Below are 49,251 nucleotides of genomic sequence, written 5' to 3' on the forward strand. Positions count from 1 at the left end.
AAGTGTGGTATTTGTTTGATGGAAAAATAATTTCTAATTAGCATGGGTGAAGCACTTTACTAAAATTTGTAATTTATCTTCCAGTTTTATTGGGCAACGACCTTCACCTTTTGAAGTAAGAGATGAATTGTAGTTGGCATAAACTAAAAGTTTGGTTTCAAACAGCTTGTACATATAGAAGGGGTGATAAGTGATGAGTAGTTCAAGGTTTTAAAAATTGAAGAGATAGCAGAAGTTCAAGATTGTCTTATCGTATTTGGGAGTTGGAATTCGTTAAGCATATTAAATGTATTTCGTGATTGTTTCTGGTAAATTTAAATAAACTGTACATAAGGAAGGAAACGATAGAGTGAATAGAACAATAGGTTTAAAACAATTTGAATTAACACGTGGGGCATTAGTTAAATTTATGGAGACATTGGATGATAAAACTGCCGATAAGCAGCCGGAGGGCTTCAACAATACAATTCGTTGGCATATTGGCCACGTGTTAACTGCAGCAGAGACTTTTATGTTTGGAAAAGAGTTTAAGCATTTGCCAAGTGAATATCCAGGTTTGTTTGGATATGGCACAAGACCATCTGAATGGGGAACAGAAGGACCTTCATTAGAAGTGTTAATTTCACAATTACAAGAACAAGCACAGCGTATTAATGGAATTCCAGCAGAAGCATTTGAAAAGAAGCTTTCAGAGCCATTCTTAGGATTGGAAACGGTAGGTGAGCTTTACGGTATGATGTTGTACCATGAAGCTGATCATATTGGTCAAATGAAGGCGATGAAACGTATTATAGAAGTAGAAAAGTAACGAAGAGAAAGCCTGTACAGTGTACAGGCTTTTTTAAGTAAAAGAAAAAGGTCACCTATTGCAGTAGGTGATTGAAATTTAAATGGCTTTATAAATTTTGAAATTTATATACGCTTTAATTTGATATTTGAGTTTGGTAAATAAAATAATTTTTCTATGTCTTACAATCATGTAGCGTAATCCAAAAATTGAAACCCAATAGGGTTTATTTGGTATGCAAATCTTTAAAGAACTTACACTAGATCTTTAGAAAAAGAAAAAATCTCACATGAAATTAAACTTATATAAGCTTAGCTTGATGAGCATGGGGTTGTAATAAGAGACAGTGTATATTTCCTAGTTGAATGTTTGTTTGAGTCATCGTATCAGTTCACCTCTATAAATGAATAAACGGGGAATGAATACCCCACTGATGAAAGCCACACCTTATCTCTCCGTCTCAAAAAACTCGAACCATTCTCCATCAGGACCAGAGAAGAAAATGTAACGCGTTCCATCAGGTAGTGTTTCAATTTCTTCACTTAATAAAAAAGTGACCCCTAATTTTTTCAGCCTTTCAATTTCATCTTCTAATGAATCCACTTTAAAGCAAATATGATGTACTTTTCCTTCAGCCGGAAGAGAAGGGTTATAGCCTTCAATTAATTCAAGAATTGTTTCTTGTGATTCTTCTAACTGGCATGATCAATTCCTTCTTTCCATAAAGTGAAACTTTAATCAGTGGGGGGCTTCATCCCCCACTGATTATTAGTTGAACCAATCGGGCCTTTACGGGCAGTTTATCTCCCACCTAACTTCTTTGCTTACACCGAATTTTGAGGTGGGAGTATTACTGCCCGTTAGTGCGGGATAAATTTAATATGTATCATAATATTGAAAATTAAGAAAATAAGCAAGATATAAATCTTGCTTATTTTCTCGCGTTCTATGATATAGTGAGAAAGTATGTTTGGAGAGAAGGAAGGAGATTATAATATGAACACAACTTCGCAAACTCCTTCATTAACGGAAACAATGAAAGAGTGGCATCAAGCTTTAGCATATGAAATTAAACATTGGAAAACGATAGGCGGCAGCAAATTATCTATTATAAATGGTCGTTTTTTATATACAGATTATGAGAGTACGGTTTATGTATTTCAGCTTATTTCGGAAGTGAGCTTACCAGATGGTACACCGATTCGAATTGAATTTGATGGTGAGGAAGCAACCGGAGAAGTGCTTTCTGTACATGGATTAGAAATCGAACTGAAATTAAATGATTATATACAAGGCGAAATAAGAGAAGCGATTTTATATAGTGAACCATGGCAGTTGTTAGAGCAATTACAAGAACGGTTGAAAGAAATACGAAAAGATAAGCAAAAGCGTCAGCGGGTAAAACGTCTTTTAGATGGAAAGAGTACGCCAAAGCATATTGAAAAGGTGAAAAACCCGAAGAATGAATTTGCGTATCGTTCTTTTTACAATCCGACGACATATGTTTGGGGGCCACCCGGAACGGGGAAGTCATATAATTTATCACGTATTATTTCGGCGCATTATCAAAAAGGAAAGTCAGTACTTGTACTCGCGCATAGTAATGCGGCAGTCGATGTATTAATGAGTGAAGTGACAAAGCAAATCGAAAAGAAAGAAAAGTGGACGCCAGGAGAAATCGTCCGGTATGGATTTAGTCAACATGAACATATACGGAATCACGATACGTTGCTTGCTTCTAGATTAGTGGAAACGACGAATGGATCATGGGGAGAAGAAAAGCTTTATTTAGAAGAAATGCGCCAAGATCTTCGTCAAAAAATCTTATCTTATAAGGCGACTGCTTCTGATAAGAAACGTATGCAAGAAATTGAAGGCGATCTCAGAAAGCAAAGAGCGAAGATTAAAGAAGTAGAAAGAGAATATATTGAAAATGCACAAGTAATTGGTGCAACGCTATCCAAATGCGCGATTGATTCTCTTGTTTATGAACGGACATTTGATTTAATTGTTGTGGATGAAGTAAGTATGGCATATGTGCCACAAATCGCATTAGCTGCTTCTCTTGGTAAAAGAATTGTCGTTTGTGGTGACTTTTTACAGTTGCCTCCAATTGCGATGGCAAATCATGAACTTGTTAGAAAGTGGCTTGGGGAAGATATGTTTTATCATGCGGGAATTGTGCAATCGGTAAATAGTTATGAAGCGCATCCGAACTTATTTATGCTAGAGGAACAACGACGTATGCATGCAGATATATCTAAATTTACAAACTCATTTATTTATAAAAATAGAGTGTTCGATCATCCTTCTGTTTCAGCGAGGGAAGAATTAGCGAAATTACAGCCATTTGCGAACGAAGCGCTAGCTTTGTTTGATACAAGTTTGATGGGAGCCTATTCTTTAAAAGATGCGGCTTCTGGTTCGCGTTTTAATATGATGTCTGGATTACTCGCGATGCAGATGATTTTAATTGGATTGTTAGATGGTGTTCAATCGATTGGAGTGGTAACGCCATATCGCGCGCAGTCCCGTTTCTTATCAACATGTATAAGAGAAATATTGCAAAAAACAAAGTATCGAAATGCACCTGTTCTCGCAGCGACGGTGCATAAATTTCAAGGGTCCGAACGAGATATGATGATATTTGATACAGTAGATAGTTATCCGCAAGAACGTCCCGGCGTGTTATTTTTTGATCATAAAAACCATCGTCTTGTCAACGTTGCGGTAACGAGGGCGAGAGGGAAATTTATTCAGTTATCGGATTGCCAGTACATGCGGAAAAATCTTTCGAAAAAGCAAGCGTTATCTCACTTAACTTCTCACATAGAAAGACACGGGAATGTATATGATCACAGGGCATCACGTCCGTTGTTAGAAAGAAAAATTACAAAACGTTTGCGCTGGTTTATGCAAATGAATTTGGAAGAGACGAAAGCACTATTAAAAGATATTCTATCAGCAAAACAAAAAATTATTATGTCGCTTCCAAGTACAAGACAAGTAGATAAAAGAGTATGGCAGGCATTAATGCGTACAACAGCACAGGTAACAATATATAGCGATGGACCAATTCCGCTAAAAAATGTAAGAGTACAAAGGCAAAATAAATCACTCCCATTTGTATGTATTGATGATGAAATCTTTTGGGTAGGTGCTCCGTTAACGTCGCAAATGATGTTTGAAGGAAGTCCAGAATTCCCTTATATATGTATAAGACTACAGGCGCCTGAAACGATTGGCGTTTTAAAAGGGTTTTTAGATATTCGGTAAAATCAGATCGGAATTCCTTGACATTTAGTCGGAATAAAACTAGAATGAAAATAATTTAATATAATTTTATGAAAACAAAAACGATTTTCTTATCAAGAGAGGTAGAGGGACTGGCCCTATGAAGCCTCGGCAGCGGATTCAATATGAATACTGTGCCAATTCCAGCAAGTGAAAGACTTGAAAGATAAGAAAGAAGGCATTTTTGAATCTGTATTTTTTAAAGCCTCTTTCTATCTTTTAGAGAGAGGCTTTTTTATATGTAAATTTAAAGGAGGAATAGGAAAATGACAACAAAACAAGTAACGTCACACCGAAATATCATTACTGAAAGCATAGAAACAAATAAAGAGAAGTATGTAAAAACAAGTCATGATATTCATACGAATCCTGAAATTGGTAATCAAGAATTTTTTGCATCTAGAACATTAAGTTTACTTTTAGGGAGTGCAGGATTTCAGCTTCAACACAATATAGCAGGACATGAAACAGGCTTTATCGCACGGAAAAGCTCAGGGAAACAAGGGCCTACAATTGCCTTTTTAGCGGAGTATGACGCTTTGCCTGGATTAGGTCATGCGTGTGGTCATAATTTAATTGGCACAATAAGTGTTGCGGCAGCCATTGCATTATCAGAAACAATTGAGGAAATTGGCGGCGAAATCGTTGTATTTGGAACACCAGCAGAAGAAGGTGGTCCAAATGGAAGTGCAAAAGCAAGTTATGTGAAGGCCGGTTTATTTAACAATATTGATGCAGCACTTATGATTCACCCGAGCGGAAAAACAGCAACAACAAGTCCGTCACTTGCGGTTGATCCACTTGATTTTCATTTTTATGGAAAGGCTGCACATGCGGCAGCGTCACCAGAGGAAGGAATTAATGCCTTAGATGCGATTATTCAGCTTTACAATGGGATTAATGCACTTCGCCAACAACTTCCAGCAGATGTGAAAATTCATGGTGTCATTACTGAAGGTGGAAAGGCACCGAATATTATTCCAGATTACGCAGCAGCTCGCTTTTTCATTCGCGCAGCAACACGCATTAGATGTGCTGAAGTGACAGAAAAAGTACGAAACATTGCGCAAGGTGCAGCGCTGGCTACAGGAACAACAGTAAAAATCAATCAGTTCCAAAATGAAATTGATGAATTATTAGTGACAAAAACATTTAATGAAGTGATTGCTGAGGAATTAGAAAACCTCGGTGAAGATGTAAGTCGTAAAGAAAGACTTGGAATCGGTTCAACAGATGCAGGGAATGTGAGTCAAGTCGTACCAACGATTCACCCTTATATCAAAATTGGTCCAGATGATTTAATTGCTCATACGAATGAATTTAGAGAAGCAGCTCGTTCAGAACTTGGAGACAAAGCATTAATTACATCCGCAAAAGCATTAGCATATGCAGCATACAGATTAATTACTGAAGAAGGAACGCTTGCTCAAATTAAGGAAGAATTTAAAGAGGCGCAGCGAAATCAGTGATGTAGAAATATAATTGGTTAGACCTTGGTATTGAAAAAATGATAGTGAAAGGAGCCTGCTGTTTATTTAGTAGGCTCCTTATTTTTAGTTTCACTTCATCCTCTTATTTGACAAATATAATTAGATGTCAGAGTAAAGATAATAAATTATCGCTTATAAAGAAGTTTATTAATAGAAAGAGTAGGTGCTTGGATACAGTTATAATCTGTGAAAAATAGGATGACTAAATACTAGTATTAGATTTTAAAATTTCTCAATTAAAGTATTTAAAGCTTTAGATTTTATTCTCTCATATTCCATGGCTTCGGCAAGTTCATTAGGAAGAAGAGGGGATTTTCTAACATATCTTTCACGAATTACATCGTAAAGTTCATATGGAAATAGCATATCGATAAACATGATCTTTTTTTGTTCAGCTGTTAGAGGGGAAATTGATTCGTAAGCGTTAATCATAATATTAAATTGATCCTCATTCCAAACCCCCGTTGTATCCAATAAAGGGATAATCATTTTACGCAAATCACGAATTGGAAGATCAAAAGAAACGGTATCTAAATCAATTACCCAAATTTGATTGTTTGGATCAAGGAGAGAATTTCCTGTACCGTAATCTTGATGGCACAGGTTAGGATTTGTTTGTAATTGATTTGTCCAGGCTGTATATTCAGAATCTAATAGTCGCTGAAGTGTTTGTTTTGCTTCTAGAATAAAAGGGTCAATTTCAGCTAAGTACAATTGTGAAAATGGATCATCCTTAGTACTTGCAGCTAAGTTTTTCCAAATATCCATTTGTTGATATCTCTTAATATAATGGTTTGGCCAGCGTCCAAGTTTTGTGAAAATAGGCACTCCTGGTGGCGGCTTATAACCAATAGACGCAAGATGAAAGTCAGCTAACCCCTTCATAATCATTTCAAGGTCTTCTTGCATAGTAAGTTCGAAAGGTCTTCCCTCAATCCATTCGTATCCGACAAATAAAAATGGACCATGTTTTGTGTATAACTGATTATTTTTGTTAGGAATAATACTTGGAACACGCATTCCTTTTTTTGCAAGATAATCTTGTGCATGAATAGAAAATAACGCTTTCTTTTCTGGGCGATGAATTCTTTTTAAGCACATAGGTCCATCTGGTGTATGAATTTTCCATACTAATGCAAGTTGTCCCCCCTGTATTAATTCAATGGCATTTACAGTAATATCCCAATCTTGAATCATTGTTTCAGCTAACGTTAGTAATTTGCTCTCCTCTTCAGGCGATAATATATATTCTGTTTCTTCTGTGTGTTTTTCCACATATGTCACCATCCTTTATACATTCTCTTATTACTTTATGGTACAAGACAATTGGTTGTTCTAGCCATTCGCCTTTAAGGATAAAAAGTAGAGCTTTTACCTATTTTGTGTTTGGTATTTGGAAAAGGGTGCTCGATTACTCACAACGGTAGGAGCTTTTTCGTAACATATGTTGAAGAGGGTTGTATTCTTTGTGAAATGGAGGGATTATCGTATGAAAATTGCAATCATATCTACTGAAAAACTACCTGTACCAGCAATACGAGGAGGAGCTATTCAAATTTATATGGATTCCGTTGCTTCTATTATTGCTTCAAAAGGAAAAGATGTGACAATTATTTCGATACATGATCCGGATTTGAAAGATTTTGAAAAAAGAGAAGGTGTTCGGTATATACGTTTTTCAGAAGATGAGTATGTTCCTCGTATTGTTGAACATATAAGCAAGGAAAATTATGATGTAGTTCATTTATGTAATCGTCCAAACTGGATAAAAGTTTTATACGATGCTGCACCAAAAACAAAATTTGTATTAAGTGTGCATAATGAGATGTTTGCATATGAAAAGATAAGTGATGAGGAAGGGGAGGCATGTCTTTCAGTCGTTTCAAAAATTGTAACAGTAAGTGATTATATTGGTCAGACAATTACTTCTCGTTTCCCAGCAGCGAAAAATAAGACAAAGACAGTATATTCGGGTGTAGATTTAGATCAATATACTCCTGCTTGGACAGCGAGGGGGAAAGAAGTAAGAAGAGATGTTCAAAAAGAGTTGAATTTACAGAATAAAAAAGTAGTTTTATTTGTTGGTCGATTGAGTAAAGTAAAGGGGCCTCATTTATTGCTACAAGCACTTCCCAAAATTATTGAACAGCACCCAGATATTATGATGGTTTTTATTGGGTCAAAATGGTTTGGGGATGATAACTTAAATAATTATGTGAAGCATTTGTATACATTAGGAGCGATGTATAAAGAACATGTAACTTTTATTAAATTCGTAAAGCCAAAGGATATACCGACTCTCTATGCGATGTCAGATCTTTTCGTTTGTTCTTCACAGTGGCAAGAGCCGCTAGCTAGGGTGCATTATGAAGCGATGGCTGCAGGTTTACCTATTATTACAAGTAACCGGGGTGGTAACCCAGAAGTAATCGTTGAAGGGAAAAATGGTAATATTGTGCATGACTTCGAGAATCCTGATGCATATGCTGAAAAGATTATTAATCTACTAAATAATAAAAGCAAGTGTGAACAAATGGGAAGAAATGGACGATTAACAGTTGAGAAGGATTTTAGTTGGAACCGTGTTGCTATGAATTTACTTGGAGTATATGAAGAAGTATCTAGAAAGAAGTAAGAGAGGATGAGGGGAATTGGGCGAGGAAACTAGATTAGACTACGAGCATTTAGAGAAAGTGCTTCAATTTTATCCATTTGAGCTGAATAATATTACGTTACAATCAAGCAGAAGTGGAAGAACAATTTGGGAAGTAGAAACAAATGAAGGAGTAAAAATATTAAAACAAGCACACATGAATCCAAAAAGAATGTTATTTGTTGCAGGAGCACATCTACACCTTTTAAACAATGGTTTGCCAATTACAAAGCTTCATAAGACGAAGAGAGGGGCTTTCTGTATTGGGGCTGGTGAATATTCATATGTACTATATGATAAACATCAAGGAAAGGAAATCATTTATTATAGTAAAGAACAACTAGAAAAGGTGCTTATATATGCAGGGCAATTTCAACGAGCATCTGAGGGGTATATTTCAGAACCAGAAAGCAAAATACGAAGTCGGTTAGGAAAGTGGCATAAGTTGTATAGATGGAAATTACAAGAATTAGAAGGTAATAAGAAGATTGCTCTTTCTTTTCAAAATGATCCATTTTCAGTCATGTTTTTAGAGTATGCGGATAAGATGTTAGCGCGTGGGAAGAAAGCATTACAAGAAATTGATGAGCCATACTATAGCCAATGGACAAAGGAAGTTATCGCATCAAAAGGTTTTTGTCAACAAGATTTTACTTTAGCGAGATTTACAGAAATGGAAGACACTGTTTTTATGAAGGAGTTACATTCTATTACTAATGATTTACCAGTTCGAGATTTACGTATTATTTTAAATAAAGTAATGAAAAAAATGTCAGTATGGGATACTGATTTTGCTGTTCATATGTTAAAAGCATATGATTCTGAGAATCCATTGTCGCAAGAACAATATCGCATTCTTTGGACAGAGTTATCATTCCCGCATTCATTTTGTGCGATTGCTCATAAATATTACTTGGCTCAGAAAAGATCTTGGTCTGATGAAAAATATATTTGGGCATTACAAAATATTATTGCTTTGGAGGAGTCAAAAGAGGAATTTCTACAAAATTTTTCTGATGTTTTTCATGCAATCAAAAGTGGAAACGGAGGGGAATAAAATGAACCATAAACAGGAGAAAATGGTTATCCCACTTCTGGACCTAGACAAATTTATTTTTTCTCCACCAGGTCCAATGGGATGGGCTCTTTCAGAATATGAACAAACGATGAATAAACCTCAAGATATTGTTTTAAATGAACTATCTGTAGTAGAAAATTTAGCAGCTGTTAAACAAGAAGAATTGGTTGAATTACCAACAATTAAATTTCTTGATTCAAAAGAGGAGGAATATAATCAAGAAATTGCAACAAGTGAGGAGTTGATAGAGGCGGTAAATGAAGAAGTAAATACTGAGATAAATGAAGAAGTAACGGATGAAATAATTGAATTGGAAGAGAATGAGGAGTTAGTTTCGCTTGAACAGGAAAAACCAAAACTAAAAATCAAGATTATTGCACCTGATCAACCGGTAGCTCCAAGGCTAATAGATGGTAGTAATGCCGAGGTAAATGAAAAAGTAAGTAATGAGGTAAACGGTGAAGTAACGGATGGAATAATTGAGTTGGAAGAGAAAGAAGAGTTAGTTCCGCTTGAACAGGAAAAACCGAAACTAAAAATCAAGATCATTGCGCCTGATCAACCAGTAGCTCCAAAGCTAATGGCAGGTGTTGAAATTTCCAAAAAGAAAAAGAAGTAAAGAGAAAAAGTCCGCAAGTATATCAATCTTTTTATATCTGTTTAACATACTATATTTATGAAACTATAGTGAAGGAGGTTTATCAATGTCTGAAGTGAAAAAAGCAGAAATAAAGTTGAATTTTGAAAAAGGTTTTAACTTTGATTCAGGAAATGATTTAGAGGAAGCTTTAAGAGTGATAATTGATGCAATTCAATCTGGATCACACGATGGTATAGAAGTCGAATTTCAGTATGTAGATGAGTCAGAGGTGAATTTCACTAACGAAGAAGGCGAAGAAGAAGAAGACGGAGAAGACGAAGATGAAGAAGAAGATGGCGATGAAGAAGAAGAAGATGGCGATGACGACGAAGAAGACGAAGACGAAGAAGATGAAGAATAAAATAATCCCCCCTTATTAGGGGGGATTATTTTATTGCAGATTATTTGAATGGAGTTTGAGAAGGAATAGTAGTTATTACAATTTTTCGTACATAGATTCTAGTCTATCAGCTGGGCTGGATATTGAAACTTGGATGATTTTCCTTCTAATTGCTAGAGAGGGCAGCTTTTCTGTACATAAATATGATACTTTCATAAGTTACTCTCCGTTGTAGAGCGGGTTTAAATAATGGATCTCCGTTTGTAACCCGTCAGCCAACGAAATGGAAGGGGAATATTGTAAGAGGGAAGCTGCTTTAGAAATATCCGCCCATGTGTGTTTAGGCTCTCCGGGTATTGCGTTGAGAAAATGTATTTTTGCTCTCTTACCAAGTTTTTTCTCTAGCAAGGAAATGACATCTAAAACGGATGCTCGTTCTTTTCCACCAATATTGATGATTTCACCTATTATATGATTTTGTGTTTCTAAAACAGCTATGGTACCGCGTATACAGTCATCGATATAAGTAAAATCACGTGTTTGAGTTCCGTCACCAAAAATAGTAAGAGGTTTATCTTCTAACATTTGTTTTATTAGTCTATGAAATGCCATATCAGGACGTTGGCGCGGTCCATATACTGTAAAATACCTTAGAATAACAATTGGTATATGGAAGTTTGTTTGATATATATGACATAGATGTTCTCCGCTTAACTTTGTCACACCATATGGTGATAAAGGGGTAGGAAACAAGTCTTCAGAAACTGATCCTGTTTTTTCACCATAAACAGAAGAAGTAGAGATATGAATAAATTTATTTAAATTTATATGCTTACAGGCTTCAAGTAAGCGCTGTGTAGCGAGAATGTTATTGGAAACATATGGATCGAAATCTTTCCCCCAACTTGTTCGTACACCGGGAATTGCAGCTAAATGATAGACAATATTTACATCTTGTAAAAGCTCAGATAAATCAGTAGTTAAAAGATCACTTTGTATAAATTGAAACCGTGGGTGATTTTTGAATTGTTGTATATTTTGATGCTTTGATGTAGCGGGAGTAGGACCGATGAAATGATCGATCCCAATTAAATTGTAGGATTCGTTTTTGAGTAATGCTTGACATAGATGGGAACCGATAAAACCGGCTGCGCCTGTAACAAGAATTTTCATGGACGACCAACTCCTATATATTGTAAACCATGTTTTTCTACTTCATTTTTTTCAATACAATTACGACCATCAACAATGGTACTTCCTCGCATCATTTTTTTCACTTGTTGCCAATCAAGTGTTTTAAATTCATTCCATTCTGTCGCAATGACTACACAATCAGAATTTATTATAGAAGATTCCAAGTGAGTATGCTCCGTGACATGCTTTTTTAGAGGAGAAGGAAGGTGGGCTTTTGGATCATAGGTATGAATTTCGTAACCAAGAGGAATTAATTTTTCAATCAGTGTAATAGCAAGCGAATAGCGTATATCGTCTGTAAGCGGTTTGAAGGAAATTCCTAAGACTGTAATTCGGTTTGAATTAGAGTCTTTAAATTTGTCCTTAATTTTTTCAATATAATAGTCTACTTGTGTGGAATTAATAGATTGAACAGCTTGTAAAATGAAAGGCTCGACTTGTTTGCTCTTCGCTGTATAGATTAATGAATTCAAATCTTTCGGGAAACAGGAGCCACCATATCCAATTCCAGCTTGGAGAAAATGAGGGTTAATTCGGAAATCGTACCCGATTCCTTTTGCTACTTCAGTAATATCAATTTGATATGCGTCGCAAATTCTAGCAATTTCATTGATAAAAGATATTTTTGTGGCTAAGAAAGCATTGGAAGTATATTTAATCATTTCCGCACTATTTAAAGTTGTATGAAAGAATGGAGCTTTTATATCTTTATACATTTCTTGCATAATTTTAAGCGATTTTGTATCGTCTTTTTGTGTACCTACCACTGTTCTATCTGGAAAGAGCATATCATGAACAGCGGATCCTTCTCGAAGAAATTCGGGATTAGAAACAATATTAAAAAGTGAAGCGTCTATCCCTTTTTTTATGAGCATTTCACTTATGAGTTGATTTGTACCAGGTGGAACTGTACTTTTTGTGATAATCGTTTTATATGATTTTATGTTTTGAGCTATTACATCGATAACAGAATAAATGTATTGTAAATCCGTTTTTCCATTGGGGGCGGAAGGAGTTCCAACAGCAATCATAATAACAGGTGTTTGATTAATAACTTGACCAACATCACTACAAAATTTTAAACGATTTCTATTTTTATATAGAAGCTCTTTTAAATCCGGTTCGTAAATAGGAAGGTCACCTTTTTGAAGAATATCAATTTTACTTTGGTCTTTATCAACACAAACAACATGATGTCCTAAATTTGCTAATACTGCTGCTGAGGTTAGTCCAACATAGCCAGAACCTATTATACATATGTCCATAATAAGGCACTCACCTTTCTGAAAATTTGTACCTGCTTTTATATTATATTGATGGACAAGTCTGACTTGTGCCATATCAAAAGCCCTATTCATACGATAAACGATAGGGATGGATAAGTTAAATGCCTTTTTTTGATAGATTGATGAGCGGGTAACGAATTACTGAATATACTATTGGAAATAGGATGAAGGAGCGAGGATCGTGATAAAAAAAGCAATAATTCCAGCTGCTGGTTATGGAACGCGTAGCCTACCTATTACAAAAGTAGTTCCAAAAGAGATGTTTCCGATAGGAAATAAACCTGCGATTCATTATATTGTAGAAGAAGCTGTAAATTCTGGAGTTGAACAAATATTAATTGTTCTTTCAAGAACAAAGAATTTAATAGTTGATTATTTTGATTATTCATTAGAATTGGAAGCGTTTTTAAAAAGAGAGGATAAATCACATTTATTAAATGAATTTTCTATTCCGGATATTCAAATTCATTATACGAGGCAACCGTATGCAAGGGGACTGGGTGAAGCAATAAAACTAACGGAAACATTTATAGGAAATGATCCTTTTGCTGTACTTTTACCAGATGATATCGTAATTTCGGATAAAGAACCAGCTTTAAATCAATTAATTAAGATATACCAAGAGACAAACAGTAGTGTAATAGGTATCCATACAGTACCGGACGAAGCTTTAGGAAAATATGGAATTGTAAAAGGGGATATAGTAAAAAAGGATTATATGCAAATTACAGATATTGTTGAAAAACCGAAAGTAAATCCCCCATCTAATTTTGCAGTGATTGGTCGGTATGTTTTTACACCAGATATTTTTCCGTTGTTAAAAAACATAAAGCCTGGAGTCGGAGGAGAGTATCAACTCACTGACGCGATCCATTCTTTACTTACAATGAAAAACGTGTATGGGAAAATCATTGATGGAAACAGATATGATATTGGACAAGAAGATGAATATATTCAACTTCTTAATCTTATCTATAAACAAAATAAAGGAAGTAAGAATTAAAGGGTGGCAATGTTTTCTCATGCATGTGAGTAGTCTAATAAATGTTTATTAAACTACTCACATGCATTGTTGTAGATTTTGAATCAATTACTTATGTAGATCGCATAGAAGGATTAGCGTGGCTTATAAAGTGGTATTCTCGGACGAAAGGAATATCCTCACATGAAGTTTGTCCTAAAGTTGCTCAAGCATTTTTGCAGGGATATGATGCAGGTGATTTTTTAGATTCGACTGATTACGAAAGACTGTCCTCGTTATTATGGTTGTCTGGTTGCTTGAATTGGAATTTTGTTAAGAAGACATTTGAAATTTTAGAAGGAGAAAATTGTGAAAGGTTACTTGAAGAACATCTAGAATTTTTTTAAGTTACGAGGAGAAAAATTATATTCCTTATTAAAGGTAAATTGATTATTTCTTTTTTATTGAAATAAAGAGTCGAGGTACGAAAAAGGAGGAAGAAACATTGTATCAAAATACTCTTGAAGGTTATCAAATTAGAACTGCACATGGCGAGGAAAGTATTCTCATTATCCATATGCTAAAAGAAGTTGCACAGTGGTTAAAAGAGAAAGAAATCGACCAGTGGCAGTATCTCTTAGCAGGTGGAGATGACGAAGAAATCATTCAAGCTATAAACAATAAAAACACTTACATCATTTTAAAAGAGAATGAAATAATAGGCACTTTTACACTGTCTTCCATACAAAGTGAATGGGATCGCCATATTTTTGGTGAAGATGCTCTTTCTGATTCACTATATTTACATAGACTAGCGATTATCCCTAAGTGTATGAAAAATAGAATAGGCGAAGGGGCTTTGATGTGGATTCAAGATAATATGAATACTGACAAAACGTTCTTAAAGTTAGATTGTGTTGCAAATAATACGAAACTAAACAACTTCTACAAAAATAATGGTTTTGAGCATATTGGCGTGGTAGATGGTCATAATAAGTATCGAAAAAGGATGGGAAAATAGCTCCCATCCTTTTTCGGATAGTTGGTTTACACTTACATCTTACAGTTGTTATTTAATATATACAGAAAAAAGAGGAGTACGAACTATTTATACAGAATATTTAGATAACTGGAGGTGTAGAGGAATTGGGTCAAATTGAATTAGAAAACAAAATCGTAAAAACAGGGCAGGAGAAACAAATCATTCTTCGTTTTATCCTTGCTAGTTTGATTGGTATCTTTATGTTTTTTGTTCCTGTTACAATCAATGGTACGTCATCAATCATGATTGACCACATTGTATCTTGGATTCGAGCAGTAGTTCCATCAGCTGTCCCATATTATGCTTTATTTGTCATGACAATTGGTGCAATATATCCGTTTTATACAAAGAAATGGAATGCGTCCATTGTAGATATGTGCTTTTCACTCTTAAAAGTAATTGGAGTCATATTTGGAGTATTGTACTGTTTTAAAATAGGACCAGCTTGGTTTTTTGCTCCTGATGTTGGACCGTTTCTTTATGAAAAACTAGTCGTGTCGGTAAGCTTACTTGTCCCAATTGGATCGGCATTTTTAGCATTATTAGTTGGCTATGGCCTATTAGAGTTTATCGGTACATTTTGTAGACCAATTATGAGGCCACTATGGAAAACACCGGGACGATCAGCAATTGATGCAGTTGCTTCTTTTGTTGGGAGTTATTCTTTGGCCTTGCTCATTACTAATCGTGTGTACAAAGAAGGAAAGTATACGACTAAAGAAGCAGCAATTATTGCGACAGGTTTTTCAACGGTTTCGGCAACATTTATGATCATCATTGCCAAAACATTAAACATTATGCACTTATGGAATTTATATTTTTGGACCACACTTATCGTAACATTCATTGTAACCGCTATCACTGTGAGAATCCCACCACTACGAACAAAACCAGATACATACATTACTAAAGAAGGTTTTCCAGAACCAGTCTATAAAGAGAAGAAGTTAGAACGTGCTTGGGAAGATGCATTAGAAGTATCGAAATCTGCGCCAAGTGTGATGAAAAATATTTTAATCAACCTAAAAGATGGATTCATTATGACGATGGGAATTTTGCCATCTATTATGTCAGTTGGATTAATCGGTATTTTACTAGCAAAGTATACGCCGGTATTTGATTGGATTAGTTATATTTTTTATCCATTTACATGGCTGCTGCAACTTCCAGAAGCCGAACTAGCCGCAAAAGCAGCATCAGTTGGAATTGCTGAGATGTTTTTACCATCATTACTTGTTGTGAGTGCGCCGCTTGTAACTAAGTTTGTCATTGCCGTTGTATCGGTATCATCTATTTTATTTTTTTCAGCGTCGATTCCATGTATTTTGTCTACAGATATTCCGTTAAAAGTTTCTGAACTTATTATTTTGTATGTGCAAAGAACAATTTTAACATTGGTGATTATTACGCCAATTGCATATGTGTTGCTTTAAGAGTGTAAAGGTCACTCTTATATTATTAAAGTGATTTCTTTTGGATTTCTAGTAAAAGAAATTTTGGGGTGCGAACCATTCACCATGTACAAGCTTTGGCATGTATACGGTTATTGAAATAAATAATGGGAGAGATAATATGGATTCTTTGTTGTTTGGAATGTTGGGAGGAATTATATTTAGTATCATTACGATCGGACTTCAAATTAAATTGAGATTGCAATCTATTGAAAATTTGTTAGAAAAAATTTTAGAGCACAAAAATAATAATTTGGAGAAAAGGGATTAAATATATTCTCTATATTTTACTTTGAGAGGTGAAAAAGGCTCACTTGCGTTATAAAGGGGAGTCTTTTTTTTCTGTATGATTGGATTTAAAGTGGTAGAAAATGATATTTTGAATATTTTGATATATACTGAGCGGCAAACTATAATATAGCTATATACATAGAAAAGGGGATTTTTTTATGGAAATAGTAAATGAAAGAGCAATGTTACGATTAATGGGTGCAAATGATGTAGAAAAATTGTTTTCAATTGTGGAAGGAAATAAGGAAATATGGACGTATTTAATATTTAAAATGGAAAGCTATCAAGATATGGAGCGATATGTTGAAACGGCAGTAAAACGTTATATAAGGGGAACGGATTTACCATTTGTTGTGATAGATCAAAAAACGAATGAAGTTGTAGGGAGTACACGTTTGTATAGTATTTCCAATGATAACAAAACGGTTGAACTTGGCCAAACTTGGTATCATCCGAGTGTACAACGAACAAGTATCAATACCGAATGTAAGTACATATTATTACAATATGCGTTTGAAGAATTGCAAATGCTGCGTGTGCAAATAAAGACAGATTTGCGCAATGAAAAAGCACAGCGCGCAATTGAAAGGCTTGGTGCGGTAAAAGAAGGTGTACTAAGAAATGAAAGAAAGTTGCCGAGTGGCTATGTCAGGGATGCGGTTGTATATAGCATCATTTCGAGTGAGTGGCCAGTTGTGAAAGAACAACTACTGAAAAAAATGGATTTGTATAAATAGGAGGTATACATGGTAAATATTGAAACAAAGAGACTGAAGATGATTCCCTTTACATTAGAGTTTGTTGAGGCAACGATAAAAGGAAGAGGAGAGCTGCAAGAAATCATACCATATAAAATATCTTTAGAATGGCCCATGCCTGATTATAAAGATATTTTATCGTGGATTGCGGAAGGTTTACGAAAAAATCCGGAGCAAAGTAAGTGGAGTGGCCTCATTATTCATAAGGAAGATAATGTGATTATTGGTGATATGGGTTGTAAAGGTGCACCTGATTCAATGGGTACAGTAGAGATTGGATATAGTATTGTGCCAGAATATCAAGGGAATGGCTATGCAACTGAAATGGCAAAAGCTTTCGTTGAATGGCTACAGCAGACTAATGAGGTGCAAATCATTAAAGCAGATTGTTTCAAGAGTAATATTGCCTCAAGTAAGGTTTTAGAAAAAACAGGATTCAAATGTGTACTGGAAGAACAGCATATGAAATATTGGATTATAAAATAGATAGAAAAAAGAGGTGCATTTCTATGAAAATAGAAAAATCCCTTCTTTTTTTCTTACAAAATGATTACTTCTTTTATATACTTTTGTTTCATCATTCCCTTCTGTGAAGAAATTCGTTACAATAGAGTTGCATAAGAAATTTTGTACATAAATCAAATTCATAAAATATGAACCACAAAAAATAGTAAATTAAAAATCCTCTATTTGAATGAAAACCCTTTATAGCACCAATCAATTGTTGAGAAAAGTGCCTTCTTTCAAATGAACTCAAATATAATGATTTAAAATAGATTATTTTTTAGAAGTATGGATAATGCACGGGGGCCAGTACAAATGAAACAAAATAAGAAAAGTAAAAAAAGAAGAGTCTTGCAGGTGTTCTTGCTCATGGTTAGTTCTATCATTCTATTTGTAAGTTATGCAGCTTACGATATTTGGAATTATCGCTTTAAAACGGACGAGGTAGATACAGATGCTGCTGTTGTACTAGGGGCGGCTTCTTGGAACGGAAAACCATCTCCTGTATTTCGTGAAAGAATCAATCATGCGATTTCTTTGTATAAGAATGGAAGTATTAAAAAAATTATTTTTACAGGTGGTACGAAATTTGAAGCAGAGCAGGAAGAAGCACGTACTGCGAAAGCGTATGCATTAAAGCATAATGTAAAGGATGAAGATATATTAATTGAAACACAGTCGCGTTTTACAGAAGATAATTTAAAGAATGCGAAACAGGTTGGAATTGATAATGGCTTACATACATACACGATTGTAAGTGATCCTCTTCATATGAAGCGAGCGATGAAAATAGCGAAGCATATTGGGATGGATGCATATGCATCACCAACGCCAACGTCAGCATATAAAACATTAGATACAGAAATTCCATTTTTCTTTAAAGAATTATGTTCTTATATTGGGTATGTCGCATCGTTACCTTTACGTATTTTGAAAGGTGATTAAAAAATAAAGAAAAGGATAGACAAAGGTAGAGTGGTTCTACGGAGTCTATCCTTTTTTATATAAAGATGGGTTAGGGTTTCTATATATTTACAAATTATTGAAAAATTTTAAAATAAAAACCTTGTATTTTCATCGGAATAGTGACACAATAGAGAGCATAATCAAATATAATCTTATCGAGAGAAGTGGAGGGAACGGCCCGATGAAACTTCAGCAACCTATTTGTAATAAAAAGGTGCTAATTCCGAGTAGATAAGAAGGAAAAGAAATGACAACCTTCTTTTATATGTAAGGTTGTTTTTTAATAGGAGGAGAAAGGATGAAGCGATTATTTTTTGCACTTGTAAGTATTGTATGTAGTTTATTTATCATTACTGGTTGTACGCAGACATCAGGGGGCGATCAAAAAGAGATTCGTTTAGGGTTTACACCTGGTCCATATAGCGATCAAGTGAAAAAAGCAGTACAACCGTATTTAGAAAAAAAGGGATATAAAATTAAAATTGTTGAGTTTAATTCACCAAACGAAACAAATCCAGCGTTAACGAATAAGGATATTGATGCAAATATATTTCAAAGTACTGCTTTTATGAAGTCTTACGCAAAAGAAAATAATGCGAAAATTTCAAGTATTATTCAAGTTCCATCAGCACCTCAAGGTGTATACTCTGAAAAACATAAATCATTAGATGATTTGAAAGATGGAATGAAGATTGGGGTACCAAATGATCCAGTTAATCTAGAACGAGCATTACGTATTTTAGAAGGGATTGGCTGGGTGAAATTAAAAGAAAATGTAAATATTTTAACAATCTCTGAAAAAGACATAACGTTTAAAAAGAAAGATTTCAAATTAGTGCCACTTGAATCACCACAAATACCAAGAGCTATGAAAGATTTAGATTACGGCATTATTAACGGAAACCTTGTCATTTCATCTGGACATAAGTTAAAAGAAGCATTGGAATTAGAAAAAACACCTCCGCAACATAGAATTATTGTTACGGTTCGTGATGAAGATAAAGAAAAACAATTTGCGAAAGACTTAATGGAAGCGTACCATTCACCAGAATTTAAAAAGATGATTCAATCTGAAGAACAATTTGAAGGATTTGTGCTTCCTGATTACTTAAAGTAAAGGAGATCTTGATATGACATTATCATTTATAGAAACAGAAGAACAAGTTCTCGTATTGGAGAAGATAAAGGCATTAATTCCGCAATTTGCAGGAAGGGAACATCAACTGAGTGAACTCGGATCTTTTCCTTTTGAAAATATTAAAGAGTTGCAGAATATCGGTTATACGAAGTTAACATTACCAAAAGATGTCGGAGGAAAGGCCATTTCATTGTATGATTTTGTTTTATTTCAAGAAAAGATTGCAGAGGGAGACGGGGCAACAGCTTTATCAATCGGTTGGCATCTTGGAATAGTGAAAGAACTTGCGGAAAATCGCTCATGGAAACCTGAGATGTTTACGTGGTTTTGTGAAGAAGTAAAAAAAGGCGCTCTTTTTAACCGGGCAGCAACTGAACCAAAGACAGGGAGCCCAACGCGGGGAGGAAAGCCAGAAACGCTCGCTGTCCAAAAAGGCGATAAGTGGATTATAAACGGAAGAAAGACTTTTACAACGATGGCACCTGTACTTGATTATTTCATCATCTCAGCGAGTATTGAAGGGCGAGATGAGATCGGAGAATTTGTAATCCCAAGACATGAAAAGGGTGTGTTAATTGAAGAGACTTGGGATAGTGTTGCGATGCGTGGAACCGCTAGCCATGATCTTGTACTGCAGAATGTTGAAATCCCAGATAAATTTTTTACAGATATAAAAGGTTCGAAGGCGAAACCAAAAGGAATTGGATGGTTACTTCATATACCAGCATGCTATTTAGGAATTGCACAGGCCGCAAGAAATTATGCGGTTGATTTTGCAAAATCATATCAACCGAATAGTTTAAACCATCCAATCAGTTTGCTTCCAAACGTTAGAAGATTAGTAGGCGAATTAGAACTCGAACTCTTGCAAGCTCGTACTTTTTTATACCAAGTTGCGAAAAAATATGGTGAGGCGGAAGATAAACAATCCCTGCAAGCAGAATTAGCAGCAGCGAAATATATTGCGACGAATGCGGCGATATCAATTGTTGATAAGGCAATGAGAATTGTGGGAGCAAAAAGTTTATCTGAAAAGAATCCACTGCACCGGTATTATTTAAATGTTCGCGCTGGTTTGCACAATCCACCAATGGATGATGTAACACTCTCATTACTAGCAGACGATGCTTATAAATCAATTGAAAAGGAGTGAGTGAACATGATAACGCTTCGTGATATCAATAAAACGTTTCAGACGAAAGAAGGTTTATTTCACGGTGTAAAATCAGTATCTTTGCAAATTGAAGAACATGATATATATGGAATTGCTGGCTTAAGTGGAGCGGGAAAGTCTACGTTATTACGTACAATGAATTTACTGGAAAAGCCGGATTCTGGTTCGGTGATTGTAAATGGTGAAGACTTAACAAAGCTATCAAAGAAAGAATTACGAGCAGCCAGACAGTCAATCGGGATGATTTTTCAACACTTTCATCTTCTTCATAATAAAAGTGTATCGGATAATATTGCTTTGCCATTAGAATTAAAATCCGTTTCAAAAGAAGAGAAAGAAAAACGTGTAAGTGAATGCTTGGAGATCGTTGGTTTAAGTGATAAAGCACATCATTTTCCTTCACAACTAAGCGGTGGACAAAAACAGCGTGTTGCGATTGCTCGTGCATTAGCAAATGATCCTAAGGTATTACTTTGTGATGAACCGACATCGGCACTCGACCCGAAAACGACACGATCTATTTTGCAATTTTTACAAAAGATAAATAAAGAGTTAGGAGTTACAATCGTAATTGTAACGCATGAAATGAATGTCATTAAACAAATTTGTAATAAAGTCGCGGTAATGGAAGAAGGAGAAGTTGTTGAATCATTCCACTTACGCGACCAACATTTAAAACCAACAACAGAAATTGCGAAACTCTTATTAGGAGTAGAGCAAGAGAGGGGCATTGCACATGTTCAATAATGTTATCCCGCTCCTTCCAGAGATTTGGACATCACTTTTACAAACATTATTAATGGTTGGACTGTCAGTTGGAGCAGCAATTATTTTAGGTATTCCTTTAGGGGTAATTTTATATTTTACTAGCAAAGGACAAATTTTGGAACAAAATATAGTTCATCGTATTTTAAACGGCATTGTAAATATTATTCGTTCATTTCCATTTATCATTTTACTAGTTGCACTAGTACCACTTACAAGAGCTCTATTAGGAACTACAATTGGTCCAATTGCCGCAACGATTCCTTTATCAGTAGCAGCTATTCCATATTTTGCGAGACTCGTAGAGCAAGCGCTGCGCGAAGTTCCAAAAGGAGTGATTGAAGCCGCTGAGGCAATGGGGGCGTCACCGCTGCAAATCGTGTGGAAAGTGCTACTTGTTGAAGCGCGTTCGGGCCTTGTATTAAGTTTAACCGTTTTAACGGTAAGTTTTATTTCTTACTCCGCTATGGCAGGGGTTGTCGGAGGCGGCGGTGTTGGGGACTTAGCAATCCGCTTTGGATATTATCGCTTCCAAACAGATGTTATGGTTGTTACGGTACTTATGCTTGTCATCCTTGTTCAATCTGTGCAATTTATTGGGAATAGAATTGCTGCGAAAATTGATAAACGGTAAGTGTGAAAAGGACTTCCGTGTATATCGAAGTCCTTTTTGAGGTGTGCGGGGAATAGAAAATATCGAGGAGGAGTGTTGTGAAAGGGTAAATGACTTTTTATCGGTGCTTTATCAAATATATCGATTGTGCAATAAATAACGACAAAAATAAGAATCCGCTGACGATAGTTTTTATGCAGAAAATTAGCTCTATCGATATCACATATGAGAGAATGTAGGAGAGTCAATTAGGGAATATATATGTTAAAGGAGGAACAATCGTGGCAGAAATTAAATTTGATATTAAAGAAACTTTTGGAGCTATATCACAGTCACCTAAAGGCTGGAATAAAGAACTCAATTTAATCAGTTGGAACGGAAAAGAGCCGAAATATGACCTGCGTGATTGGGCACCAGAGCATGACAAGATGGGAAAAGGTGTCACATTGATGGTCGAAGAGTTAAAGGCTTTAAAAGATATTTTAAACAGTATGGAGTTATAAAGCGAAATACTTTATGCAGAGAAAACCACTTTTGAATCATATTTCAAAAGTGGTTTTTACATGGATATATATGTTAGAAAAGACTATACAATTTTGGTTTCTATATCTTCTTTTTTGTTATGTTCAGGTACGTAGATATACTGGGATACAATAAGAAGAATGCCTATAAAAAATACTGGAAACATACTTGATATAAATAGACCATCAATCTTTAAATTAATGATTAGACAAACGATTATAATGAGTGATGTATATAAATGAGAAATGCGTTTTTTGAATCGTATTTTAAATACTTCTAGTAATATCTCACAGCTTACCAATAAGATGAGAACACTTAAAAAATATATATTGGTATCATAAATAAGGAAACAACAGATCAGGCCGAAAAAAGCTAGATACTCAATGAGTAACGGAATATTACGTAGCATAAGATGTTACCTACCTAACTAAGTAAGGGGGTGGATCAACTGCATTTGTTTTTTCAAAATTCCATTCCCCGTTATGTAATTCAAAATGAAGATGTTGCCCAGTTGAATGACCCGTATCCCCCATCTGACCTAACAGTTGTCCAGCTTGAACGCGATCTCCGACTTGGACAGATCGGTTTTTCATGTGCGCATAAACAGTTGTATATAATTTTCCTTTTATGTAATGAGTGACGAATACGACGTTTCCGTAGCTGCTAGAATAGTAAGATTTGATAACTTTTCCAGTAGCTGCAGCACGAATTGGCATATCTCCAGTTGCCGTAAAGTCGACACCATAATGCATTTGGCCCCATCTAACTTCAAAGTTTGAGCTAACTTGTCCTTGTGTTGGGAATTTAAAAACAGCAGGTATAGAAGGTGAGACTGACTTTTCTTGTTGTTTATTTTGTAATACATACTGCTGTGCAACATACCCATATCCAGAGCCAAAACGAATCTTATACCACGAACCTACTTTACCTACTACTTGTATTTGTGTTCCATTTTGTAAAGAGCCAATAACAGTAGTATTTGTTCCTGCACCACTTCGTACTCTTAATTTAGGAGTTGCAACATAGTAAGAATTATTTTGTATAGTAATGCCTTTAACGGATGGTTGTGAACGATTCGATACAAATTCCTTTTTGACGTATCCTGTTTTTCCGTTGTGAGAGATAAGATACCAGTCATAATGTGTTTCTTGTACGGAGATAAATGTCCCGTTTGGTAACACGTCAAGGATTGATGATTGTAAACTTGGCTTTGAACGAACATTTAAAGCAGTTACATTTACGATATGTTGGTTACGCTGCTCACTTAATTTTGTCAAAGACAAATTAGATTTTTGTATGTAACCAATTTTGTTTTGAGAATTTACCTTGTACCAGTTATGTGTGGTTTCAAGAATAATAACAGGCGAGTTATATGAAATACTTCCAAGGGAATCACTATTTGTTGTATTTCCTTGATATAGTTGGACGTTATCAAGTTTTACATAACCGATTTTTACGTTGCTCTTTGGTTGTACAGCTGTTGTTTGCGTATCTGCTTCAGTAATGGATGGGAAAAGAGAAGCGACTGCGACAGTTGCTACCGTCAATGTTGAAACTTTCATATTCATCGTATAATGAGCCCCCTTGTGTGATTTATTACAAAATTTTGAATTATATTAAAAGAATAACAGAAATATAGGTATTATGGAAATAAAGAAAAGAAATTCATATGTTTCTCAAGTATGTCAAAAGTCCTTTCATAAAAAATCAATCCGCCCCTTTGAGGATCGGACTCAGTTTTCTAAATTTTATAGAAAACTACTGAGGGGAGATCTTTAAGGTGAAACTACCAGATGTCCCGTCGTCATTATATACATTAATAGAATAAAAACCAGGTGATAGCGAGGTAGCGAAAGAGCTTAAATGATTATTCAAACTTTGATTTGGTTGTAATGTTCCGCTTGCTACCGTTTTTTTAAAATATTATCAATTACATATGAATCTTCTCATGTATTTACTAAGCTACTTCATTTATAACCTAGCAAGGCTTTGTTTTATAGGAGTTTGAAAAATCTTTCTTTTTTATCCCTTTTTTCATGTTTTACATGGGAAACCTAGGTTTCTGATTTGTGCTGCGGTATAATAATGTGGAAAAAGTATGAAAAGAGGTAGCTTTATGCTAGAAATCATTGCAACTTGTTTAGAAGATGTGAAACGAATTGAAAAAGCTGGTGGAAATCGAATTGAACTTATTTCAGCATATACAGAAGGTGGGTTAACCCCAAGTTACGCTTTTATAAAACAAGCGGCGAAAGCAGTAAACATACCTATCCATGTTATGATTCGCCCTCATGCTAAATCATTTATATATACAACAGAAGAAATCGAAATGATGAAAGAGGACATACAAATTGCACAAGAACTTGGTGCAGCAGGTGTTGTATTAGGTGTATTGAATGAACAAAATCAAATTGATGAAGAGAAATTAGCTGATTTATTATCTGTTATAGATGGAATGAATGTTACATTTCATCGTGCGATAGATGATGTAGATAATCCTGTTGGTGCAGTTAAAATATTACGCAAATTTAAAAATATAACTCATATTTTAACTTCTGGTGGGCAAGGAGATATAGAAAAGAATATTCCTGTCTTACATGAAATGCAAAGAGTAAGTCAAGGGGATATCCAGCTCATTGTAGGAAGTGGTGTGACAAAAGAAAATATAAAGCGATTATTGAATGAAACAGGAATTTCAGAAGCGCATGTCGGTACTGCAGTTCGAGAGGGGAAATCTTGTTTTGCTGAAATTGATCAAAAATCCGTACAAGATTTAGTGGAATTAACAAAGTCATTATCATGCTAGAGAAGAGGGGAAAAGATGGAGAAAAGTAAGAAAAAAGAAATCATTTCATGGGTTAAAACGATAGGTGTTACAGTAGGAATCGCTTTTATTGTACGTGGTATTCTATTTACCCCTTCACTCGTACAAGGTGAATCTATGATGCCCACTCTAGAAAATAATGAGCGTGTACTTGTAAATAAAATTGGTTTTAATATACAGGGGTTAGAGCGCTTTGATATTATCGTTTTTCATGGAAAAGAAGGACATGATTTAGTGAAGCGAGTAATTGGCTTGCCAGGAGATACAGTTGAGTATAAAAACGATGTATTGTACGTAAATGGAAAAGCGGTCGATGAACCATATTTGGAGGATTATAAGGCCGAAGTACCTAAAGGAACATTAACTCCTGATTTTACACTAGAACAAAAAACGGGGAAAACAAAAGTACCGGAAGGTCAAGTGTTTGTATTAGGAGATAATCGTCAAGTTTCAAAAGATAGTCGCATGTTTGGTTTTGTTTCTGAAGATCAAATTGTCGGAAAAGGTGAAGTGGTATTTTGGCCGTTGCAACAAGTAAGAGCACTGCATTAAAGAGAGAATTTTCATATATGCGTTAAAAAGCATTGAATATTAATTTAAGTAGTTAGAATAACATGGGGAAACAATAGAAATATAGTAAATAGTAAATAGTAAATCGAGTATGAAAGTGCAAAGCTTTTATACTCGATTTTTTATTTTAGAAAAATATTGTTTAAGTAGAAAGAATATTTTATAATTTTAAATTATATATTTGTTTCGAAAAACGGAATTATTGTTCTGAATTTCGGAACTTAGGAGAGTTAAGATGAGTGTAAATAAAACGGCAGTAAAAACGATGGATATTTTAGAACTTTTTTATGAACATGAAGAACTAACGTTAACGGAAATGGTTCATTATACAGGCATGCCAAAAACTTCTGTATACCGTTTAATTGGTTCACTTGAAGAAATGGGTCTTTTACAAAAAACAAAAAGGGGAAGTTATAGGCTGGGATTGGTATTTTTACGATTTGGTCAACTTGTGTCAAAGCGATTATCTGTACGAAATATCGCAAAGCCCTATATGAAAAAACTGAGAGATTCTCTTGGTCAAGCTGTCAATTTAATTATTCAAGATGGTAATGAGGCAATTTATATTGAAAAAATGGATGGCGATCAACCAGTAAGAGTATACACAGAGATTGGAAGGCGGGCACCTTTATATGCAGGAGCATGTCCGCGTATTTTACTTTCATATTTTTCAGAAGACGATCAAATACAGTATATAGAGAAAGTACAATTACAACGATTTGCGGATGGAACGATTGTAGATAAAGAAGAGTTGCAAAACCTGTTACATAAGACGAAAAGAGAAGGATATACGTTAAGCTATTCGGAACTTGAGAATCATACAGCTGCAATTGCAGCACCTATTTTTGCAAGCGATGGTACTGTAATAGCTGGTATTAGTATTTCAGGATTAGAAGTAGAGTATAATGAATCGGCAATTCCAAACTTTATTACAAAAGTAAAAGAAACGGCACACCAAATTTCAAAAGAACTTGGCTGGATTGGTGAAAAGGAAGGGATATGATGAAATTTTCAGCACTAGGGGATCAAGCAGTTGTTGTGACATTTGGAGAAACAATTGATTTGGATATATATGAAAATGTGCAACATTTATACCGTCTATTACAAGAAAATCCGTTCTATGGAATGATTGAGTGTGTACCTTCATTTGCTTCTTTAACAGTATACTATGACGGATATAAAGTGTGGGAGAAAAATGAAAGAAAGGTAATGCCGTATGATTTTATATGTGAATACGTGAAAGAAGTACTTCACAAAAATCAAAATAAGGTGCAACTGCAATACGATTGTATCTCGATTCCAGTTTGTTATGGCGGACAATATGGTCCCGATTTGGAAGAAGTAGCGGCATATCATGAATTAAGTACAAGTGATGTTATTCGCCTTCACAGCGAAGCAACTTATTTTGTATATATGCTAGGGTTTACACCGGGGTTTCCATATTTGGGTGGAATGTCAAAAGAATTAGAGACGCCTAGAAAACAAACACCGCGTTTGCAAATAGCACCAGGTTCGGTTGGGATTGGCGGAAATCAAACTGGAATTTATCCATTAGAAACACCAGGTGGTTGGAATATTATTGGCAGGACGCCTGTTTCTTTATTTCAGCCAACAAGGCAGCCACCTACTTATGTGCAGAGCGGAATGTATTTACGTTTTATCCCAATAACAGAGGAAGAGTTTCTAGCTATGGAGGGAGCGAGGGAATGAATGTCGAGGTTTTACATGCAGGGATGTTTACAACGGTTCAAGATTTAGGAAGGTACCACTATCAACAATACGGTGTACCTGTTGGCGGTGCGATGGACCAGGCGGCATTAAGAATGATCAATATGTTAGTTGGAAATGAAGAGAATGAAGCTGGACTAGAAATTACAATGATGGGGCCGAAATTACTTATCAAAAAAACAACATTACTTGCAATTGGCGGCGCGAATATGGAGCCGTTGTTAAACGGAGAACCAGTTCCATTATGGCGACCAATATTAGCGAAAGAAGGGAGTATGCTTTGCTTTGGAAAGGCGCCGCTTGGATGCCGGACATATGTAGCATTTGCTGGTGGAATCCATGTTGCAAGGAGTATGGGAAGTAAAAGTACATATGTAAAAGCAACAATAGGTGGAATAGAAGGGCGAGCATTGAAAAAGGGGGATCTGTTTCAAATTGGTACACCGTCAAACTTTGGTGCGAGTATGATTCGAAATTTGATAGAGGAAGAAAGAATCGTAGCGCACTGGGGTATATGTAACCATGTTTTACCTACATATAGTCGTAATCCAAAGATTCGAGTTCTTCTAGATTTTGAATGGAATCATTTTAAGGGTGAAAGTTTAGAAGCATTCTTTACACAAGAATATAAAATCTCGAATTACGCTGACCGTATGGGCTATCGGTTAGAAAGTGAGGAATTAAAAAGAATCGAACAGTCCGATATTTTATCAAGTGCAGTTACGTTTGGAACAATCCAAGTGCCGTCTGGGGGCCATCCAATTATTTTAATGGCGGATAGACAAACGACAGGGGGATATCCGCGAATTGGCAATGTGATATCTGCTGATTTACCGATTCTTGCACAATTGAAACCAGGCGACTATGTCACGTTTACAAAGACTTCTATAACAGAAGCGACAGAACTTTACATAGAGCAAGAACAAAATATGAATTTATTAAAGAAATTTATCGCGTTACAAGCTTAAAGGAGGAATAGAATATGGTTACCGTTGATTTAAACTGCGATTTAGGAGAAGGTTTTGGCGCATATCAAATTGGAAACGATGATCAAATCCTTCCATTTGTTTCATCAGTAAATATTGCATGTGGTTTTCATGCTGGGGATCCAACTGTTATGCGTCAAACTGTAGAAAAAGCATTGAGAAATAATGTGGAAATCGGTGCTCACCCTGGCTTTCCAGATTTATTAGGGTTTGGAAGAAGAATGATGCGCGTCTCACCAGATGAAGTATATGACTATGTTTTATACCAAATCGGAGCATTAGATGGTTTTGTGAGGGCGGCAGGAGGAAGGTTGCATCATGTAAAACCGCACGGCGCACTTTATAATATGGCGGCGACAGATCAAGAGATTGCAGAGGCAATTGTAAAAGCGGTTCATCATATGGATCCAAATCTATTTCTTTATGGATTAGCGAATAGTGCATTCGTGCAAGCTGCTAACAAATACGAAGTAAAGCTGATTCAGGAAGCATTTGCAGATCGTACATATCAACGGGATGGAACATTAACGAGCCGAACAGAAGAAAATGCACTTATTACAAATGAAGAGGAAGCGATTCAGCAAGTGCTTCAGATGGTGCAAAAGGGAAATGTACAAGCTATTGATGGAAACAATGTACCGATACATGCACAAACCATTTGTATACATGGTGATGGAGAGAAAGCAGTATCATTTGCGGAAGAAATATACAGAATATTACAACTCAATAATATTTCTGTTTGTGCACCAAAATAGGAGAAGGGGAGATACGTAGATGCTGAAATTAATTGGAATATTGCTTGTAGCGGTTGGCTTTTTATTTCGTCTGAATACGTTACTAGTTGTAATGGTTGCGGGCATCGCAACGGGAATGATCTCAGGGATGAGCTTTCATGATGTGATTAGTATGTTTGGAAAGTTTTTTATTGAAAACCGATATATGTCTATGCCGATTTTATTAACACTTCCTGTCATTGGAATACTAGAAAGATATGGATTAAAGGAAAGAGCGGAAGCGTTAATAACGAAATCGAAAGGTGCTACAACAGGAAGAGTACTTATGTCATATTTCGCGATTCGTGAAGGATCAGCGGCAGTAGGACTGAACATTGGTGGACATGCACAAACAGTAAGACCGCTAGTTGCACCGATGGCAGAAGGGGCTGCGCAAGGCCGTTATGGAAAACTTCCAGAAAAATTGAGAGAAAAGATCAAAGCGAATGCAGCGGCAGCTGAAAATACAGCATGGTTTTTCGGCGAAGATATTTTTATCGCAACAGGAGCAATTTTATTAATGAAAGGATTCTTTGATTCTGTAGGAATGCATGTTGGTGTATGGGATATGGCACTTTGGGGAATTCCTACGGCAATCTCAGCTTTTATTGTAAGTTGGATTCGTTTTAAACAGTTTGATAAATATATTGAAAAAACGATGAAAAAAGAAGAGAACGAAAAAAGAGAGGCGATATAAGATGAATATTATTACACTGGATACAATCTATTATTTATTAGGTATTATCGTTGCCTTTGTCGCAATTCGTGTCGCTTTTGATCGTCAGCATCCGAATCGTTTTGGTTCAAGCTTATTTTGGGCATTATTTTCTATCACATTTTTATTTGGGAATATCATTCCATCTTTTTATATCGGTTGTATCGTATTAGCGATGGTCGTTTTAGCATCGTTGAATAAAGTAATGAAATCAAATGAAAAAGAAGCGCCTACTGAAGAGAGTGTGAAACATGCAGAGAAATTAAGAAACAAAATATTCATGCCTGCTATTTTAATTCCTATTTTTACGATTATTGGTACGTTAACTTTAGGAAAGTTAAAGTTTGGAAATGTATCTCTCGTTGATCCTGATAAAGTCACATTAATTGCATTAGCGCTTGGCGCATTGCTCGCTTTCGTAGCGGCAATGGGAATCACAAAAGCAAAAATAACAGCACCAGTGCAAGAGGGAAGCAGATTATTACAAGCTGTCGGCTGGGCAGTCATTTTACCACAAATGTTAGCGGCCCTTGGCGGTATTTTCGCAAAATCTGGTGTGGGTCAGGTTGTATCTGATTTAGTAGGACAAGTATTGCCGACAGAATATCCATTTGTTGCTGTTATGGCATATTGTTTAGGGATGATGTTGTTTACAGTTGTAATGGGCAATGCATTTGCGGCATTTGCTGTTATTACGGGCGGGATTGGTTTACCGCTTATTGTGCAAATGCACGGTGGTAACCCAGCGATTATGGCAGCGCTTGGAATGTTTGCAGGGTATTGCGGGACATTGTTAACGCCAATGGCAGCGAATTTCAACATTGTACCAGCGATGCTATTAGAATTAAAAGATAAAAATGCGGTAATTAAAGCGCAAGTACCAATTGCGGTTACTATTTTTGTGATTAATATGTTTATCATGTACGGGCTTGTATATCGATTTTAGTAAGGAGTGGGAAAGATGAAAACAGTATTGTTAACGGGTTTTGAACCTTTTGGTGGAGAGGAGATTAATCCTGCATGGGAAGTTGCAAAACAACTTGACGGTCAAGCGATTGGAGATTACAAGATTGTTAGTAAACAAGTTCCGACTGTGTTTCATAAATCATTACAAGTATTAGAGTCCTATATAGAAGACGTTCAACCAAACCTCGTTGTTTGTATTGGCCAAGCTGGAGGACGCCCAGACATTACAGTGGAACGTGTAGCAATTAATGTGGATGATGCAAGGATTCCTGATAATGAAGGGTATCAACCTGTAGATGTACCTGTGATTGAAGAAGGGCCAGTTGCGTACTGGTCTACACTTCCGATGAAAGCGATTGTGAAAAAACTTCAGGAAGAAGGCATACCGGCTTCTGTTTCGCAAACGGCAGGTACATTTGTTTGTAATCATCTCTTTTATGGGTTGATGCATATGTTAGCAAAAAGCGAAAATGTAGTTCGAGGCGGATTTATACATATTCCGTTTTTACCAGAACAAGCAAGTAGTCATCCAGGGCAACCGAGTATGTCATTGCCTGTTATTACAAAGGGAATTGGATTGTTAATCCAAGTCGCATTAGAAGTAGAAAATGATATTGTAGCGTGCGGCGGGGCAACACATTAAACAAATTGTAAATAAAGGTGGGAATTTACAAGTAGAAGATTATACACTTGGTACAATTGCTTGTAGCTTATAAAAAGTATGTACAAAATTATGATTAATTATAGAAAAACATTAATGGTTCGGCAGACAACGTCTTAAGCTGTCTGCCGGGTAAAGCGTTTAAAGCGAAGATTGCCAGTTTGAATAGACTACAACCGCAGCCCAAGCGGATTAAGGATAGTATGTGTAGATATTTACACAATATACAAAATTCTTCTTTTGAGCTTGGTAGACAACGATATGAGGTGTCTGCTTGTGGGTTTCATGAGTTTAACGTGAAAACTAATTGTCTTCCTAGTTTTAAAAAGAGTGAAGCCGCTAGTTCAACCGGTTTAGGAAGAGTATGTGCAGACTTCATAAAAATATGGTAAGAGAAATAAAAATGTCTATTCTACAAACAGTACAGAGCACTATATAAAAGTGCTCTGTGGAAAGCAAGCGCTATAAGTAAAACATTCTATACGATAAAATGTCTGGTTCATTCAAATGTGAAAAAAGTTGGTGTTTTTAATGTTGATAATAGCTAACAAAAAGAAATTGGAGTTTGCTTACTGTTATATAATATACAGAAAATTTATTATTTCTTGGTTTATTTTTATTACCTGAAGAAAAAGAATGAAACTGAAGCATCTTTTTTTAAATACTTTCCAGATATATAAATCTAACCATTATACGACTTATACCAAAGATTTGGAGATTACTTAGTTTTATTGATTATACTGAGGTTCCTCTTGTTGAACCTCCTGAACACGTGGTTCTAAAGAATCAATAATTGTCTGTGTTTGCTGAGCTGCATTTTGATACAGTTGTTTTGCTGACTGATTGTCAGTATCAAGAACAAACCCTTCTAAACATGCTTGAGCACTTTTTAATCCAGAAATAGTTTGTTTAAGCTTAGTAATTACTGTCATAATTGAATTCCTCCCTATAATCATGGATTCAATATTTAGAGTATACATTTTCTACCCAAAGTATGATTTCTAAATTTTGGGTATCTTGATAGAGCGAATATATTGAATAAGCGTTTAAAAATATTAAACGAACCGTACAAGATAAGCTATGTTATTGGTTATCAACAACAAAGTGAAGTTGTAATAAAAAAGGGAAAAATCTATTCGACGCAACTGTGGAGTCACTAAGAATAATAAAAAAACTCGTGACTAAAAAACGAGTTTTTTATTATTCACGATAGTTATTGGTTTTGAGTACCTTGCTTTTTTTGACTGTTAGGCGTAATTTCATCAGCAAATTCCATATTTGCCAAGTTTACTTTGGATGGAATAAATGTTCTTGTTGTATTTTGAACACCTTGGAACAAACGTTGGATAGGTCTCATCATATTTGCATTACGTGCTGCTACTACACTAAAAACTGTTCCTAATCCTAGTAAAGAAACCCAAATCCATCCTCTATTATTCCTTCTATTTCTAAACAAATTAAACATTTGCTGCGTTCTTCTACCAGAATTGAATAATGACATCAAGAAGTTAAGAATATTCATTTTTTGCCCCCTGTAAAAATAATTAGGAAAAAGAAACACTAAGTTCAATTTCACATGATTTATGTTGCAATATTTTATAGAAATTTATGATGCCAACTTATACTAATCCTTCTTGATTTTTCTTACTAAAATCCCTAAGATTCCCTAAATATTTTTAATAAAAATATGCAAAATAGTTTTATTAAAAATTTAAAAAGGGAAATGAAAACAAAATGAAAAGTTATGTATTATTGGTTTGGAATTTTCTTGATCCGATATATTATAAATTCACTCGCTTAACTTATATTCATAACGAAATTTACAAGGAAAATATTTTACGCGTAAGACTCACTCGTTACAAGGGGAAACATGTTACTCTTTCTGACGGTACACAAATCAATAAGAATGATATCTTGGTTAAAATTCATTTACATAATGTGCGTTTAATCAATGAAATGAAGTCCGTTAAAAATGACATTACAAAAGGGCGATTTATTTATCAACATGTTAAAAAGTCCTTACCTAGTCTTGGGGCATATATTCAAAATCATTCTAGGGGAGATGAGATTAAAGGGATAATTGGAATTTCAATGTTAAACAGAGGAGCTGACCGATTAGGTTTTGAATTTGTTTCTATTTCTAATCCTTTTTATAAATGGTTTAAATGGTTAGCATTTTTACCAATATGTTTATTATCTAATAACGATTCGATTTTCAAAATGATAAAGAACAGTATATCTACCTCACCAAAATATTTATTTATGTCTAAGGAGAATTTATTACACATATATAAGTGTGAAGTTCGAGATGAAATTGCTAAAAGAAAATGTTAATCGCATTTGTTAAAAAGTCAATGCGATTTTATATACTGCATTCAAAATAATTTGACAATAAGATGTAAAGGCTGTTAACTAAGTCCGTTAACAGCCTTTACATCTTATACTGCAGGAAGTTCGCTACTCTTAACTGTTGATATTGATAGTTGATGCAATGTAATTTCTGGTCGACTTCCAACTCGAATATTTACTGCCGTTTGACCTAGCCCTTCACTAATATAAAAAGGTTTTCCATCTTGCATATGAAGTCCTTTTATAACGTTCATTCTTGCAAGCTTACCCATTTTTGCAAGATGATAGGCTTTTGGATAACAAATTTGGCCACCATGGAAATGACCAGCTAATAAATAATCAAAAGGATATTCTTTCATATGGAGCACAATGTTCGGATCATGAGTTAATACTAAATTTGTTCCCGATTTAACTCCTCGATAAGAAGCTATTAAATCACTGCGTTTCGTACTAAAATCATCAACACCAATAATATTTACAAGTTTATTTTGAACGTAAATAACATGGTTTTCATTTTGCATAACCTTGCAACCATATTGTTCAAGTATTTCTTTTAATTTTTGTAAGTCCTTTTCACGTAATACATAATCATGGTTCCCAAAAACAGCATATATACCATGCTTTGCATGTAATTGACTTAATACCTCTAAATATGGAGCAAGTTTAGAAATTGTACGTTTTCGGTCAAGGAAATCCCCAGTAAGTGCAATCAAATCAATTGATTCATCTTTTAGCTTTTCATAAAGCTGAACTGGGGAAATAGATATATTTTCGAGATGCATATCGGAAAGGTGTAGAATATTTAGTATCGGATCATGCACGTGGGTTTGCTTTTGATTTATTTGAACTTTATTTATCATGACATCGGTTGTGTTTTTGTGAGCTTTTTTAAATAGATAGAAGAGAATAATAAATAAAACGGATAGTAATAAAATTTTCAATCACATCACTCCTTCTATAAAAATTATACATGAAAAAACCTGTCATTTTGTATGTAATTTATGGAACGAAATCCATCGTAATTTATTCGAAATAGTTGCCAGAATAGAAAAAAAGAAGTGCCACATAATAATAGAAATGAATGAAAAGACGCATCGTTAAGTGTACTTCAAGAGGTGATTTATGGAGAAACATTCAACACAAAAGACTATCTTGTTTTTGCCATTTTTGCAGATTCCATCAGGCCATCATCAAGTTGCACATGCATTAATAGAAGGAATACAAAAGGATCAATTCAATATAAAATGTGATCTAGTGGATATTCTCTCGTATAGTTACGGAAGAATAGAAGCATTGGTTTCAAATGTGTATTTAAAATGGATTAAAGAATTCCCTGATTTTTATAATTGGATATACAAAAACTCTGTTTACAAAAATGTCGAAGAGAACAAACGTTATCGATTATATGAACTTCTGTTTGTACCATTCATGAGAAAATTAATAAGGGATAAACAACCAGATCTAATCATTTGCACTCATGCTTTACCTTCATATGTATTAAACTATTTGAAAGAAAAAGGTGAATTGAAAACGCCAGTTATAAATGTATATACAGATTATTTCATTCATAGTTGTTGGGGCATTAAAAATATTGATTTTCATTTTGTACCGTCTCATCATATGAAGGGATTTTTAAAAAACAAAGGAATAAGTAATGAAAAAATTTTTATAACAGGAATTCCTATTCATAAAAAGATAAAAAAACAAAAAGAGCATATAGTAAACTTTACTTCTTCTGCATTGTCAGTTTTAATTACCGGAGGAAGTTTAGGGGTTGGGGCAATAGAAGATTTAATTCACAAAATAGGAACGGAAACAAAAATTCACTTTTATGTGTTATGCGGGAAAAATGACAATTTATATCAAAAGCTTCAACAATTACAGCGAGATAACATAACACCTTTAAAATATATTACATGTAGGGAAAAAATGAACAAACTCTATGATCAAATAGATGCAATCGTTACAAAACCTGGGGGAGTAACAATAAGTGAAAGTTTATTTAAAAGAAAACCTATTTTTATTTATCATGTACTACCAGCGCAAGAAGAAATTAATTTACAACAACTAAAAAAGTTAGGTGTGATTTTCTATTTAAATAAATGGAAAGATGAAAAAGAGACACTTGAGGAACAAATAAATTCATTTTTTCAAAACAAAAATCAGGTCCAACGTTATCAGGAACGTATAACAGAATATCATCGACAGCTTATTACGAAAGAGCCTTCACAAATTATAAAAGAAGTAATAACGAATAGATAACGCAAAGATACTCACATCAATTTTTATTATGCATCATTATTTTGAAAGTTACTTTTTTCTTTAGAGAAGAGTTGGGAATGATTTCAGATTGTTGAGGTGATTACATATATGCCAATGTTGAACGTGGACGGTAGTAGTCTGTATTATACCGTTAAGGGAGAAGGAGTTCCTATTGTTTTTATTCATCCTCCTGTACTCACTTGTATGAATTTTGAGTACCAAATAGAGGAATTATCCCAAAAGTTTAAAGTGATTGCTTTTGATATTAGAGGACATGGAAGGAGTCAGTATTCAAAACAACCGATAACCTATCCACTGATTGCAGAAGATATTAGACGTTTATTGGATCATTTAAAAGTCGAAAAAGCGTTCATGTGCGGGTATTCAACCGGAAGCTCTGTCGCATTAGAATTTTTGTTAACTTACGTGGAAAGGACATTAGGTGGGATTCTAATCGGTGGAATGTCAGAAGTGAGGGATGGATATCTAAAGAATAAGATTTCACTAGGTGTGAAGCTAGCGAAAGCAGGGGCAGTTTCATTTCTAGCATTGTCTATTTCATGGGGCAATTCAAACACACATAAATTGTTCAGAAAGATGTTTAAAGAGGCTCGAAAAGGAAATGCCGAAAATTTTGAGCAGTATTATCGTTACAGTTTGCATTATAATTGTACCAGCCAACTTAGGAATATTCAGCTTCCGGTTTTGTTAGTTTATGGTAAGAAAGATAAAACATTTTTTGGTCATGCGAAATTACTGCATGAAAAATTACCATGTAATGAATTGAAATTTATTAATAACGTAAAGCATCAAATTCCTACAAAAGCAGCGAAGGATTTAAATGAAATGATTAAGCAGTTTGTTTTTATCCATACAGAGATGAATAGGGAAGAAACTTTTTCTTTACCAGTAAAAGAGTTGATGTCTCAAGAATAAAGTGAAAATTCCAACGGTGGAGAGTCGGCATTTAGCAAAAATATGCGAAGTGACGCCTCCACCTATCTTTTGGATTCTTTCGTTTTTACACGAGATTTAGAATAGTCTCCATCAAAGTAGTGTACAATTTCATCCTAATGATAATGAAATATTATTTATTTGAGAAGGGGATTCGTTTTCCGTATATCATACTCCGAATTTTGAAGGCGATATCCCGAGAAAATTAAAAATAACCATTTTTAATTTAAAAAATAGAAAGTGCTAGTAATATAAAAGAGATTAGAAAAAGCGTACCCCCCCGCCAATTTAAAGGCGGGTTTTTTATTACAAAAAATCAACATTAAACATTAACCGATCTAATAGATAAAAATTCATCTTAGCTTGATGGGCATACGGTAGTACCCATAAATGTTGTATAATAAAGTTTTATAATTTGTAAAAAAGTTAGATAATTTAAAACAAAGTTTGATAAAACCCAGTATAATAGGTTTTTCTTTTGACCCTTTAACTTCATCTGGAATGTTCAATTAAAGGGTCAGTTTGTAGAGGATTTTAACAGGTTTTTTTAGAGTTATTATTTAAATAAGGATTTTGAAGTCTTTTGGTGAATATTAAATGTTAATCTAAAAGATGGAGGTTGTTGTGATGTTGAAACTGTTTCAATATAACTGGCAAGTTCGTGATGATTGGTTTACATTGTGCGAAGACATACCGGATGAAGAACTATTAAAGAAACGGTTCGGTGGGTTCGGCGGTATCCTACATACCCTATTTCACATTGTAGATGTGGAATACATGTGGATCTTAGGTTTGCGAGGTGAACCAGTGCCTGAGGAGCCATTGTTTGAAGATTATGCTAGCTTACAAAAAGTGAAGAATCTTTCAGCTCAATACCACGAGAAAGTGAAGCCATTTGTGACATCTTGGACAAATGAAATGGATTCTCGGAAACTTTCAGAACCTGATTTCAATGAAGAACCGATTAGCTCTAGAGACGCACCAATCAGGCGCCGAGTCATTGAATGTACACACGGAGAGATCATACGTCATGTTATTGTCCACGAAATCCACCATATCGGCCAGTTATCTATATGGGCACGTGAAATAGGAAAGGAGCCTGTTTCCGCAAATCTGAGAGGAAGAGGGCTATTCGATAATTAGACTGCCTTTGCCAATTTCACAATCGGGCGCTTTAATGGCACAAGGATCAAGAAATGATTAAACTTATGTATAAACGAATGGTTTAATTGAATATATTTAAAGCGTGTTTTGATCAATCTTTTTTTCAAAACACGCTTTTTCTATTTACTATTTTATCAAGGTTTATAGAGTTAATTTAATCAAACTTTTTTTCAAAGCTACAATAAAGAGGGAGATTTACGGGATTTTGATGTGGTTGAATTCTTATAAGTATTGGAATAGTACGCTAACGCGATGAAACTCTAGCTAGAAAAAACGATCCATTTGAATCATATTGTAATGAAACGAAACAAAAGTGGTACAAGCAATCTAAAAAGAGCAGCTCGCATAAGCTAACTGCTCGGCCCAGGGAGAAATAAGTTTAGGTAAGGTACTACAAAATTGGATTGTGGCTATTCACCAGCCTATCTATAGTATGGACGGGATTTGGAATATTATGCAGAAGGGGAAAGGAAATACTTTAAGCTGTCTCGACACGTCACTCACTTGTCCAGCAATTTTATTATTTGTTACTGTTTGGTTTTGTTGGTTATCCAATACTTTTCTAATCTCACTGAGTTGCATATTTAATTGTTTGCATTTCTCAATGATTTTCATTCTACATAGAAATGCAATTGTTTTTTGTATATCTTAGTCGTAATTTTAGTGTTAAGCATATAACGGTGGTAATTAGTATACTTATATTAAGAAATTAAATTTATCTAATTGGTTTGGATTGACTTGTAAAGGGGATGGGGAATTAAAAACAAGAGACCTTCTTACAATATTACAAAAAGAATATTTTTATAGAATTCTCCCAAATTAATAGATAAATTTTCAATGAATCAAACGATTGAAAAAGGAGAGTGTTAATAAGTGATTGAACAGAAACAATTACCTCAATGGGCAATTAATTACTTGCACTATATTCAAATTCCGATTCAAGAACCTTCACATGAGTATTTAAAAGAAATTTGCATCGCACATCTAAATCGTATTCCCTTTGAGAATATTAGTACGTTATTGCATTTCAAAGAATATCACAAGAAAGGTAAGCTCGTACAAGATGAAGAAAAGTTTGTAAATCAGCTCGTTCAGCATCATATGGGCGGAACGTGTTATATGATTAACAGCAGTTTTCATAAGTTGTTGAACCAGCTTGGTTTCCACAGCCGTTACGCTCTTTTAGGCGGAGGTCATGTTGCGCTACTCGTTCGCCTTCCGAATGAAAAAGAAGAAGTGTATGTCGACTGTGGAAACAGCGCACCCTTTTTCGAGCCGGTTCGATTGGAAACGGATTATGGTAATGTGTCACAATATGGTGGGATTGAAGTAAGGATACGTCCGGGAGGAGAACCGGGAACGTACACGTATTACAGGTATGTGGATGGTAAATTACTCACTGAATTGATTTGGTCTTTCGACACAAAGAAAACGTACCGATTTGATGATTTTCAAACAGCAATAAAAAAGTATTTTCAGCCTAATGACTTATTTACGTCCAGTTTACGCTGTCAAATCTGGCAATTAGACCAAAAGCGATCGCTGTCTTTGGTTAATAATGTATTAAATATACGGGATAATAACGGGAACGTTGAGAAGCACAAATTAAACAGCAGTAACGACATTCGAGAAGTGATTGAGTATGAGTTTAAGCTTCCTAAACTGCCAGTAGAAGATGCTATAATGGTTCTCCAGGAACTTGGTGTTGACATATTTGAGGATTCGAAAGAATGAACGGTCTTTTCCACCTAGAGGTTGTTTTGGAAGGATGCAACATAAAATCTGTCAAGTAAACCATAAATAAGTGTAATTAAGCGACGTTCTTTCCTCAATACTCAATTAGGGAAAGTTACATTTTTATGAAACCGAACGAGGAGCAAAAATGCACCACAACACATTACATAAATAAGCGAAACGGAAACAAAATAAAATCTTCGAATAAAAAAGTCGATTCTTTGTAAGAATCCTTTATCTTAAAAAACATAGAAAATCCAATGATGATCGGAATTAAGGAAGCTATAAATATGATTTGATAGTGATCTTGTTCATGCCGTGTTTACAGGAATCAGTTTGTTAAACAGGAAGGAAGCTAGTCTTGGTAAGACCATTCTATCACAAGCAGTGTATGTTGATGGTAGTGGTATAGGTGGCATTGGAAATATCGCTTTACGAGACCGTACAATACTGTCTTAAGAGGATTTGTGTATATGCGTGAGTTAGAAGTATTAATGAAAAAGTTAGAAAATGTTGTTTTTAAGCGTATATCATCCTTGTTAAATGAGGGAATTGTGAATTGGTCACAAATAAAACAGACTCTTGTAGAAGTATTAGAACCATTTTTGTTCTCAGAAACTGGTCGGCGTCCAATGATTCTTCCAATCATTATGGAAGTGTAAGAAAAGGAAAAACAAGTTTTGGTATTTTTCAACATATATTAGTGTTAAGAGCTAAGATGAATTTATATCCATATTATGCAAAAGATGCTATTCTCTTTGTAGAAATATACATAAAGAATAGCGTTTTTTCGTTATGAGAATACAAACCAATCTTAGCTTGATGAGGATAGAGAAGAACTTCTATAAGTATTATTAATAAACATTATTGAAATGAAAATAGTTTTTTATGTACATTAAGGTATATAACATGATTTAGTTTCATTGCTAAACAGATTCCTCTATATTCACCCTTTTATTCATTCTTTTTTAACAACCCATTATGTAGTGTTGAAAGGGTGAGTAATGCGAGAATCGAACCCACTAAGGCAAGCGACATATCCCACTGTGCATCCCAAACGTCGCCTTGTGTACCTAAAAAGTCTTTAGCTGCCGTTCCTCCCTTTGTTATTTTAAATGCGATCCATTCGATGATTTCGTATAATGCAGCGATAGCCAGTGAAATACTTATACTAATCGTCACTAGCCAAGAGCCTTTGGTTAGTTGAGTTTTCCGTAATAATATTTCTCTTATTACAATTGTAAACAAGCCTTTTATCAAATGTCCAAATCGATCGTAGTGATTTCGATTTAAATCAAAAACATCTTTTACCCAATTAAAAAAAGGAACTTTTGAGTATGTGTAATGACCGCCGACGAACATTATAATAGCTAGTATTGCAATAATGATATAAGAGAGAGTGGTAAAGCGAAACTTATTATACATTGCAATTATAATGATTAGACCGAGAACGGCAGGAATAGCTTCCGCTGCCCATGTCGAGTATCTTGCAGGCTTAATAACAGACCATATAAAAACTGCGGTAACAACCAATAATAAAAATAGATGCATCATTTTATTTTTGTCTCTTATCACTTTTCTCACTCCTATTGAAAGGCTTTCTGCTTAAAGTATTTGAATAAACGCAGTTTCGTATACAGAGTACTTAGAGCCGTTTGCCTTAGTTTACACGAATGGATATGGAGTGAAAGGATGATAGGGATAAAGTGGCTTGGAATCGGAGTTGTTCTATTGCTTATTTTGTTTATATTGTTATCGAAAATATCGTTGAAAGCTACTTTCTTATATTCAGAAATGGAAAAACAGTGTTTGCTACAAGTCAAAATATAGGTGATTCGATATACGTTTGATGTGTTAGAAAGAATGGAAAAACAGAAAAAAGACTGGACAAAAAATTGAAAAAGCAGAAGAAGAAGAGTGCGGTATTGAAAATAAAGTAATGGCACAGCTTGATAGCATTGGAGAGATAGTAAAAAGTTGTAAGAGATTTATTCTACAATCAAAAAATTTCTAAAAAGAGTGAAAATCAATGGAGATGGTATTCACAAATTGAAACAGGGGACGCAGCTAGTACGGGAATCGTAACAGGGTTTGCATGGTCTACAAAAGGAATGATTGTCGGGATTGTTGGAGAATATATGCATATTATTGATATACCAGAGCTTGAAATTACGCCTATGTTTCAAGGGAAAGGTTTTGCATCTAAGTGTGAATTAACGGCGTCATTTCGCATTTATCCCGCATTAATGGGCAGTTTATCTCCCACCTCAAAATTCGGCGGGAGCAAAGATGTTAGGTGGGAGATAAACTGCCCGTAAAAACCCGATTGGTGAGGGCTAATAATCAGTGGGGGATGAAGAAAACCCCCACTGATTAAAGTTTCACTTTATTGTGACTGTTGAGCTGACTGTGTTTGAAGGGACGATTGTACTTGACTTACAAGAGTTTGAGCTTGAGCTATTTCAGTTGAAGCTTGTTTTAAAGCTTCTTCACATAGTAGTTGATCTGCAGCAGATTGTTCAATTGCTTGTGTAATAAGTCCTTTAGAAAGGGATACTGCTGCTTGTGCTTTTTTTAATTGGTTAGTATCAATTTGTTGTGGCATTTTTTGTTTCCTCCTATATTGCATTTTTTTTACTCTTATATGATTTTCTTCTGTATCATTTTTTATGTGCATTTTTCATATATCTTAAGCTTTTGAAAGCTGGAAATTTCTTTTCGGTTTGAAGCATTTGCAATTTCTGATTAGTTACTGTGAAAAAACTTCGTGAAGAAGGAATACCAGCTTCTGTTTCGCGGACGGCAGGTACATTTGTTTGTAATCACCTCTTTTATGGATTGATGCATATGTTGGTCAAAAGTGAAAAAGAAGTTCGTGGCGGCTTTATACATATTCCGTTTTTACCAGAACAAGCAAGTGGTCACCCTAGGCAACCGAGTATGTCACTGCCTGTTATTACAAAGGGAATTGAATTGTTAATACAAGTCGCATTAGAAGTAGAAAATGATATTGTAGAGTGCGAGGGCACAACACATTAAGCAAAAATACAACGCCTGCTATGGTCAAATGTTATAATATAGGAAGAAATATTCATAGAGGTGAAAGCAATGCAACAATATGAGGAAGTTCGTTCTGTTCTAGAAAAAGCAAATAAGATTACAGTATTAACGGGTGCTGGTGCAAGTACGGAAAGTGGGATTCCAGATTTTCGCTCAGCAAATGGACTGTATGCAGATGCAAAAGTAGAAATGTACTTATCAAGAGGATATTATAACCGAAGCCCAAAAGAGTTTTGGAAACATTATAAAGAAATATTTCAAATCAATACGTTTCATCAATATAAACCGAACCGTGGGCATGAGTTTTTAGCAGGTTTAGAAAAAGAAGGAAAAGATATCACGATATTAACACAAAATATCGATGGTTTACATCAATTAGGTGGTAGTAAACACGTTATCGATTTACATGGCACACTCCAAACAGCCCATTGTCCAAAATGTAAAACGAAATATGATTTACAATATATGATTGATCATGAATTGCCACGATGTGAGGCTTGTAATTTTATTCTAAATCCAGATGTCGTTTTATATGGTGATACATTGCCACAATATCAAAATGCAATACAGCGTTTATATGAAACGGACGTATTACTTGTGATGGGAACTTCATTAAAAGTGCAGCCAGTTGCATCGTTTCCGCAAATTGCGAAAAGAGAAGTTGGGGCAACGACTATTTTAGTGAATGAAGAGTTAACGGGGCAAGAGTATCATTTTGATTATGTCTTCGAGCAGAAGATTGGGCAGTTTGTTGAGTGTTTTAAATGATATAGGAAAAAATGAGATAAGAGGAATTTATCTTAAGTTTTGTGTTAACCCTATGGTACGAGTGGTTTTAACTACTGATTAAAGCCGCTTTCATATTTAAAGAAAATAAAAGAAAATACAAATGAATAATCAACATTTGAGGGCATTGAATATGTAAAGGGAAGCACTTTTCCTATATATAACCAACGTCCTTTTTTATATAGGAAGATATCTATTAACATATACTTTTACTTTTATAAATTTCTTAGTATATAGATGTTGATTTAAAGTGAATAAGATAGAAAGTTAAAAAATTTAAGGAGTATTTTGTAAATACCAGGATAGAAAGATAATTTAAAAACTAGCATAAGTTATTCTATGGAGCTATCAAAATATGTGTAGTATAAATTTTGTTTTTCCGTTGTACAATTATCTGTGATAATAGGGGGATTGTTGTGGATATAACTAAAACTATAGCGAGGATAACAATTGATGGGAAAGAAATTTCGTTTATTTCAGTGGGAACTTCCGCCTGGGATAATGGACCAGTAAATGATTTAATTGTTTCAAAGAAGGATCGAATCAAGGAGTATTACACACTTCTATGGTCACAACAAATAGTGGCAATTGTAATACATTTTCTTCGTGGTGCGGTTCAAGTGAAATTTGCTAAAGTCGTTGGAATCACAGATGGTCCAACGGGAGAGTATATATATCATTTTTCTTGGGGGTAAAAAACGAATTCAATATTTCAGTGTGTTTAACTTCGATTAATAAATTAAGTAGTATCAATGTTCTTAGGCGCTACCGTGATCGGTACAGCGTCTTATTATTTATTGGGGAAGAAGTAAATGAATTGGATTAATAAATGAAGATAAGCTTTTGAGAAAAGGGCAATTGATGCATGGTTGCTCTTTTTATTTACTTTTAATGGGAACTTGTTTTTCACTATGATACAATTGTATTAATTAATAATTCTGATATTAAACGTAGAAAGGAGTGTCAGAAAAAGTGAGTTTCCCAGATGAATTTGCAATAAAAATAAAAGAATATTTAGAAGACGAGAAGGATAAAAAAATTATCAAGAACGGGCACAGAGATGTAATCTATCAATATTTATATGAATTAGAAATTAAGATAGGTTTTATAAAGAATCCTAATTTCAATTTTTTTACATCTGGTAGACGTACGCATATAGTAATAGAAAATATTGAATTTAAAACGGAAGTACATACTGAAAATAATATAATTGAAATCACAAAAATTGTTGATGAAGTAGTTACTCCTCTTGATACAATTATTGTAAAAGATGGAGAATTGTTCGCTTTAGGTCGTAATGAAAAATTTACGACAGAGATCTTAGAAGACTATCTGCGTGAAACATTTAGTAAAAAGTTAGGACTATCACTAGATCACTAATTAATTATTTTAAAGCATTCCTTATGGAGTGCTTTTTATTATGTGAAAATTACATGGGTGGTCTAATGGGAGGAATTTATCTCGGTTTTTCATTAGGAATTTAAATTTTCTTAATTTTCTTTATAAATGCTGTAAATTATATTATCTATGTGCTTTAATATTATTAATAGAGAAGATTTTTATATCCAAATAAAAAAGTGTGATTTTATTTTTGCTATTTGTAAGCAATCATTTCCTGCTGGTTTAAGTTTCACTTGATGAAATGAAACTATTTTAAATGATATAGAGAGGAAAGCGAAATGAAAAAGAAGGAACAGAAAAAGAAACGGAAAAAGAAAACCCATATTCCCTTCCGATTAAATGTGTTATTTTTCTTTGTATTTCTTATGTTTTCAACTGTTATTATTCAGTTAGGTAAGGTTCAAATTATTGATGGTGAAACGTACAAAAATCAAGCTGAGAAAAAGGAAGAAAAAACAGTAAGTACTCCCGTTACGCGCGGTAAAATTTTTGATCGAGAAGGCTCCCCTATTGTTGATAATAAGCCATTAAGAACAATTACATATACAAAGATGAAAGATGTGAATGCGGAACAAATTTTACAGACGGCCAAACAACTTGCTGGGATGATTGAAATGCCGCAAGAGGCTATGGATAAGTTAACAGAAGTAGATAAGAAAGATTTTTGGATGCAATTACATAAGAAGCGAGCAATGGCAAAAGTAACGAAGGAAGATGAACAGAAGTTAAGGGCCAACAAATTAAAGGGGAAAGATTTTGATAAAAAGGTAGAAGAACTGAGAAGAGAACGTATTACAGCAGAAGAGTTAAATGAACTTACACGACAAGATATAGAAGTGCTAGCAATTAAAAGTAAAATGAATGCAGGTTACAATATGATTCCTAAAATCATAAAAAAGGACGTAAAGCCGGAAGAATTTGCGGTGGTTAGTGAAAGGTTAGCAAACCTTCCAGGTGTGGATACAACCGTCGATTGGGAACGTGAATATCCATATGATAAAATACTTCGTTCTGTACTTGGAAATGTTTCTAGTGCTGATGAAGGATTGCCGAAAGAACAGTTAGATTATTATTTAGTTCGGGATTATAACCGTAATGATCGTGTTGGAAAGAGCTATATTGAAAAGCAGTATGAAGATGCGCTGCATGGCGTAAAAGCACAATCAAAAAATATTACCGATAAGGAAGGAAATATCGTTCACACGGAACAAATTGTAAAAGGGAAAAGCGGTAATAATTTAATGTTAACGATCGATATGGAATTACAGAAGAGAGTGGAAGAAAGTATTGAAAAAAATTTAATGGCATTTAGAGGCGCAGAGCCTATGATGGATCGTGCTTTTGTAGTCATAATGAATCCTAAAAATGGACAGCTGTTATCCATCTCAGGAAAAAAACTAGTAAATAAAGATGGAAATATACAAGTAGAAGATTATGCACTTGGTACAATGACAAGCTCGTATGAATTAGGCTCAACAGTAAAAGGAGCTACTTTATTAACGGGTTATCAAACGGGTGCAATTCAACCATTTACTCATTTTTACGATGCGCCGATGACATTTAAGGGAACAACAAAAGCAAAGAAATCATGGGAAAATTTTGGTGATATCGATGATGTCAGAGCCCTGCAAGTATCTTCTAACGTATATATGTTTAACACCGCTTTAAAGATTGCGGGGATAGATTACGTACCGAATAGTCCGTTAAATATTAAACAAGAGACTTTTAATAAAATGCGTTACCACTTCGGACAATTTGGTTTAGGAGTTCCAACAGGTATTGATTTACCAAATGAAACAGCGGGACAAAGGGGGAGAAAAGATCATACACCAGGATTTTTACTTGATTATTCAATCGGTCAATATGATACGTATACGCCTCTTCAGCTTGCGCAATACATTTCGACGATTGCCAATGGTGGTTATCGTATGAAACCACAAATTGTACAAGAAATTAGGGAGCAACCGAATAAAGAGGGTGATATTGGAAAAGTCGTTCAATCGATGAAACCAGTCATTTTAAATCGCGTAGATATGGATATCTCTTATATCAATCAAGTGAAAGAAGGATTTAGAAAGGTATTTCAAGAAACGGATGGAACAGGTGTAGCCCATTTTCAAAATCTTCCTTATAAGCCTGCGGGCAAAACAGGAACAGCAGAAACGGTATATGGTGGCGATAGTGATGTAGGTAAAGATGGAAATGGTGATCGAAAAAGATGCTATAACCTCACTTTAGCAGGCTATGCCCCTTATGACGCGGAAGCAGAAGTTGCATTTTCTGTCGTTGTCCCATGGGTGAACGATGATAAATCAGGGATTAATTCTAAAATTGGAAGAGAAATTTTAGACGCATATTTTGATTTGAAAGTGAAAAAATTTGGTGGGAATCCCGTCCCTGTAGTACAGCCGAATCCAAATAAACCGCAATAAATGATCTTTGAAGGGGGAGTTTGTTTGGGCAAGAGAATTTATAATGGTAGATATATTGCAAACGCTGAGGAGAGCTTTGTCTTATTTATTATTGGGATGCGTATAAATAAAATATTATCTTTCACGAAATGGATTCCCGTATTTAAAGCCATGGGGCCAATGATAAAAGAATTATATCAAAATCCTGAATTAGGTTTTCTACATACCGAATTCCTATTTAGTTGGAGGGGCGTAACACTTATCTAATATTGGAGGAGTTTTGAAGATTTAGAGGCATACGCTTATGGAAAAACACACGCTGTTGCTTGGAAAAATTTCAATACGAAAATAAAAAATAATGGCAGTGTAGGAATATATCATGAGACTTATAAAATCCAAAAAAATGCATCAGAGGCTATCTATAATAATATGCCGAAGTTTGGGCTTTCCAATGCCTTTTCTCATACTCCAGTATCTACAAACACAAATACAGCAAGGGAAAGAATGAGGGAGTAGGTACAAGTGCTAACAACTTTGATTTATGATCTTGCAAAAAAGAGTCCTAATAGGTAAGGAAACATACCTATTAGGACTCTTTTTATTTTATACATTTTGAGTCTTAATCATAAAGCGATGTTGTTTTGCATCAAAATACCCTTTTTGCAAGATAATCTGATGTATCTTATATAATTCATTTATATATGTTTCAGTTTTGAAATCAGGTACTTGCCATGGAATTGCTTTTAAATAATAGACGAGAGCGCGGATATCATAAAACCTTTGAACAGGAAACTCTTCTTTATATGTTAAAACTTTAAAACCATGTTGCTGGAGTTCGTTTAGAGCTGTTTCTAACTTCCAATTTGTAAATTCAGGATTGAGTGGTGCCCCTAGTGCTTCATTGATTTCTGCACAATCTAGACTACCTACTTGCTGCGTAAGAAAGATACCATTTGGAGA

At 34.8% G+C, this 49,251-nt stretch carries 47 protein-coding genes, 6 pseudogenes and 2 riboswitches; of the genes and pseudogenes, 42 read left to right on the top strand and 11 right to left on the bottom strand.

Annotated features, from left to right (window positions below):
- Positions 1-349: 349 nt before the first annotated feature.
- A complete protein-coding gene (locus tag LOK41_RS12090; RefSeq protein WP_174101131.1) occupies positions 350-808 on the top strand; it encodes a DinB family protein in 459 nt (152 codons plus the stop codon).
- Positions 809-1,234: 426 nt separating this feature from the next.
- Here LOK41_RS12090 and LOK41_RS12095 read toward each other — a convergent pair.
- Positions 1,235-1,483: pseudogene (locus tag LOK41_RS12095) on the bottom strand (VOC family protein); the annotation flags it as partial.
- Between the two features lie 270 nt (positions 1,484-1,753).
- On the opposite strand from LOK41_RS12095, the gene LOK41_RS12100 reads away from it, so the two are divergent.
- A complete protein-coding gene (locus tag LOK41_RS12100; protein WP_241816680.1) occupies positions 1,754-4,063 on the top strand; it encodes an AAA domain-containing protein in 2,310 nt (769 codons plus the stop codon).
- Positions 4,064-4,149: 86 nt separating this feature from the next.
- Positions 4,150-4,254: riboswitch (SAM riboswitch) on the top strand.
- Positions 4,255-4,347: 93 nt separating this feature from the next.
- Positions 4,348-5,550: a M20 family metallopeptidase gene (locus tag LOK41_RS12105; RefSeq protein ID WP_241816681.1), complete on the top strand. Its 1,203-nt coding sequence runs from the start codon at positions 4,348-4,350 to the stop codon at positions 5,548-5,550.
- Positions 5,551-5,793: 243 nt separating this feature from the next.
- On the opposite strand, the gene LOK41_RS12110 is transcribed toward LOK41_RS12105, so the two are convergent.
- Positions 5,794-6,858, bottom strand: coding sequence for a CotS family spore coat protein (locus tag LOK41_RS12110; protein ID WP_174101135.1), 1,065 nt, complete (start codon positions 6,856-6,858; stop codon positions 5,794-5,796).
- Between the two features lie 202 nt (positions 6,859-7,060).
- Here LOK41_RS12110 and LOK41_RS12115 point away from each other — a divergent pair, with 202 nt between their 5' ends.
- From LOK41_RS12115 to LOK41_RS12130, 4 genes are all read left to right on the top strand, one after another.
- A complete protein-coding gene (locus LOK41_RS12115; RefSeq protein WP_241816683.1) occupies positions 7,061-8,206 on the top strand; it encodes a glycosyltransferase family 4 protein in 1,146 nt (381 codons plus the stop codon).
- Positions 8,207-8,222: 16 nt separating this feature from the next.
- On the top strand, positions 8,223-9,281 hold the full coding sequence (gene cotS, locus LOK41_RS12120; protein ID WP_241816684.1) for a spore coat putative kinase CotS: 1,059 nt from the start codon (positions 8,223-8,225) through the stop codon (positions 9,279-9,281).
- 1 nt (position 9,282) lies between these two features.
- On the top strand, positions 9,283-9,921 hold the full coding sequence (locus LOK41_RS12125; protein ID WP_241816686.1) for a hypothetical protein: 639 nt from the start codon (positions 9,283-9,285) through the stop codon (positions 9,919-9,921).
- A gap of 85 nt (positions 9,922-10,006) precedes the next feature.
- Complete coding sequence (locus tag LOK41_RS12130) at positions 10,007-10,303, top strand: hypothetical protein (protein ID WP_241816688.1); 297 nt, start codon at positions 10,007-10,009, stop codon at positions 10,301-10,303.
- Between the two features lie 198 nt (positions 10,304-10,501).
- Here the strand turns inward: LOK41_RS12130 and LOK41_RS12135 are convergent, their stop codons facing one another.
- Together LOK41_RS12135 and LOK41_RS12140 are read right to left on the bottom strand one after the other, a co-directional pair.
- Positions 10,502-11,455 carry an NAD-dependent epimerase/dehydratase family protein gene (locus LOK41_RS12135; protein WP_241816689.1) on the bottom strand — a complete coding sequence of 318 codons (954 nt, stop codon included), beginning with the start codon at positions 11,453-11,455 and terminating at the stop codon, positions 10,502-10,504.
- A complete protein-coding gene (locus LOK41_RS12140; protein ID WP_241816742.1) occupies positions 11,452-12,741 on the bottom strand; it encodes a UDP-glucose dehydrogenase family protein in 1,290 nt (429 codons plus the stop codon). The genes LOK41_RS12135 and LOK41_RS12140 overlap by 4 nt, the downstream gene beginning before the upstream one ends.
- Positions 12,742-12,943: 202 nt before the next feature.
- Between LOK41_RS12140 and LOK41_RS12145 the strand changes: the two genes are divergently transcribed.
- The 12 genes and pseudogenes from LOK41_RS12145 to LOK41_RS12200 all read left to right on the top strand — a co-directional run bounded on the left by LOK41_RS12145 (position 12,944) and on the right by LOK41_RS12200 (position 22,928).
- Positions 12,944-13,765 carry a UTP--glucose-1-phosphate uridylyltransferase gene (locus LOK41_RS12145; protein ID WP_241816691.1) on the top strand — a complete coding sequence of 274 codons (822 nt, stop codon included), beginning with the start codon at positions 12,944-12,946 and terminating at the stop codon, positions 13,763-13,765.
- 68 nt (positions 13,766-13,833) lie between these two features.
- Positions 13,834-14,173: pseudogene (locus LOK41_RS12150) on the top strand (aminoglycoside phosphotransferase family protein); the annotation flags it as partial.
- Between the two features lie 55 nt (positions 14,174-14,228).
- The gene (locus tag LOK41_RS12155) at positions 14,229-14,744 is read left to right on the top strand and encodes a GNAT family N-acetyltransferase (RefSeq protein ID WP_241816692.1); all 516 of its coding nucleotides are present in this window, start codon (positions 14,229-14,231) and stop codon (positions 14,742-14,744) included.
- 125 nt (positions 14,745-14,869) lie between these two features.
- Positions 14,870-16,198 (top strand): YjiH family protein, encoded by a 1,329-nt coding sequence (locus LOK41_RS12160; RefSeq protein WP_241816693.1) that lies wholly within the window; start codon positions 14,870-14,872, stop codon positions 16,196-16,198.
- Positions 16,199-16,665: 467 nt separating this feature from the next.
- Complete coding sequence (locus LOK41_RS12165) at positions 16,666-17,244, top strand: GNAT family N-acetyltransferase (RefSeq protein WP_241816695.1); 579 nt, start codon at positions 16,666-16,668, stop codon at positions 17,242-17,244.
- A gap of 9 nt (positions 17,245-17,253) precedes the next feature.
- Positions 17,254-17,751 (top strand): GNAT family N-acetyltransferase, encoded by a 498-nt coding sequence (locus LOK41_RS12170; RefSeq protein ID WP_241816696.1) that lies wholly within the window; start codon positions 17,254-17,256, stop codon positions 17,749-17,751.
- A gap of 333 nt (positions 17,752-18,084) precedes the next feature.
- Positions 18,085-18,714 carry a YdcF family protein gene (locus LOK41_RS12175; protein ID WP_241816697.1) on the top strand — a complete coding sequence of 210 codons (630 nt, stop codon included), beginning with the start codon at positions 18,085-18,087 and terminating at the stop codon, positions 18,712-18,714.
- Positions 18,715-18,884: 170 nt separating this feature from the next.
- Positions 18,885-18,973: riboswitch (SAM riboswitch) on the top strand.
- Positions 18,974-19,033: 60 nt separating this feature from the next.
- Positions 19,034-19,852: a MetQ/NlpA family ABC transporter substrate-binding protein gene (locus tag LOK41_RS12180; protein ID WP_174101147.1), complete on the top strand. Its 819-nt coding sequence runs from the start codon at positions 19,034-19,036 to the stop codon at positions 19,850-19,852.
- A gap of 13 nt (positions 19,853-19,865) precedes the next feature.
- A complete protein-coding gene (locus LOK41_RS12185) occupies positions 19,866-21,026 on the top strand; it encodes an acyl-CoA dehydrogenase family protein (RefSeq protein WP_241816699.1) in 1,161 nt (386 codons plus the stop codon).
- A gap of 6 nt (positions 21,027-21,032) precedes the next feature.
- The gene (locus LOK41_RS12190) at positions 21,033-21,794 is read left to right on the top strand and encodes a methionine ABC transporter ATP-binding protein (RefSeq protein ID WP_241816700.1); all 762 of its coding nucleotides are present in this window, start codon (positions 21,033-21,035) and stop codon (positions 21,792-21,794) included.
- Entirely contained in the window at positions 21,784-22,446 is a 663-nt protein-coding gene (locus tag LOK41_RS12195; RefSeq protein WP_174101150.1) for a methionine ABC transporter permease, read from the top strand. Before LOK41_RS12190 ends, LOK41_RS12195 begins: the two co-directional genes overlap by 11 nt.
- Before the next feature lie 260 nt (positions 22,447-22,706).
- A complete protein-coding gene (locus LOK41_RS12200; protein WP_241816702.1) occupies positions 22,707-22,928 on the top strand; it encodes a YdbC family protein in 222 nt (73 codons plus the stop codon).
- Positions 22,929-23,366: 438 nt separating this feature from the next.
- Here LOK41_RS12200 and LOK41_RS12205 read toward each other — a convergent pair whose 3' ends face one another.
- Positions 23,367-24,515 (bottom strand): SH3 domain-containing protein, encoded by a 1,149-nt coding sequence (locus LOK41_RS12205; RefSeq protein ID WP_241816703.1) that lies wholly within the window; start codon positions 24,513-24,515, stop codon positions 23,367-23,369.
- A gap of 548 nt (positions 24,516-25,063) precedes the next feature.
- Here LOK41_RS12205 and LOK41_RS12210 point away from each other — a divergent pair.
- The 9 genes from LOK41_RS12210 (at position 25,064) to pcp (ending at position 32,152) form a co-directional block, all read left to right on the top strand.
- Positions 25,064-25,753, top strand: coding sequence for a copper homeostasis protein CutC (locus tag LOK41_RS12210; RefSeq protein WP_241816704.1), 690 nt, complete (start codon positions 25,064-25,066; stop codon positions 25,751-25,753).
- Positions 25,754-25,768: 15 nt separating this feature from the next.
- Complete coding sequence (gene lepB / locus LOK41_RS12215) at positions 25,769-26,323, top strand: signal peptidase I (RefSeq protein ID WP_241816706.1); 555 nt, start codon at positions 25,769-25,771, stop codon at positions 26,321-26,323.
- Between the two features lie 253 nt (positions 26,324-26,576).
- The gene (locus LOK41_RS12220; RefSeq protein ID WP_241816707.1) at positions 26,577-27,344 is read left to right on the top strand and encodes an IclR family transcriptional regulator; all 768 of its coding nucleotides are present in this window, start codon (positions 26,577-26,579) and stop codon (positions 27,342-27,344) included.
- A complete protein-coding gene (gene pxpB / locus LOK41_RS12225; RefSeq protein ID WP_174101156.1) occupies positions 27,344-28,051 on the top strand; it encodes a 5-oxoprolinase subunit PxpB in 708 nt (235 codons plus the stop codon). Before LOK41_RS12220 ends, pxpB begins: the two co-directional genes overlap by 1 nt.
- Positions 28,048-29,037 (top strand): 5-oxoprolinase subunit C family protein, encoded by a 990-nt coding sequence (locus LOK41_RS12230; RefSeq protein WP_241816708.1) that lies wholly within the window; start codon positions 28,048-28,050, stop codon positions 29,035-29,037. Before pxpB ends, LOK41_RS12230 begins: the two co-directional genes overlap by 4 nt.
- A gap of 14 nt (positions 29,038-29,051) precedes the next feature.
- Complete coding sequence (gene pxpA, locus LOK41_RS12235; RefSeq protein WP_241816709.1) at positions 29,052-29,810, top strand: 5-oxoprolinase subunit PxpA; 759 nt, start codon at positions 29,052-29,054, stop codon at positions 29,808-29,810.
- 19 nt (positions 29,811-29,829) lie between these two features.
- A complete protein-coding gene (locus LOK41_RS12240) occupies positions 29,830-30,525 on the top strand; it encodes a DUF969 domain-containing protein (protein ID WP_174101159.1) in 696 nt (231 codons plus the stop codon).
- Position 30,526: 1 nt separating this feature from the next.
- Positions 30,527-31,489, top strand: coding sequence for a DUF979 domain-containing protein (locus tag LOK41_RS12245; RefSeq protein WP_241816710.1), 963 nt, complete (start codon positions 30,527-30,529; stop codon positions 31,487-31,489).
- 15 nt (positions 31,490-31,504) lie between these two features.
- Positions 31,505-32,152 carry a pyroglutamyl-peptidase I gene (pcp, locus tag LOK41_RS12250; protein ID WP_241816712.1) on the top strand — a complete coding sequence of 216 codons (648 nt, stop codon included), beginning with the start codon at positions 31,505-31,507 and terminating at the stop codon, positions 32,150-32,152.
- A 746-nt stretch (positions 32,153-32,898) separates the two neighbouring features.
- Here the strand turns inward: pcp and LOK41_RS12255 are convergent.
- Positions 32,899-33,102, bottom strand: a complete 204-nt coding sequence (locus LOK41_RS12255; protein WP_241816713.1) for a DUF1657 domain-containing protein — start codon at positions 33,100-33,102, stop codon at positions 32,899-32,901.
- Between the two features lie 281 nt (positions 33,103-33,383).
- Complete coding sequence (locus tag LOK41_RS12260; RefSeq protein ID WP_241816715.1) at positions 33,384-33,692, bottom strand: hypothetical protein; 309 nt, start codon at positions 33,690-33,692, stop codon at positions 33,384-33,386.
- A 212-nt stretch (positions 33,693-33,904) separates the two neighbouring features.
- Here LOK41_RS12260 and LOK41_RS12265 point away from each other — a divergent pair, with 212 nt between their 5' ends.
- Entirely contained in the window at positions 33,905-34,504 is a 600-nt protein-coding gene (locus LOK41_RS12265) for a YkoP family protein (protein ID WP_241816717.1), read from the top strand.
- 104 nt (positions 34,505-34,608) lie between these two features.
- On the opposite strand, the gene LOK41_RS12270 is transcribed toward LOK41_RS12265, so the two are convergent.
- Entirely contained in the window at positions 34,609-35,460 is an 852-nt protein-coding gene (locus LOK41_RS12270) for a metallophosphoesterase (RefSeq protein WP_241816718.1), read from the bottom strand.
- Positions 35,461-35,641: 181 nt separating this feature from the next.
- On the opposite strand from LOK41_RS12270, the gene LOK41_RS12275 reads away from it, so the two are divergent.
- From LOK41_RS12275 to LOK41_RS12300, 6 genes are all read left to right on the top strand, one after another.
- Complete coding sequence (locus LOK41_RS12275; RefSeq protein ID WP_241816719.1) at positions 35,642-36,781, top strand: MGDG synthase family glycosyltransferase; 1,140 nt, start codon at positions 35,642-35,644, stop codon at positions 36,779-36,781.
- 108 nt (positions 36,782-36,889) lie between these two features.
- Positions 36,890-37,717, top strand: coding sequence for an alpha/beta fold hydrolase (locus LOK41_RS12280; protein WP_241816721.1), 828 nt, complete (start codon positions 36,890-36,892; stop codon positions 37,715-37,717).
- Between the two features lie 645 nt (positions 37,718-38,362).
- Complete coding sequence (locus LOK41_RS12285; RefSeq protein ID WP_241816722.1) at positions 38,363-38,878, top strand: DinB family protein; 516 nt, start codon at positions 38,363-38,365, stop codon at positions 38,876-38,878.
- Positions 38,879-39,772: 894 nt separating this feature from the next.
- Entirely contained in the window at positions 39,773-40,633 is an 861-nt protein-coding gene (locus LOK41_RS12290; protein WP_241816724.1) for an arylamine N-acetyltransferase, read from the top strand.
- Positions 40,634-40,951: 318 nt separating this feature from the next.
- On the top strand, positions 40,952-41,092 hold the full coding sequence (locus LOK41_RS12295; protein WP_241816726.1) for a hypothetical protein: 141 nt from the start codon (positions 40,952-40,954) through the stop codon (positions 41,090-41,092).
- 14 nt (positions 41,093-41,106) lie between these two features.
- A complete protein-coding gene (locus tag LOK41_RS12300; protein WP_241816727.1) occupies positions 41,107-41,295 on the top strand; it encodes a hypothetical protein in 189 nt (62 codons plus the stop codon).
- A 292-nt stretch (positions 41,296-41,587) separates the two neighbouring features.
- On the opposite strand, the gene LOK41_RS12305 is transcribed toward LOK41_RS12300, so the two are convergent.
- Complete coding sequence (locus tag LOK41_RS12305; protein ID WP_241816728.1) at positions 41,588-42,208, bottom strand: DUF2238 domain-containing protein; 621 nt, start codon at positions 42,206-42,208, stop codon at positions 41,588-41,590.
- Positions 42,209-42,463: 255 nt separating this feature from the next.
- Here LOK41_RS12305 and LOK41_RS12310 point away from each other — a divergent pair.
- Positions 42,464-42,870: pseudogene (locus LOK41_RS12310) on the top strand (DUF2953 domain-containing protein); the annotation flags it as partial.
- A gap of 149 nt (positions 42,871-43,019) precedes the next feature.
- Here the strand turns inward: LOK41_RS12310 and LOK41_RS12315 are convergent.
- Positions 43,020-43,238 carry a hypothetical protein gene (locus LOK41_RS12315; protein WP_174101171.1) on the bottom strand — a complete coding sequence of 73 codons (219 nt, stop codon included), beginning with the start codon at positions 43,236-43,238 and terminating at the stop codon, positions 43,020-43,022.
- A 149-nt stretch (positions 43,239-43,387) separates the two neighbouring features.
- On the opposite strand from LOK41_RS12315, the pseudogene LOK41_RS12320 reads away from it, so the two are divergent.
- The 6 genes and pseudogenes from LOK41_RS12320 to LOK41_RS12345 all read left to right on the top strand — a co-directional run.
- Positions 43,388-43,672: pseudogene (locus LOK41_RS12320) on the top strand (pyroglutamyl-peptidase I family protein); the annotation flags it as partial.
- A gap of 69 nt (positions 43,673-43,741) precedes the next feature.
- Positions 43,742-44,461 carry an NAD-dependent protein deacylase gene (locus tag LOK41_RS12325; RefSeq protein ID WP_241816729.1) on the top strand — a complete coding sequence of 240 codons (720 nt, stop codon included), beginning with the start codon at positions 43,742-43,744 and terminating at the stop codon, positions 44,459-44,461.
- Positions 44,462-44,895: 434 nt separating this feature from the next.
- Positions 44,896-45,174: a hypothetical protein gene (locus LOK41_RS12330; protein ID WP_241816731.1), complete on the top strand. Its 279-nt coding sequence runs from the start codon at positions 44,896-44,898 to the stop codon at positions 45,172-45,174.
- 277 nt (positions 45,175-45,451) lie between these two features.
- Positions 45,452-45,859 (top strand): DUF3942 family protein, encoded by a 408-nt coding sequence (locus LOK41_RS12335; RefSeq protein ID WP_174101174.1) that lies wholly within the window; start codon positions 45,452-45,454, stop codon positions 45,857-45,859.
- 299 nt (positions 45,860-46,158) lie between these two features.
- Positions 46,159-48,312 (top strand): peptidoglycan D,D-transpeptidase FtsI family protein, encoded by a 2,154-nt coding sequence (locus LOK41_RS12340; RefSeq protein WP_241816732.1) that lies wholly within the window; start codon positions 46,159-46,161, stop codon positions 48,310-48,312.
- A gap of 24 nt (positions 48,313-48,336) precedes the next feature.
- A pseudogene (locus tag LOK41_RS12345) lies at positions 48,337-48,807 on the top strand (DUF4188 domain-containing protein).
- Between the two features lie 87 nt (positions 48,808-48,894).
- On the opposite strand, the pseudogene LOK41_RS12350 reads toward LOK41_RS12345, so the two are convergent.
- Positions 48,895-49,251, bottom strand: a pseudogene (locus LOK41_RS12350) (SAM-dependent methyltransferase); the annotation flags it as partial.

Origin of the sequence: Bacillus sp. TL12 (assembly GCF_022625245.1) — a bacterium.
Taxonomy (GTDB): domain Bacteria; phylum Bacillota; class Bacilli; order Bacillales; family Bacillaceae_G; genus Bacillus_A.

Bases quoted from the DNA above. Each gene is read 5' to 3' on its own strand.
- LOK41_RS12245 (WP_241816710.1), top strand. From the start codon at position 30,527: ATGAATATTATTACACTGGATACAATCTATTATTTATTAGGTATTATC.
- LOK41_RS12265 (WP_241816717.1), top strand. From the start codon at position 33,905: ATGAAAAGTTATGTATTATTGGTTTGGAATTTTCTTGATCCGATATAT.
- LOK41_RS12140 (WP_241816742.1), bottom strand. From the start codon at position 12,741: ATGGACATATGTATAATAGGTTCTGGCTATGTTGGACTAACCTCAGCA.
- LOK41_RS12180 (WP_174101147.1), top strand. From the start codon at position 19,034: ATGAAGCGATTATTTTTTGCACTTGTAAGTATTGTATGTAGTTTATTT.
- lepB (WP_241816706.1), top strand. From the start codon at position 25,769: ATGGAGAAAAGTAAGAAAAAAGAAATCATTTCATGGGTTAAAACGATA.
- pcp (WP_241816712.1), top strand. From the start codon at position 31,505: ATGAAAACAGTATTGTTAACGGGTTTTGAACCTTTTGGTGGAGAGGAG.
- LOK41_RS12315 (WP_174101171.1), bottom strand. From the start codon at position 43,238: ATGCCACAACAAATTGATACTAACCAATTAAAAAAAGCACAAGCAGCA.
- LOK41_RS12165 (WP_241816695.1), top strand. From the start codon at position 16,666: ATGGAAATAGTAAATGAAAGAGCAATGTTACGATTAATGGGTGCAAAT.
- LOK41_RS12325 (WP_241816729.1), top strand. From the start codon at position 43,742: ATGCAACAATATGAGGAAGTTCGTTCTGTTCTAGAAAAAGCAAATAAG.
- LOK41_RS12125 (WP_241816686.1), top strand. From the start codon at position 9,283: ATGAACCATAAACAGGAGAAAATGGTTATCCCACTTCTGGACCTAGAC.
- LOK41_RS12240 (WP_174101159.1), top strand. From the start codon at position 29,830: ATGCTGAAATTAATTGGAATATTGCTTGTAGCGGTTGGCTTTTTATTT.
- LOK41_RS12190 (WP_241816700.1), top strand. From the start codon at position 21,033: ATGATAACGCTTCGTGATATCAATAAAACGTTTCAGACGAAAGAAGGT.
- LOK41_RS12185 (WP_241816699.1), top strand. From the start codon at position 19,866: ATGACATTATCATTTATAGAAACAGAAGAACAAGTTCTCGTATTGGAG.
- LOK41_RS12210 (WP_241816704.1), top strand. From the start codon at position 25,064: ATGCTAGAAATCATTGCAACTTGTTTAGAAGATGTGAAACGAATTGAA.
- LOK41_RS12285 (WP_241816722.1), top strand. From the start codon at position 38,363: ATGTTGAAACTGTTTCAATATAACTGGCAAGTTCGTGATGATTGGTTT.
- LOK41_RS12205 (WP_241816703.1), bottom strand. From the start codon at position 24,515: ATGAATATGAAAGTTTCAACATTGACGGTAGCAACTGTCGCAGTCGCT.
- LOK41_RS12340 (WP_241816732.1), top strand. From the start codon at position 46,159: ATGAAAAAGAAGGAACAGAAAAAGAAACGGAAAAAGAAAACCCATATT.
- LOK41_RS12220 (WP_241816707.1), top strand. From the start codon at position 26,577: ATGAGTGTAAATAAAACGGCAGTAAAAACGATGGATATTTTAGAACTT.
- LOK41_RS12255 (WP_241816713.1), bottom strand. From the start codon at position 33,102: ATGACAGTAATTACTAAGCTTAAACAAACTATTTCTGGATTAAAAAGT.
- LOK41_RS12105 (WP_241816681.1), top strand. From the start codon at position 4,348: ATGACAACAAAACAAGTAACGTCACACCGAAATATCATTACTGAAAGC.
- LOK41_RS12280 (WP_241816721.1), top strand. From the start codon at position 36,890: ATGCCAATGTTGAACGTGGACGGTAGTAGTCTGTATTATACCGTTAAG.
- LOK41_RS12100 (WP_241816680.1), top strand. From the start codon at position 1,754: ATGTTTGGAGAGAAGGAAGGAGATTATAATATGAACACAACTTCGCAA.
- LOK41_RS12110 (WP_174101135.1), bottom strand. From the start codon at position 6,858: ATGGTGACATATGTGGAAAAACACACAGAAGAAACAGAATATATATTA.
- LOK41_RS12175 (WP_241816697.1), top strand. From the start codon at position 18,085: ATGAAACAAAATAAGAAAAGTAAAAAAAGAAGAGTCTTGCAGGTGTTC.
- LOK41_RS12300 (WP_241816727.1), top strand. From the start codon at position 41,107: ATGCGTGAGTTAGAAGTATTAATGAAAAAGTTAGAAAATGTTGTTTTT.
- pxpB (WP_174101156.1), top strand. From the start codon at position 27,344: ATGAAATTTTCAGCACTAGGGGATCAAGCAGTTGTTGTGACATTTGGA.
- LOK41_RS12135 (WP_241816689.1), bottom strand. From the start codon at position 11,455: ATGAAAATTCTTGTTACAGGCGCAGCCGGTTTTATCGGTTCCCATCTA.
- LOK41_RS12115 (WP_241816683.1), top strand. From the start codon at position 7,061: ATGAAAATTGCAATCATATCTACTGAAAAACTACCTGTACCAGCAATA.
- LOK41_RS12230 (WP_241816708.1), top strand. From the start codon at position 28,048: ATGAATGTCGAGGTTTTACATGCAGGGATGTTTACAACGGTTCAAGAT.
- LOK41_RS12170 (WP_241816696.1), top strand. From the start codon at position 17,254: ATGGTAAATATTGAAACAAAGAGACTGAAGATGATTCCCTTTACATTA.
- LOK41_RS12130 (WP_241816688.1), top strand. From the start codon at position 10,007: ATGTCTGAAGTGAAAAAAGCAGAAATAAAGTTGAATTTTGAAAAAGGT.
- LOK41_RS12260 (WP_241816715.1), bottom strand. From the start codon at position 33,692: ATGAATATTCTTAACTTCTTGATGTCATTATTCAATTCTGGTAGAAGA.
- LOK41_RS12275 (WP_241816719.1), top strand. From the start codon at position 35,642: ATGGAGAAACATTCAACACAAAAGACTATCTTGTTTTTGCCATTTTTG.
- LOK41_RS12195 (WP_174101150.1), top strand. From the start codon at position 21,784: ATGTTCAATAATGTTATCCCGCTCCTTCCAGAGATTTGGACATCACTT.
- pxpA (WP_241816709.1), top strand. From the start codon at position 29,052: ATGGTTACCGTTGATTTAAACTGCGATTTAGGAGAAGGTTTTGGCGCA.